This is a genomic window from Olsenella phocaeensis (assembly GCF_048189965.1).
GTDB classification, from domain to species: domain Bacteria; phylum Actinomycetota; class Coriobacteriia; order Coriobacteriales; family Atopobiaceae; genus Olsenella_I; species Olsenella_I phocaeensis.
This window is the reverse complement of record NZ_DBEZHV010000010.1, coordinates 1-48,122: the sequence shown is the minus strand read 5'-3', so window position 1 is coordinate 48,122 and position 48,122 is coordinate 1. Positions and strand designations below refer to the sequence as shown.

Annotated in this window: 37 protein-coding genes, 1 tRNA gene and 1 pseudogene; 33 read left to right on the top strand and 6 right to left on the bottom strand. The window is 68.0% G+C overall.

Annotated features, from left to right (window positions below; all coding sequences use genetic code 11):
• The 6 genes from ACMPH2_RS04935 to ACMPH2_RS04910 form a co-directional block, all read left to right on the top strand.
• On the top strand, positions 1-214 hold a 214-nt coding region (locus tag ACMPH2_RS04935; protein WP_417118769.1), incomplete at its 5' end, for an LPXTG cell wall anchor domain-containing protein.
• A gap of 207 nt (positions 215-421) precedes the next feature.
• Positions 422-2,995, top strand: a complete 2,574-nt coding sequence (gene leuS, locus ACMPH2_RS04930) for a leucine--tRNA ligase (protein WP_417118768.1) — start codon at positions 422-424, stop codon at positions 2,993-2,995.
• Between the two features lie 113 nt (positions 2,996-3,108).
• On the top strand, positions 3,109-4,257 hold the full coding sequence (locus ACMPH2_RS04925) for an acyltransferase family protein (RefSeq protein WP_417118767.1): 1,149 nt from the start codon (positions 3,109-3,111) through the stop codon (positions 4,255-4,257).
• A gap of 406 nt (positions 4,258-4,663) precedes the next feature.
• Positions 4,664-4,912, top strand: a complete 249-nt coding sequence (locus tag ACMPH2_RS04920; protein ID WP_303131263.1) for an acyl carrier protein — start codon at positions 4,664-4,666, stop codon at positions 4,910-4,912.
• Between the two features lie 62 nt (positions 4,913-4,974).
• Positions 4,975-6,921 (top strand): CocE/NonD family hydrolase, encoded by a 1,947-nt coding sequence (locus ACMPH2_RS04915; protein ID WP_417118766.1) that lies wholly within the window; start codon positions 4,975-4,977, stop codon positions 6,919-6,921.
• A gap of 85 nt (positions 6,922-7,006) precedes the next feature.
• Positions 7,007-7,873, top strand: a complete 867-nt coding sequence (locus ACMPH2_RS04910; RefSeq protein ID WP_417118765.1) for an MBL fold metallo-hydrolase — start codon at positions 7,007-7,009, stop codon at positions 7,871-7,873.
• A 440-nt stretch (positions 7,874-8,313) separates the two neighbouring features.
• On the opposite strand, the gene ACMPH2_RS04905 is transcribed toward ACMPH2_RS04910, so the two are convergent.
• Genes ACMPH2_RS04905 through ACMPH2_RS04895 form a run of 3 tightly spaced genes read right to left on the bottom strand, consistent with a single transcriptional unit; the run spans position 8,314 to position 11,758 of the window.
• Positions 8,314-9,570 carry an MFS transporter gene (locus ACMPH2_RS04905; protein WP_417118764.1) on the bottom strand — a complete coding sequence of 419 codons (1,257 nt, stop codon included), beginning with the start codon at positions 9,568-9,570 and terminating at the stop codon, positions 8,314-8,316.
• Positions 9,571-9,581: 11 nt separating this feature from the next.
• Positions 9,582-10,706, bottom strand: a complete 1,125-nt coding sequence (gene buk, locus ACMPH2_RS04900; RefSeq protein ID WP_417118763.1) for a butyrate kinase — start codon at positions 10,704-10,706, stop codon at positions 9,582-9,584.
• 53 nt (positions 10,707-10,759) lie between these two features.
• Positions 10,760-11,758 (bottom strand): phosphate acyltransferase, encoded by a 999-nt coding sequence (locus ACMPH2_RS04895; protein ID WP_417118762.1) that lies wholly within the window; start codon positions 11,756-11,758, stop codon positions 10,760-10,762.
• A 143-nt stretch (positions 11,759-11,901) separates the two neighbouring features.
• On the opposite strand from ACMPH2_RS04895, the gene ACMPH2_RS04890 reads away from it, so the two are divergent.
• The 3 genes from ACMPH2_RS04890 to ACMPH2_RS04880 all read left to right on the top strand — a co-directional run bounded on the left by ACMPH2_RS04890 (position 11,902) and on the right by ACMPH2_RS04880 (position 15,467).
• Entirely contained in the window at positions 11,902-13,494 is a 1,593-nt protein-coding gene (locus ACMPH2_RS04890) for a helix-turn-helix domain-containing protein (RefSeq protein WP_417118761.1), read from the top strand.
• A gap of 176 nt (positions 13,495-13,670) precedes the next feature.
• The gene (locus ACMPH2_RS04885) at positions 13,671-14,735 is read left to right on the top strand and encodes a flavodoxin family protein (protein ID WP_417118760.1); all 1,065 of its coding nucleotides are present in this window, start codon (positions 13,671-13,673) and stop codon (positions 14,733-14,735) included.
• A 210-nt stretch (positions 14,736-14,945) separates the two neighbouring features.
• A complete protein-coding gene (locus ACMPH2_RS04880; protein ID WP_417118759.1) occupies positions 14,946-15,467 on the top strand; it encodes a hypothetical protein in 522 nt (173 codons plus the stop codon).
• Positions 15,468-15,610: 143 nt separating this feature from the next.
• Here ACMPH2_RS04880 and ACMPH2_RS04875 read toward each other — a convergent pair whose 3' ends face one another.
• On the bottom strand, positions 15,611-16,537 hold the full coding sequence (locus tag ACMPH2_RS04875) for a LysR family transcriptional regulator (RefSeq protein ID WP_062530238.1): 927 nt from the start codon (positions 16,535-16,537) through the stop codon (positions 15,611-15,613).
• A gap of 133 nt (positions 16,538-16,670) precedes the next feature.
• Between ACMPH2_RS04875 and ACMPH2_RS04870 the strand changes: the two genes are divergently transcribed.
• The 3 genes from ACMPH2_RS04870 (at position 16,671) to ACMPH2_RS04860 (ending at position 20,588) form a co-directional block, all read left to right on the top strand.
• A complete protein-coding gene (locus ACMPH2_RS04870; protein ID WP_417118758.1) occupies positions 16,671-17,234 on the top strand; it encodes a DUF1097 family protein in 564 nt (187 codons plus the stop codon).
• A gap of 45 nt (positions 17,235-17,279) precedes the next feature.
• The gene (locus ACMPH2_RS04865) at positions 17,280-19,418 is read left to right on the top strand and encodes an oxidoreductase (protein ID WP_417118757.1); all 2,139 of its coding nucleotides are present in this window, start codon (positions 17,280-17,282) and stop codon (positions 19,416-19,418) included.
• Between the two features lie 195 nt (positions 19,419-19,613).
• The gene (locus ACMPH2_RS04860) at positions 19,614-20,588 is read left to right on the top strand and encodes a flavodoxin family protein (protein WP_417118756.1); all 975 of its coding nucleotides are present in this window, start codon (positions 19,614-19,616) and stop codon (positions 20,586-20,588) included.
• A 307-nt stretch (positions 20,589-20,895) separates the two neighbouring features.
• Here the strand turns inward: ACMPH2_RS04860 and ACMPH2_RS04855 are convergent, their stop codons facing one another.
• Positions 20,896-22,500, bottom strand: a complete 1,605-nt coding sequence (locus tag ACMPH2_RS04855) for a PucR family transcriptional regulator (protein WP_417118755.1) — start codon at positions 22,498-22,500, stop codon at positions 20,896-20,898.
• Positions 22,501-22,681: 181 nt separating this feature from the next.
• On the opposite strand from ACMPH2_RS04855, the gene ACMPH2_RS04850 reads away from it, so the two are divergent.
• From ACMPH2_RS04850 to buk (ACMPH2_RS04830), 5 genes are all read left to right on the top strand, one after another.
• Positions 22,682-23,974: a thiolase family protein gene (locus ACMPH2_RS04850; protein WP_062530246.1), complete on the top strand. Its 1,293-nt coding sequence runs from the start codon at positions 22,682-22,684 to the stop codon at positions 23,972-23,974.
• Positions 23,975-24,010: 36 nt separating this feature from the next.
• Entirely contained in the window at positions 24,011-24,478 is a 468-nt protein-coding gene (locus tag ACMPH2_RS04845) for a Zn-ribbon domain-containing OB-fold protein (protein WP_417118754.1), read from the top strand.
• A gap of 66 nt (positions 24,479-24,544) precedes the next feature.
• Positions 24,545-24,784: an acyl carrier protein gene (locus ACMPH2_RS04840; RefSeq protein WP_062530249.1), complete on the top strand. Its 240-nt coding sequence runs from the start codon at positions 24,545-24,547 to the stop codon at positions 24,782-24,784.
• A gap of 78 nt (positions 24,785-24,862) precedes the next feature.
• A complete protein-coding gene (locus tag ACMPH2_RS04835; protein ID WP_062530251.1) occupies positions 24,863-25,876 on the top strand; it encodes a phosphate acyltransferase in 1,014 nt (337 codons plus the stop codon).
• Between the two features lie 2 nt (positions 25,877-25,878).
• Positions 25,879-26,994: a butyrate kinase gene (gene buk, locus ACMPH2_RS04830; RefSeq protein ID WP_062530252.1), complete on the top strand. Its 1,116-nt coding sequence runs from the start codon at positions 25,879-25,881 to the stop codon at positions 26,992-26,994.
• Positions 26,995-27,156: 162 nt separating this feature from the next.
• Here buk (ACMPH2_RS04830) and ACMPH2_RS04825 read toward each other — a convergent pair whose 3' ends face one another.
• Positions 27,157-27,579: a hypothetical protein gene (locus ACMPH2_RS04825; RefSeq protein WP_062530254.1), complete on the bottom strand. Its 423-nt coding sequence runs from the start codon at positions 27,577-27,579 to the stop codon at positions 27,157-27,159.
• 311 nt (positions 27,580-27,890) lie between these two features.
• On the opposite strand from ACMPH2_RS04825, the gene ACMPH2_RS04820 reads away from it, so the two are divergent.
• The 16 genes and pseudogenes from ACMPH2_RS04820 to ACMPH2_RS04745 all read left to right on the top strand — a co-directional run.
• A complete protein-coding gene (locus ACMPH2_RS04820) occupies positions 27,891-29,414 on the top strand; it encodes an FAD-dependent oxidoreductase (RefSeq protein ID WP_417118753.1) in 1,524 nt (507 codons plus the stop codon).
• 110 nt (positions 29,415-29,524) lie between these two features.
• Positions 29,525-31,651: an FAD-dependent oxidoreductase gene (locus ACMPH2_RS04815; protein WP_417118752.1), complete on the top strand. Its 2,127-nt coding sequence runs from the start codon at positions 29,525-29,527 to the stop codon at positions 31,649-31,651.
• Between the two features lie 11 nt (positions 31,652-31,662).
• Positions 31,663-32,733 (top strand): NADH-ubiquinone oxidoreductase-F iron-sulfur binding region domain-containing protein, encoded by a 1,071-nt coding sequence (locus tag ACMPH2_RS04810; RefSeq protein ID WP_083558269.1) that lies wholly within the window; start codon positions 31,663-31,665, stop codon positions 32,731-32,733.
• 427 nt (positions 32,734-33,160) lie between these two features.
• A tRNA-Sec gene (locus tag ACMPH2_RS04805) sits at positions 33,161-33,255 on the top strand.
• A 63-nt stretch (positions 33,256-33,318) separates the two neighbouring features.
• Positions 33,319-34,722 carry an L-seryl-tRNA(Sec) selenium transferase gene (gene selA, locus ACMPH2_RS04800; protein ID WP_417118751.1) on the top strand — a complete coding sequence of 468 codons (1,404 nt, stop codon included), beginning with the start codon at positions 33,319-33,321 and terminating at the stop codon, positions 34,720-34,722.
• Positions 34,719-36,635 (top strand): selenocysteine-specific translation elongation factor, encoded by a 1,917-nt coding sequence (gene selB / locus ACMPH2_RS04795; RefSeq protein WP_417118750.1) that lies wholly within the window; start codon positions 34,719-34,721, stop codon positions 36,633-36,635. The genes selA and selB overlap by 4 nt, the downstream gene beginning before the upstream one ends.
• Positions 36,636-36,719: 84 nt before the next feature.
• Positions 36,720-37,697, top strand: a complete 978-nt coding sequence (locus tag ACMPH2_RS04790; RefSeq protein ID WP_062530266.1) for a selenium metabolism-associated LysR family transcriptional regulator — start codon at positions 36,720-36,722, stop codon at positions 37,695-37,697.
• A 251-nt stretch (positions 37,698-37,948) separates the two neighbouring features.
• Positions 37,949-38,428, top strand: a complete 480-nt coding sequence (locus ACMPH2_RS04785) for a ribosome maturation factor RimP (RefSeq protein WP_009279380.1) — start codon at positions 37,949-37,951, stop codon at positions 38,426-38,428.
• A gap of 25 nt (positions 38,429-38,453) precedes the next feature.
• A complete protein-coding gene (nusA, locus tag ACMPH2_RS04780) occupies positions 38,454-39,704 on the top strand; it encodes a transcription termination factor NusA (protein ID WP_062530268.1) in 1,251 nt (416 codons plus the stop codon).
• Between the two features lie 48 nt (positions 39,705-39,752).
• Complete coding sequence (gene infB, locus ACMPH2_RS04775; protein WP_009279378.1) at positions 39,753-42,374, top strand: translation initiation factor IF-2; 2,622 nt, start codon at positions 39,753-39,755, stop codon at positions 42,372-42,374.
• 3 nt (positions 42,375-42,377) lie between these two features.
• The gene (gene rbfA, locus ACMPH2_RS04770; protein WP_072499905.1) at positions 42,378-42,800 is read left to right on the top strand and encodes a 30S ribosome-binding factor RbfA; all 423 of its coding nucleotides are present in this window, start codon (positions 42,378-42,380) and stop codon (positions 42,798-42,800) included.
• A 7-nt stretch (positions 42,801-42,807) separates the two neighbouring features.
• Positions 42,808-43,842, top strand: coding sequence for a DHH family phosphoesterase (locus ACMPH2_RS04765; RefSeq protein WP_314638387.1), 1,035 nt, complete (start codon positions 42,808-42,810; stop codon positions 43,840-43,842).
• Positions 43,839-44,768, top strand: coding sequence for a tRNA pseudouridine(55) synthase TruB (gene truB, locus ACMPH2_RS04760; protein ID WP_062530272.1), 930 nt, complete (start codon positions 43,839-43,841; stop codon positions 44,766-44,768). Before ACMPH2_RS04765 ends, truB begins: the two co-directional genes overlap by 4 nt.
• A complete protein-coding gene (locus ACMPH2_RS04755; RefSeq protein ID WP_417118749.1) occupies positions 44,765-45,865 on the top strand; it encodes a riboflavin kinase in 1,101 nt (366 codons plus the stop codon). The genes truB and ACMPH2_RS04755 overlap by 4 nt, the downstream gene beginning before the upstream one ends.
• Positions 45,862-47,769: a DNA primase gene (dnaG, locus tag ACMPH2_RS04750; protein ID WP_417118748.1), complete on the top strand. Its 1,908-nt coding sequence runs from the start codon at positions 45,862-45,864 to the stop codon at positions 47,767-47,769. The genes ACMPH2_RS04755 and dnaG overlap by 4 nt, the downstream gene beginning before the upstream one ends.
• 42 nt (positions 47,770-47,811) lie before the next feature.
• A pseudogene (locus ACMPH2_RS04745) lies at positions 47,812-48,122 on the top strand (RNA polymerase sigma factor RpoD); the annotation flags it as partial.

The following is a 48,122-nucleotide window of genomic DNA, read 5'->3' as shown; positions in this document are numbered from 1 at the left end:
CCCCAACCCCAACCCGACGCCGGACCCGGCTCCGCAGCCCGGACCGGTGCCCGCGCTCCCAGGGCATGTGGGGCACGTGGTCCGCAAGGTCCTCTCCAGGCTCCCCAAGACCGGGGACGACCTCTCTCCCGTCGCGTACGTGGCGGTCACAGGCCTTGCCGCCGTCTCGCTGCTCGTCGCGTTCCGCCTCCGTCGCAGGGACGACAAGGCCTAGGCGCCCCGTCAGGCCTCCTTACAAGGTGCCGAGTCCGAGGGGTCAGGCTGAGCCTGGCCCCTCTTCCTTGTCGGCTCGCCTGGCAGGCGCCACGGACGTGTGGCAGCGCAGTGACCGCACGTCCGCATCAGCGCCCTGCGCGAGACCACGACGCGTTTCTCGCTATACTCCCCCATGTATGTCTTTTTGTGCCAAGGAAAGGAACTCATGGCTGAGAACAGCGATGTCAGGCGCGAGACGGGCGACGTTCCCGCCTATGACGCCCAGAGGATAGAGACCAAGTGGCAGGCGCGCTGGGAGGAGGAGTCGCTCTACAAGACCGACGAGGACCCCTCCAAGCCCAAGAGGTACGTGCTCGAGATGTTCCCGTACCCCTCGGGCGACCTGCACATGGGCCACGCGCGCAACTACACCATCGGTGACGCCATGGCGCGCCAGGCCCGCATGCGCGGCTTCGATGTGCTGCACCCCATGGGCTTCGACGCCTTCGGCCTGCCCGCCGAGAACGCCGCCATCAAGCACAACACCCAGGCGAGCGAGTGGACCCACCAGAACATCGCCCAGGCAGTCAAGACCATGAAGCGCATGGGCTTTTCGTATGACTACGACCGCATGTTCAACACCTGCGACCCCGAGTACTACCGCTGGGGCCAGTGGATGTTCATCAAGATGTGGGAGAAGGGCCTGGCGTACCGCGCCACCTCGCCCGTCAACTGGTGTCCCCACTGCAAGACCGTGCTCGCCAACGAGCAGGTCGTGGACGGTCGCTGCTGGAGGTGCGGCTCGATTCCCGAGAAGCGCGAGCTCTCACAGTGGTACCTCAAGATCACCGACTACGCCCAGGAGCTCCTGGACGACCTCGACAAGCTGGAGGGCTGGCCCGAGAACGTCAAGGCCCAGCAGCGCAACTGGATCGGCCGCTCCGAGGGAGCCGAGATCGACTTCGTCCTGGCGGCCGAGGACGGCGTGACCCCCACCGACCGCAAGGTCACCGTCTTCACCACCCGCGCCGACACCCTCTTCGGCGTGAGCTTCTTCCTGCTGCCCCCGGAGTCGCCGCTGGCGGCCGAGCTCGTCGCCGGCAGCGAGCACGAGGCCGAGTTCCTGGAGCTCAAGGCCGCGACCGAGAAGGTCTCGAGCGTTGACCGTCAGGGCTCCGGCAGGGAGAAGCACGGCGTCTTCACCGGGCGCTACGTCATCAACCCCATCAACGGCCGCCCCGCGCCCATCTGGGTCGCCGACTACGTCCTCATGGACTATGGCACCGGCGCCGTCATGGGCGTCCCCTGCGGCGACCAGCGCGACTTCGACTTCGCCAAGAAGTACGGCCTCGAGATAGCCCCGATCATCTGCAAGAAGGACGACCCACTCTACGAGGAGCTCAAGGACGAGCGCGAGCTGCGCGTGCGCAGCGTGGACTGGGAGCACGCCATGGACGCCGAGGGCTACCTGGTGCAGTCCGGCGAGTTCACCGGCCTCAAGGGCGGCAAGCACTCCGAGGCCGTCGACGCCATCATCAAGTGGCTGGGCGAGAGGGGCGTGGGCCGCGAGAAGGTCCAGTTCCGCCTGCGCGACTGGCTCATCAGCCGTCAGCGCTACTGGGGCAACCCCATCCCCATGATCCACTGTGACGACTGCGGCGACGTTCCCGTGCCCGAGGAGGACCTGCCCGTCCTCCTGCCCGACAACCTCGACCTCGGTGCCGGCGAGACCTTGGCCGAGTACGCCCCCTTCTACGAGACGACCTGCCCGCGCTGCGGCAGGCCCGCCCGTCGCATCACCGACACGATGGACACCTTCACCTGCTCGAGCTGGTACTACCTGCGCTACTGCGACCCGCACAACGACCAGGCCCCCTTCTCGAAGGGGTCCGTTGACCGCTGGATGCCCGTCGACAACTACGTGGGCGGCATCGAGCACGCCATCCTGCACCTGCTCTACTCGCGCTTCTGGACCAAGGTCCTGCGCGACCTGGGCATGATAGACGTGGACGAGCCCTTCACCAACCTGCTCTGTCAGGGCATGGTCAAGGACGCCAACGGCGAGACCATGAGCAAGTCCAAGGGCAACGTCGTGCCGCCCTCCAGCGTGATCGAGCCCTACGGCGCCGACACCATGCGCCTGGCCATCCTCTTCGTGGCTCCCCCCGAGAAGGACTTCGACTGGGACGAGGAGGCCGTCGCCGGCGCGAACCGCTTCATCAAGCGCGCCTGGCGCGTGGTGTGGGGCCTCTCCCAGACCGCGGACGCTAGGGCAGGGCTCGACCTTGCGACGACCGACGCCGCCTCGAGGGAGCTCAACCGCTGCCTCAACGAGATGGGCCTGCGCTGCACCGCCGACTTCGACCGCGGGCAGTTCAACACCGCGATATCGGCCTGCATGGAGCTGGTCAACGCGGCGAGCAAGTACCTGAACGAGACCGAGCCCGCCGGCCGCGACGCGGCGGTCTGCTACCGCACGGCGCATGCCATCGTGACCATGCTGGCCCCCATCTGCCCGCACTGGGCGGAGGAGCTCTTCCACGAGGCGCTGGGCAGGGAGGGCTCCGTCTACGACGAGCCCTGGCCCGAGTTCGACCCCGAGCAGGCAAAGAGCGACAGCGTCGAGATCGCAGTGCAGGTCAAGGGCAAGATTCGTGCCCGCATCATGGTTCCTGCGTCTGCCGGCAAGGACGAGCTGGAGGCCGCGGCGCGCGAGGCGGTCGCAGACCAGATCGCGGGCAAGGACGTGAGGAAGGTCGTCGTCGTCCCCGGCAAGCTCGTGAACATCGTCGCGATCTAGTCGCGCGGCATCGGAAAGGCATGCGAAGTCGTCTGGGCGGGGCTCCGGTCTCGCCCAGACCCGTAAGCGTGGCAGCCCGCCGGAAAGCCACCAGAAGCCACCAAGGAGCTGACATGGAGGGGGAGACGACCGCCAGGAGCGACGCCGCGGGCACCAAGCTGCCCTGGGTAGACGTCGCTAAGGGGCTGGGCATCCTCCTCGTCGCCCTGGGCCACCTCACCAACGGCGACGGCCAGAGCGTCTGGCTGCCGGCCCTGGACGAGCTCCACTACGCGCTCTACCTCTTCCACATGCCGCTCTTCTTCTTCCTGGGAGGGGTGGTCCTGCGCCCCAGGGGGCGTGACTTCGGCAGCTTCGCCCGGCGCCGCGCCCGGGGTCTTCTCGTCCCGTACTACGTCTTCTCGCTCTACTACCTCCTCAAGCCCGTTGCCCTCGCCCTGGCGCCCTCCCTCGGGGAGTCGCTCGCCGTCGAGGGCACCCAGGACCTCGCGACGTCGGCGTTCGACGTCCTGGTCATGGGAGAGGGACTCTGGTTCCTCTGGGCGTACTTCTGGGGTCAGCTCCTCGCCTTCCTGGTGCTCCGCGCCCTCGCCGGTCCGGACGACGAGGGGGCGGGCGAGAGGGGCCACGTCCTCGCCTGTGCCCTCGTCGGGGTCCTGCTCGTCCTCGCGTCCCAGCTCTGGTGGACCGTGGGTCCGGAGGTCAAGCTGCCCCTCTGCCTCCTCAGGGGCATGGAGGCGGGCGGCTACATCCTCCTGGGAGTGGCGCTCAGGGAGGCGCTGGCCCGCGTGCCGCGCTGGGCCCTCGTTCCGCTTGCGCTGGCCCTTGCGGTCGCGCTGGGCCTCGTCGCCCACCGCGTCATGCCCGATCTCTACGTGACCCAGGAGTACGTGGCGCTCTTCCCGGACGGGGAGAGCCCCGCTCTCTCCCTGGCCGTCCTGCAGGCGGCGCTCATGCTGCTCCTGGCGCTGGCGGGGACCCTTGCCGTGGCGTTCCTCTCGCTTGCCTTGGGAGAGTGCGGCCCCCTGCGGGAGCTGGGCCGCAGGAGTCTCGTGCTCTATGCGCTCTCGGCCCCGTCGATGAACCTCTGCAAGCTGCTGCTCTTCTCGCTTGCCGGCGTCGACCTCCACGACGCGCCGTTCGCAGCGCAGCTCGGTGTGGGTGCCCTCCTCGCCCTGGCCTCCGTCCTCGTCCTCGTGCCCGTCGAGCGCCTCATCCGACGGCGCCTGCCCTTCCTCCTGGGACGACGCCGCGAGCGGTAGCCGCCGCACTTCTCACCTGCGGGCGGCGCGGGCCTCGGCGCCCCCCAAGTCGCCCGCCCGCTGCGCACTCTGGAAATGGTTTGCGCGCCATTCTCCGCTGACCTGGCATTTTGCTGAGAGACGTGCAAATCAGATCTGAACTGCGCGCCCCGGGCAGGCCCACACCGCACCGCCCCCGCCTCCGCCTCCCGACGACCGGCTCCCACCCCACCCCTCCTCGCGGCGTCGCATGCCCTGGCTCTGCACTCAAGCACAAATTGCCACCTTGCCTGCGCCCGTCCATTTGAGTCGGTCCACATTGCCGACCCCACGACGCGCGCGGATACTGAGCCTCGAACCAGAAGGCAGGCCCGCGGACGCTCGCGGGCGGGGGCGTGGACGCGTCCCCTCGACGAAGGGAGCAGCAATGGACGAGGATCGCCAGGAGGTCTGGGACGCGCTCACCACCCGTGCCGGCCAGCTCTTTGGCAAGGACCCCTCCGAGTTCACCGAGGACACCAGGTTCGAGGACCTTGGCATCAAGTCCGTGCAGGTGTCGCAGATCACCACATACATCGAGGACGAGCTCGACATCGAGGTGCCCTACATGAAGTTCCGCCGCTGCGCGACCTTTGGCGAGGCCACGGATTTCGTGTGCGAGCTGCTTGACGAGTAGCGCCAGCCGTTTTCCGTGCCGCGCGGCACGGACATTTCGTTCACGTTGAGAAAGAAGTGCCGATGCTTGACTACAAGATTCCCGAGCACTGGAAGGCCGTGTCCGACAAGAAGGTCTCCGACCTCGTACAGGGCAGCGGTGAGGAGTACTCGGACGAGTGGCCCGTCTACTTTGACACGGACCGCGAGCGCTACCTCTACCTGAAGCCCGAGACCTTCAAGGGCGTCGAGATGATGACCGCCTACCTCGTGGCCCGCCAGCCCAACGACAACCAGGCCGAGGTCGACCTCTCCGCCTCCGACGACCCCATGGCGCGCATGGGCCAGGGCTTCTGCCCGCCCTTCAACCAGCGCGTCTACCAGGTCGCCCCAGGCGTCATCTGCATGCAGGACCAGGAAGTCGTCATGCGCGACGGCTGCAGGATCTATGCGGACATCTTCCGCCCCGGTGACCTGGACGAGGCTGGCAACGTGATCGAGGGAGCCAAGGTCCCGGCCATCGTGTCGTGGTCCTGGTTCGGTAAGCGCCCCGGCGACGGCATGAGTGAGTGGCAGATCATGGGCGTGCCTCCCATGACCGTCTCTAAGACCGCCAAGTTCGAGTCGCCCGACCCCCTCTACTGGTGCTACCAGGGCTATGCCGTGGCCAACGTCGACGTGCGCGGCGCCGGACACTCCGAGGGCTCGGTGCACATGTTCACCCACCAGGACCGCGAGGACGGCTACGACTTCGTTGAGTGGCTCGGCATCCAGCCCTGGTGCAACGGCAACGTCGGCATGTCCGGCAACTCCGGCGTGGCCATGCACCAGTGGGGCATCGCAGCCGAGTGCCCCCCGCACCTCAAGTGCATCGCCCCCTGGGAGTGCACCACCGACCTCTACCGTGAGTCCTTCTACGAGGGCGGCGTGCCCGCGCTCTCGTTCAACAAGTTCATCGCCGCTCAGGTGACGGGTCCCAACGGCGTTGACGACCAGGTGTCCATGGCGCAGATGTACCCCACCATGAACGAGTACTGGGAGGACAAGCGCGCCGACTTCAAGAAGATCAAGATTCCCGTCTACCAGACCGCCGGCTGGTCCCACTTCCACCTGCCTGGGTCCGTCAACGCCTGGCGTCGCTGCCGCTCCCACCTCAAGTGGCTCCGCGCCCACCGCGACTTCGAGTGGCCCGACACCTATGATCCCGACAACCTCGAGGACCTCAGGCGCTTCTACGACCGCTACCTGAAGGGCATCCACAACGGCTGGGAGATGACCCCGCGCGTGCGCCTGGACATCATGGACGCCTATGACGTGGACTACCAGGAGAAGCGCCCCGAGAAGGCCTGGCCCATCAAGCGCACCGAGTACAGGAACCTCTACCTCGACGCCAGCGCGCATGTTGACTCCGCCGACGTGAGCCAGGACGGCGGCAGCAAGGAGACCTTCGCCGCCGGCTTCGACAAGCCCGAGGCGGAGGCCGTGGCCAAGTACGACGCCAACAGGGGCGAGCTCGACTTCGACTACGTCCTGCCCGAGGACATCGAGGTCACCGGCTACATGGACCTCCACCTGTTCGTGTCCTGCGAGGGCCATGACGACATGGACCTCTTCGTCAACGTGCAGAAGGCTGCCACCGACGGCACGTGGGTGCCCTGGACGACGCTCGACGAGCCGCACCCCGGCGCCTGGGGCAAGTGCCGCGTCTCCCGTGCCATCGTGGACACCAAGCCCTCCAAGAAGCACAACCCCGTGTACACGATGAGGGACGAGCCGGCCAAGCTTGCCGAGGGCGAGGTCCGCGAGGTCGAGATCGCCATCGTCCCCACCGCCCGCGTCTATCACAAGGGCGAGCGCTTCCGCATCCAGGTCTCTGGCCGCTACATCCGCGAGGGCTGGTTTGAGCCCCTGGCCTGGGACCGGGAGAACCATGGCACGCACTGCGTCCACACCGGCGGCCGGTATGCCTCCTACATGGAGCTCCCGGTCGTCCCCCCGAGGTACCAGGCGGGCGAGTACATCCACCGCTAGGTCCGGATGGATGTTGTCACAGGTAGTCTGAGCGTGGGGTGTCCGGGCTTCGGCCGGGCACCCCTCCCGCACAAAAGGAGGAAGCATGCTGCAGAGGGCGGAGTGGAAGGTGGCGCAGGTCAGGTCCTGCGTGTGGAGGCTCACCGACGTGGGAGGCAACCGCGCGTTCTTGGTGGTGGGCGACGATGCCGCGCTCCTCGTGGACGCCGGCGAGGGGCTGGGCGACCTCAGGGCGACCGTCGAGGGCATCTCGACGCTTCCGCTCACCGTCGTCCTGACACACCATCACCACGACCACGTGGGTTGCGCCTACCAGTTTCCGGAGGCTTGGATCTCAGAGGCCGACGATGGCCGTTGGGACCAGGAGAAGGCCTTCCACCTGCGCGTTCGCGAACAGCTCGTCGAGAAGCTCGACCTCTCCGAGGACTCCTGCTTCCCCGTGCTCTCTGGCAAGCGTCCGGCAACGAGGCGCCTCGTGGAGGGACAGGCCTTCGACCTGGGCGGCGTCACGGTGAGGGCGGTCGCGCTCCCGGGACACACCAGGGGAAGCATGGGCTTTCTCGTGGGGCAGGAACGGCTGTTCCTCTCGGGCGACGCCGTCACGCCGGTCATGACCCTCTTCTACGAGGACTCCACCTCCATCGACGAGTGGGAGGAGACCTTGCGCAAGATGCAGGACATGGAGGGCTACGACAGGTGGGTGAGCGCTCACTACGACAGGGAGTACTCCAAGGCAGACCTCTCCTCCTGGCTGGACGTCGCCGAGTTCTCCAAGACCGACCGAGGCTTCCGCTGGGAGAACGACTCCCTCGGCGAGCTCCGAGGCCAGCTCCACGTGATGAGCCCCATGGACATGGACCCCAGCTCGCCCGACTTCCGTGGCCTCATCGAGAAGCCCAAGCCTCGCAAGCCTCGGGGCGAGCGCCGACACCGACACGGATCTGCCGGATAGGGAGGGCGCTCGAGGGCGTCGCTAGCGAGGATTCCAAACGCGTTGTCGGAGCGAACCGAGAATGCGTCGACAACGTCCATCGCGCGTGAGCCAATTCCGACGGCGTCCATCGCGCGCGAGAGAGCGCCGACAGCGCCCATCGCGCGCGACTTCCGCCCGGCAACGTCCTACGCGTGCGAAAATGCGCCGACAACGTCCAACGCGTTTTTCTCCTCTCTGCTAACTGCGCAAACGCGGAGGCGAGAGACGCGTTGGACGCTTTCGAGAGAATTTGACACGCATTGAGCGCTTTCGTCGAAGAGCGGCGCGCGTTGGGCGCTCTCGCATAAGCGCGGCGCGCGTTTGACGCCGTCGAAAGTGGAGACCTGACACATCGGACGCTTTCGAGAGAAATTGGCGCGCAGGCGGCGGAGCGGCAGGCCAGCCTTCGCTACCGATTCCTAGGCCACGCTCCGATGTGCCAGGGCGAAGTTGGCAAGTGCGAGACAGGCCGCCATGCACGCGATCCCAAGGGCGAACATGAGGGGGAAGCCGCCGGCGGAGTCTACCACGAGGCCCCAGAACACGGCGGCCACGGCGCTCATGAGCGACCCGACCATGGAGACGCGGGAGTAGATGTTGGTGTAGTCCCTGGACCCGAAGACGGTACGGACCAAGAGTGGCGTTTCGACCGTGGTCATGGCATACACCACGCCAAAGAGGAAGGAGCCCACGAGCAGGAGGGCGAGGGCGCCCGGGAAGAGCCACATCACGAGCACGCCCAGGACGCCGGACAGGATGCCAAACGCGGTGCCGAGCCTGGCTGACCTGTCGTTGATGACGCCCAGGAGGACCTTGCCAATTGCCTGGCCAGCCATCGCGGCCGAGGCAACCACGCCCGAGGCGGCCGCCACGTCCCCCCCGATCGAGGAGGCGTAACTGGGAAGGAACTGGTAGATGGTCTGGTTCAGCGTGATGACACCACAGAAGGCGAGCAGCGCCACGAAGGCTGGGGTCCTCATGGCGTCGGTGGCCATGGCACCCCTCGACTCGGTGACGGTGGGCTCGCCCCCTGCTGCGGCCTCGCCCTCTGCGCCATAGGGGAGGAGCCCCATGTCCTCAGGCCTGCTGCGCACCACGAGGAGCGTGAAAGGGAGCGTACCCACGAGGGTTATGGCGGCGAAGACGAGGTATGCCGTGCGCCAGCCCTCGGCATCGGAGTTGATGAGGGCCGTTCCAAGCGGGTTGAAGATCACCCCGCCGATGCCCGTGAACGCCATACAAAGGCCCACGAAGAAGCCGACCCTCCGCACGCACCAGGCGTTGACGAGGGCGGGCACGGCAAGGTAGATGAGGGGCGCCACGCCCACGCCGAGCACCGCGCCGCAGGGATAGAACTGCCACAGCTCCCGGCACATGGACATGCCGACGAGGCCGAGCCCGCAGAGCACGACGCTCGCCGACAGCACGACGCGGGCGTCGGATTTGGCCAGGACCCTGCCGGCAACGGGCAGGGTGAGCATCATGGCGACGTTCAGGATCGAGAAGTACAGGGTGAACGCCGACCTTGCCACGCTGAAGTAGGCCGAGACGGGCGTGAAGAAGATGCCTGCGCAGGAAAGCACGAGCGCACAGGGCAGGCAGGTGATGACGATGCACGAGAGAACGATCAGATGGGCGTAGTGGAAGGCGCCCCTCGTGGATATCTCCTTGGACATGCTCCTCCTCGCTAGGCTTCGACGTCGGCGGGGGCGGCCTCGAACGAGAAGCCCGCCCAGCTCGGCCGTCCGGTGTAGGTCATGACGGCCTCGCTGCCCTCGAGCGCGCGGACGGCTCCGGCGGCGGCACCCTCCATCTCGAAGTCGCCGGCATATACGGCCACGGGTGCGATCCAGCCCACGCGCTCCTTGACGTAGCTGGTGAAGGCCTCGTCGTGCGAGACGCCGCCGGTGAGCACGATGCCGTCGACCCTGCCCTCCAGGGCGACGGAGAACGCCCCGATGGCCTTCGCCGTCTGGTAGGCCATGGCCTCGAAGACCAGCTTCGCCCAGGCGTCGCCCGCCTCGATGCGACGGTCGATCTCGAGGGCGTCATCGGTGCCCAAAAGGCCCTTCAGGCCGCCCGCCTTGCCGATCACGGCGTCGATCTCGCGCCTGTCGTGGCTACCAGAGAAGGCGAGGGCCACCACGGGCTTGGCGGGAACGTCGCCGGAGCGGTTCGGCGCGAAGGGGCCCGAGCCCTCGATCACGTCGTTGGTGTCGATCATGCGGCCCTTCCGGTGCGCCGCCACTGAGAGTCCGCCTCCCACGTGGGCCACGATGACGTTGACCTCCTCGTAGCGCCTGCCCAGCGAGGCGGCAAAGCGGATGGCGCACTCCTTCTGGTTGAGGCAGTGCACGTGGCTCTTGCGGTAGATGCCGGGGTAGCCGGTGATCCTGGCGACGTCCTCGAGCTCGTCGGTGTCGGGCTGGTTCACGGCGAAGGCGGGCTTGCCGGTCCTGCGTGCGAAGTCGAAGAGGATGGGCGCGCCCAGGATGGCGGGGTGGTTCATGCCGCACGAGAGCACGTGGTCGCACACGTTCTGGTCGATGGCGAAGATGCCTCCCACGGTGGGGCCCATGCCCCCGCAGTAGCCCGAGAAGGCATCGATGGAGTCGAGCTGGATGCCCGCCTTCGCAAGCTCCGCCAGCACGGTGTCGATGCGGTACTGGAGCTGGTCCGCGGCGGCGTCGAAGCCTTGGAGCTCGACGGGGTCGTGGCGGACGTTTGACTTCATGAGCGTCTGCTCGCCCTCGAAGACGGCGACCTTGGTGGAGGTCGATCCGGGCGAGAGGGTCAGGATGCGGTAGGGCACGATGCTTCCTTTCTCGTGATGGGCGTGGCGCCGCTTCCCGACGCCACGCGGGCCTAATCGGACGAGAGGACCAACATGGCGATGTCGCCGACCATCTCCTCGACCGTGGCCCCACGGGAGCTGTCGGCGACGGGGCGCCTGAAGCCGGAGAGGTTGTGGCCGAAGCCCTTGCCATGGGCGAAGAGCTGGATCAGCTTGACGGCGGTGTTGGCGGTGTTGAGGTCGGGGAAGACGAGCACGTTTGCCCTGCCGGCCACCTCGGACTCGCGGCTGACCTTCTTCGCGGCGGTGGCAGGCACGATGGCGGCGTCGAGTTGGAACTCGCCGTCCGCCTTGAGCTCCGGCCTGCGCTCGTGGACGAGCCTCAGGGCCTCGCGGACCCTCTCGACGCTGGGGCTCTCGCCCGACCCGTCGGTGGAGTAGCTGACGAAGGCGCAGCGGGGCTCCCAGCCCATGAGGGAGGACGTGGAGTCGCAGGCGGCTATGGCGATGGAGGCCAGCTCCTCTGCGCTGGGCTCGGGGTTGAGGCCACAGTCGGCCAGGGCCATCACGTCCCCCTCGGGCCCCTCGAAGCCGGGGGTCTGGGTCAGCGCGACGATGGAGGGGACGTCGACGCCGTCCTGCAGGCCGATGATCATCTGAGCGGCCATGAGCACGTCGCCGGTGGTGTTGGTGTGGCCGCAGAAGGTGCAGTCCACGTCCCCGAGCTCCTCCATCATCATGGCGTAGTAGATCGGCCTCTTTATCTTGCGACGTGCCCCCTTGGCAGAGACCAGCCGCTCCCTCCCGGCGTCCATGTACCTCTTGGCCAGGGCTTCGGCTGCCTCGGCGTCCGAGCTGTCCACGATTCGCATGCCGTCCAGCGAGACGCCCGCCTCGGCGGCGCAGGACTCGATCACGTCGCGGGGGCTCACGAGGTACGGGGTGCCGATGCCCTCGTCGGCCACGCGGCGTGCCGCCCTGAGGGTGTTCGTGCTCTCGCACTCGGGCAGCGCGACGCGCCTTGGCGCCCGCTTCGCCTTCCCGACGAGCTCGTCGATCAGATTCTGCATGTGCTTGCCTCCTGCATGAGGTCGGATTGCCATCCTTGCAGATACTAGGTCCTGCCCCCCCGGAAGCACATGGAACGGAACCCCATTCGCGCAGGCAGCTGGTCTATCATATTTGTGCATGAGCACAAGCCACGGGAGGCACTGTGAGACTTCGAACCGTGCTAAACGAGCTGCCTCTCACGGGCTACCAGGTCCAGGACCCCTCTCTGCTCGGCTGGGACGTCGTCGTGTCACCCGCCGACTACGAGGGCAGGGGAATGGAGGGGGTCGTCGTCCTCGCCACGCCGGAGCAGGTGGAGCGGCTGGGCTCGCCCCGCGAGGGGGAGGGACTGGTCCTCGAGTACCTGCGCGGCGCCGCCTCCGAACTCCCCTTGCGCCCGCCAACGGGCGTGGTCGCGGCGAGCGGCGACGTCGCGCCCTCGGAGTTCCGTGACGCCTTCCTCAGGCTGGTGAGCAGGAGCGGCGTCCTCGCCGTGAGCCGCGAGCGCCTCTTCAAGGCCTTCCTGAGCTCGTATGACATCCAGCAGTTCGCGGATCACGCGAGCGGGGTCCTGCGCAACCCCGTGCTCATATCCAACACCGACCACAAGGTGCTTGCGTCCGCGGGCGACCTGCCCCAGGGCGTCCGCGAGCTCCGGGACGTCATAACCAGCGGCTACGTGACGGACGAGGTCGCCTCGCTCATGGAGGCGGACGGCCTCATCCGCCAGGCACGGGCCACCCGCGTCCCCGTCGTGTCCGAGAAGGGTACCACCGGGGTCCGCAACGTGAGCTCCATCATCTACTACCACCACCTCGAGCTGGGGCGCCTGGACGTCTTCGAGGTGCGCCCGCTCACGGGGCTCGACCTGGAGCTCGTGGACTATGCGGGCGCCCTCGCCGGCATCATGATCGACCGCCTGGGCGTGGCGGGGGAGCGGGTGGGCATGGGTTCCACGGTCCTCGCCGACCTCCTCGACGGCAAGCTCTCGAGCGTGGACGCCATGCGCGCCCTGGTCACGCTGCTCGGCGGCGCGGACGGCGCCCGCTACGACCTGGTGAGCGTCGTAGGCGAGGAAGGGGCCGACCGGGACTACTACCTCAAGGCGGGCCAGGTCATGCAGGCCTGCCTCGAGGACGTCATCTGGACCGTGCGAGACGGATCCGTGGTGCTCCTGCTCACCCTGGAAAAGGACGAGAGGCCCGGCTTCGACGCCTACGACCAGTTCGAGAACCTCGTGCTCAAGAACAGGGGGTTCTGCGACTTCCTCGAGCGCAACGGCATGGACGCCTACGTCTGCGAGCCCTTCGAGGACTTCTCGCTCGCCGGGGCGTCGCTCAGGCAGTGCACCGGCCTGCGGCAGGCGCTTGAGGGCCGCTCCGCCCAGGGCCCCCGCGTCCACTTCTTCTGGCACGAGCGCTTCGCCGTGATGGGCTGGAGCGCCAAGCGGGACGGCAAGCTCGCCGCGCTCCTCGACAAACGCGTGGTGGCCATGGCCGCGTACGACCGCAGGCGTCACACCTCGTACCTCCAGACGGCGGTGATGAGCGTCCGCTACCCTGGCGAGCCCGTGGTGGCAGCCGAGGCCCTGAGCGTGCACCGCAACACCTACTTCTACAGGGTGAACAAGATCAGGGAGCTCTTCTACCTCGACCTTAAGGACGGGGACGACCGGCTCGCGGTGGCCTTCACGGCGCGCCTGCTAGAGATGAGCGAGGCCGACGGTCTTACGCTGGAGGGTCGAAATTCGGCATAAGCTGCCGTTTGCTCGACGAACGGCAGAGCGGTCTCGCGTCACTCTCTGATTCACAAATTAAGCACGATTCTTGCGTCTCGCTTTTGAACCGAAGCACAATGCCGCGCGCACTGCCGTGGCATACGGTTTCTCCCAAGGTCAGTACATGTGCTCACAGACCCAAGGAGAGGGTGCGAATGGCTAAGGTACTCGGCATCTCGTTCGGCACGAAGAACGGCAACAACGACTCCATCTGCAAGGAGGCCCTGATGGGCGCCCAGGAGGCGGGCGCCCAGATCGAGTTCATCCGCGCGCAGGACCTTGACATCAGGCACTGCACGGGCTGCATCACCTGCATCAAGATGCTCATGGGTGGCCGCGGCAACATGTGCATCCACAAGGACGACTTCGACTGGCTGGCGCACGAGATGTTCACCGCTGACGCGATCGTCATGGTCGACCCGATCTTCGAGACGGGCGCGTCGGGCCTCTTCCACACCATCATGGACCGCTTCGGGCCCCGCATGGACACCGGCAACAACTTCCTGGGCAAGATGAGCGCCGAGAGGAACATCGCCGAGGGCAAGAAGGGCGTCGTCCCGCCCTCGTTCGTCTTCCACACCGACATCCCCGTCGCCTACATCGGCATCGGCGGCTCCGACTGGGGCACCCACATCCAGTCGGACCACGCCATCCAGTCCATGACCCCGGCCTGGAAGGTCTGCTACAACGAGTGGATCCCCTGGTCCAAGACGGCCCTCATGAAGGATGACGTCGTGAGCCGCGCCCACCAGATCGGCGTCCAGATGGCCGAGTTCGCGGCCGACCCCAAGAGCGCCAAGTACATGGGCGAGAAGGGCGTCTGCCCGCACTGCAACTGCAACGACTTCTACCTGTATCCCGACGAGAACCGCGCCGTCTGCGCCGTCTGCGGACTGCAGGGCAAGGTCGTCCTCGCCGACGGCAAGGTCACCGTCGAGTACGCCGAGCATGACCTCAAGGACGAGAACGGCAACACCGTCCTCGACAAGGACGGCGAGCCCGCGTTCCCCGGCATGTACGACGACCAGGGCCGCGAGCGCGCCCACGACACCATGCAGGGCAAGCAGATCCACGGCGAGGACATCGGCAAGAACGAGGGCATCCTCATGGAGCTGCAGAAGGGTGATGCCTACAAGCAGCGCGTCGCCCGCTACAAGGCCTTCGTCGAGGCAACCATGCCCGAGGAGCACGGTCTCAAGTTCCAGGAGTTCGCGGAGTAGCCCAACTCCAAGCCAAGCTTCTGCGGGGGTGCCTCGAGCCCCATCGAGAGGCACCCACGCCATCGTGACTTGTCGCTTGGCCCATAAGAATCGAAAAAGTGCTCGGGATTCTTGTATGTCTACACCAATCCTCCACGTGCCACCCCCTGATACGCTATGGGACGCCGTCTTACCAGCAACTTTGATCCCAAGACAAAAGGAAGGTCAGCCATGCCAGAGATGAAGCAGTCCAAGTTCTTCCTGCTCGCGGACACCCTGATCAACAACGTCCCCATGGCGCTCGCCGTGTCGGCGATGTGCCAGGGTATCGCCATCCTGCAGGGGCAGGTCCCCCAGTGGAACTGGGGCATCTACGGCATCAACGCCCTCGTCGCCTATCTCATCGCGTGCGTCATCGGACTCGCCATCCAGCCGCCCAAGCGTGCGTTCAAGCTTGCCGCCAAGCATGGCGCCCCGGGCTCCAAGGAGTTCGGCACGTGGATGGGCATCCATGTCAACACCTGGTACACCACCATCCTGGTCATTTGCATGACCCTCCTCAACACCGAGGTCCTGCCTCCCGTCAAGGCGTCCTTCATCGGGGTCATCATGGGCATCCTCGTCAACTACATCCCCGTGTGGGTCCTCTGCTTCGTCATCTCCCTGCTCCTCATGAAGCCGATCGAGAAGCTCGCGCACAAGCTCGTGGGTGACGAGGACGTCATCCCGAGCGGCGAGGGTTCCCAGGAGTAAGGGGCTGCCTCGGAGGCAGACTCGTGAGGTTTGATTGTTTGGGGGGCGGCCATCCTGGGTGGTCGCCCCCTTGCGTTGCGGGGCGTGTCGTAAGCGATCTGCAGATTCCCTTGTCGTTGCAGGCAGATTATCGCGCGGCCTCCCTAGGCCCTGCCCTCCGGCAGGGAGGGTCCCTGCTCGTCCACGTCCAGGAAGGTGTCCAGGAACACGTCGAGCAGCTCGTTCTTGTGCGAGGGGAGCCACGCTGCGACGACGGGCATTTTGCGCTCCATCCCCGCAAGCGGCAGCGCCACCACCTTTCCCTCTGCCGGCAGGGTGTCAGTGAGGTAGCCGGGCAGAAGCGCAAATCCCAAGCCCGCCGCCACGCAGAGCACCGAGGTCTCCACGTCCTCGGAGGAAAGGGAAACCTGAGGGTCCAGCCCGGCCTCCCTGAGCGTCTGGGATATCGTGTCCCTCTCCCCGTAGCCGCCCTTGCCCTTGTCGATGTCGACGAGCGGATAGCCCCTGAGCTCCGAAAGCTCGATCATGGCGCGGTGCGCGAGGGGATGGGAGAGGGGCACCACCGCCTTGAGGGGCCAGCTGCGCAGGCCCTGCCACTGGATGTCCTCCATGTGCTCGGAGCTATAGAAGAGGTTGATGGCGACATCTATGTCCTCCCTGCGCAGGGCATCATAAAGTTCTGCCACGTTCTTGCGCAGGAAGCTCAGCTGCACCTTGGGATGGCTCTCGTGGAAGGAATAGAGCATGTCGGCTAAGTTCGTGCGTTCGTATCCCTTGATGTAGCCGATGGCAAGGGAGCCGGAGATGCCCTCCTCGCTGCGGCGCGCCCGCTCCACGGCCTGCCTGGTCCTTGCGAGTATGGCCTGAGAATCTTCGAGAAACGACCGGCCCGCTGGTGTGAGCGTCACGTGGTGGTTGTCCCGTTCAAGGAGCCTGCAGCCCAGCTCGCGCTCGAGTGTCCTGAGCTGCTGGGAGAGTGCCGACTGGGAGACGAAGAGGCGCCTTGCGGCGCGGGTGAAGGAGAGCTCCTCCGCGACGGCGACGAAGTACTCCAGCTGTCTGCTCTGCATGCTCCCGCACTCCCTCCTTATGATAAGCATCTCTTATTATATATGCACATCTATAGCTTAATTTGTCCATCTACCTTCATCTACGATAAGAAAAAGTTAATTCATGACGGTGGTTCTTTGGATGGGAGACAAGATGTCAGAACGTACCAAAATCAAGCTCGTGTCAGAAATCGTTGGGGCAATCGTGCTCACCCTGCTCATGCAGCTCATGGGCGTCATGGGATATGGGCAGTACACCTGGATGTGCTTCCTGCCCCTGCTGATGTTCTTCGCCTTTGGGGTGGACTTCAAGAAGATTCCCGAGATGCTTCTGTGCTACGCGATCGGCGAGCTATGGTGTGTGGTGAACAGCCTGGTCACGGGGCTCTTTACCATGTGGTTTGGTGCCGACAACCTCATTCTTTCCAGCATCGTTCCCACCATCATCGTCATCTTCTGCATCCTTCTCGTGCACGAGAACCTCTTCGAGGGAAGGGTCTTCTCGAACGTGCCCTGCATCTTCATGGGGATGTCCACCTCGTTCTTCACGCTGTTCATGCAGCAGCCCATCGGATACGTCCACCTCTTCTGCTTCTGGGCCTTTGGCATCCTGCTCGCCGTCTGCCTCGTGATGTGCGGCATGCTGGTATGTGGGGCCATCTTTGGCAAGGAGCGCGCGTCCAAGGCATTCATGCCCCTAGGCGCGGATGGGAAGTAAGCGTCTTTTGACCAGGTCAATCCAAGGAGAGGAGAGGGGAGCGCCATGCCGGAGCAGGAGAGGGGACACGCCCAGAGGGCGGCGCGCACAAGCAAGGTGGTGCGCAGCCTCGAGGAGGCGCGCGCCCAGGTGCAGGGTCGTCCCGGCGCTGCGAGGTACCCACACGTGTTCGACCCCATCGAGGTGCGGGGCAACGTGTACCGCAATCGTCTGATAGCCGCGCCCACCATGTTCTTCCACGCGGTCTACTTCATTCCCGAGATAGCCGAGAACATCTACCGCATGTGCGAGGACCGCGCCAGGGGCGGCTTCGGCTGCGTCTCAACGGGAGAGCTTCCGCTCAACTTCGAGGAGAGCCGCGGCGCCTTCATGGACCGCGCCATCGACGTGACGCACTTCTACGGCAGCGACTTCGAGGCCGCCAAGGAGTATGCCGAGCGCATCCACGCCGGCGGGGCCCTGGCGTACTTCGAGGTCTCCCACGAGGGTTTGGAGGCGGACGACGCGGCCGAGCCCGTGGGGCCTGACGACATGGTGCGCGAGGACGGGCGCCACGTCTTCGGCATGAGCAGGCAGGTGATGGAGAAGGTCTGTGCGGATTTCGAGCGCGTGGGTCGCTTCTCCACCGCCTGCGGCTTCGATGGCGTGCTCCTGCACGGTGGGCATGGCTTCCTGCTGCAGCAGTTCGTGAGCCCGGCCACCAACCATCGCACGGACGAGTTCGGTGGCTCCATAGAGAACCGCTCGCGCTTTCCCAAGATGGTCCTGCGCGCGCTTCGTGCCGGCATGGGCGAGGACAAGGTGCTCGAGCTGCGCATGAGCGCCGAGGACGGCGACGAGGGCGGCATGACGCTCGAGGACAGCTGCGGATTTGCCGAGCAGATAGACGGTCTCGTCGACATCTTCCACGTCTCGAACGGCATCAAGAAGCTGGGCAACGGCAGCGACACCTTCTCGGACATCTTCGACGTGCACGGGGTGAACCTCGAGCGTGCGGCGGCCATCAAGGGGCATCTCAGGCGCACGCTCGTCTCGGTGGTGGGCGGCTTCAACTCGGTCGCGCAGGCCGAGGAGGCCATAGCGTCGGGCAAGGCGGACTTCGTGGAGTATGCGCGCCAGTGCTTTGCGGATCCGGAGTTCATCGACAAGACCCTGGACGGACACGAAGACATGGTGCACCGCTGCGTGCGCTGCTTCCACTGCTACCCGGGCTTCTGCGAGCACCCCACGGACATCCCCCTGTGGTACCAGCTGCCTCCCGAGGAGTTCATGAAGGTCTACAGCCCGGCCGTCATGGGGGATTGCTCCATCAACCCCAACAGCGGCTTCGGCTACTACCCGGACCGTCTTCCCAAGCCAGAGGCCTCGCGTCGCGTGCTGGTGGTGGGCGGTGGAGTGGGCGGCATGCAGGCAGCCATCACCGCCGCGCGCCGTGGTCATGTGGTGACGCTGTGCGAGGGCGGGTCGCGCCTGGGTGGCGTGCTGCTCTTCTCGGAGCACGACCATGACAAGCGCGAGTGGTTCGACTTCATCGAGGTGCTCGAGCGCGAGCTCGAGGCCGAGGGCGTGGACGTGCGCTTGGGTACGACGGTGGACGAGGCCTTCCTTGCCGAGCTCGCTCCCGAGTACGTCATCCTTGCCGTGGGTGCCCACAATCGCGGCTGCAAGCTGCCGGGCTCCGAGCGTGCCATGGATGCCGCCGACTCCTACTACCACATGGGCGAGCTTGGGCACTCCATCGTCATCGCCGGCGGCGGGCTCACCGCATGCGAGACGGCGCTCAACCTGGCCGCCGCGGGGCATGAGGTGACGATGGTGGTGCGCAGGCCGCGCATCACGCCTGGCACCTTCGGCTACTATCGCAACGCCCTTCTCGACGAGATGGACAAGCGCGGCATCAGACAGCTGCTCTCCACGGTGCCTCTGGAGTTCACGGACGAGGGCCTCGTCTGCGCGAAGGCGACGGATGACCGGGGCACGCCTGGCGAGGAGCGCTTCCTCGTGAGGGCCGACAGCCTCATGTACTCCTTTGGCATGGATCCCAACGAGGAGCTGGTGGGCCGGCTGACGGCTGCGTCCGAGGCGCTGGGTGCCACGGTATTCAACGTGGGCAACTCCCGCCAGGCGAGCGTCGTGCGCGACGCCGTCCACCAGGGCGACCAGGTGGCCATGGCCATCGTGTAGGGGTCGATATCGCCCGTCCCTCATTGTGCACACGAACAAAGGTCCTCTCCCGAACGGAGGGGAGCTTTGTCGTTCCAGATGGTGCCCGGACCCTCCCCGCCACCTATCCTTGCTCCTAGAAGCAGGTTTTTGGGGCCCTCGGTTGCTGCCGCGGGCACAGGCTGCGGCAGGGGGCCGCAGGGGAGAGGAGCCGTCATGGCATACAAGGTTATGGGCGTTTGCGCTGGTCGCAAGAACGGCAACGGCGAGATCGCGGTCAAGGCCGCCCTCAAGGTCCTGCAGGAGAAGGGCGCCGAGGTCGAGATGATCAACCTCTTCGACTACGACATCCTGCCCTGCAGCGGCTGTGAGGGCTGCACCATGCAGATGGGCAACATCGCCATGGGCAAGCAGAAGGAGTACCACGGCTGCGTACTCAAGGACAAGGACGACGTCGACCAGCTCGTGACCGAGCTTCACACCTGCAACGGTGTGATCTTCGCGGTCCCCACCTACGACCTCGCCCCCAGCTCGGTCTACCTGCGCTTTGCCCAGCGCTTCCTCGCCTACGAGCTCTCGTTCCTCAAGGAGATCGGCGTGGTCAAGGACGACCCGCACACCGTCGCCGGGCTCATCTCCGTCGGTGGCTCCATGCACGACTGGCAGCCCCTGGCCCTCGAGGTGCTCCAGGCGTCCATGTTCACCATGTCCATCACGCCGGTCGACCGCCTCATGATCCAGCGCGTCGGCCGTCCCGGCAACGTCCTGACCACCCCCGAGCAGGTCGAGCGGGCCAAGCAGATGGGTGAGCACATCTGGGAGGCAATGAACACCCCGGTCGAGGAGCGCAGCTGGCTGGGCGACCCCAACGACGGTGTGTGCCCCAACTGCCACAGCTCCCTCGTGTATCCCGGCGACGCGCACTGGGACGGCGTCGAGTTCCCGTACGAGTGCGCCGTGTGCGGATGCGGCGGCACCCTGGGCACCAACCCCGAGACGGGCAAGCCCATGCTCGAGATCGACCCCGAGAACGGGCACATCCGCGACCGCTTCATTGATGCCTCCCGCGCCGAGCACCTCAACGAGATCGTCCAGACCCGCATCGGCTTCATGCAGCGCCAGGGCGAGATCAAGCCCCTGTACGACGAGTACAAGTCGATGGAGTTCCCCACGGTCGAGGTCAGCCGCTAGGCGATGCGAGCGGGAGGTCTGGTCACCTCTCGCTTTTTCTCTTGCGCTCTTGCCCTGCGGTCGCTCTCGCGTTCTTCTCCCTCGTTCTTGCTCCTTTGGACACTTTTCGGGGCGGGTTGGCCCCTTTCTGTCCACGGGGACAAGATTCGGCGTGCGGACTGCGAGCACGCGCGGGGTCGTGCGGCGGAGCGAGCTTGCAGCTCCCATCAATCAGCATGTGGCGCGGGCGCGCGGGGGGATGCCTCGCGCGCCCGCGCTCCCTACGGGAGGAGGCCGTCGTCCGCCTCGCCCGTGCCCTTCCTTTGCCCTACCTCGGTCGGCGCAGGTCGTCGCGCGCGATGCGGATGCGCGGGGTGTAGAGGCCGAGGTACAGCAGGATGCGATAGGAGAAGGCGAGCTGGTAGAGGTCCTCTCCGGAGCTCAGGTCGAAGCCGACGATCTCGCGGATGCGGCCAAGCCTATAGAGCAGGGTGTTCTTGTGCAGGCTCAGCATGCTGGCTGCCCTCGTGGTGTTGCTGGCGTTCTGCAGGTACTCGAAGAGCGTGTCCACGAGCTCCGTGCCGTGCGCATTGTCGTAGTCGAGGAGCGCGCGCAGCGCGGGATGGCAGAAGTGCAGGAGGTCGTGCTCGCGGCCCAGCTCCGCGAGCATCTGGACGTAGGCGTAGTCCTGGTAGCGGAAGATCCCATGGTCGTCGATCGCGTGCGACACGATGGTCCCGTAGGTGATGGCGTCGGCCGCCTGCTGGTAGTAGCTGCGTATGTCCACGAGGCTGCCGAAGGGGTTGCTGATGCCCACGAAGAGGCCGTTGGCCTCCGCAACCTTGCGAAGGACGCCCTCCGCGTAGTCGCCCACCTCCTCGCCGTCGTGCCGGTTGAGCGCCACGACGAACGACCCGTGGTAGAGGGCGTGGAGGCAGTGGACGAGGATGGGCATGAGCTGGTCGCGCACGTGCGAGGCAGCCTTGGGCGTGAGCGCGTCGGCCTTGGGGCGCAGCACGACCATGTACAGGGTGTCCCAGGGGTGGTAGTCGATGACCTCCTGCCTCCTCTCCACGACCGCCGGGCTGGGCTGCCGGTCGTCGAGGAGCTCGACGAGGAAGTACGACCACACCTGTCCCCTGTTGCTCTCGTAGACCGGGCTCTTCTGCAGCTCCTGCGAGACGAAGTGCGTCAGCCGCCCAAAGACCTCGCGGTCGAGCTCGGAGAAGGGGTGGTTGTGCGCGACCATGAAGACGTGGGCGAAGACGACGCCGTGCACCGTCACCGCGTCGGTCATGGTGTCGGCCTCGAGGTGGTCGTTGTGCGCGACGAGGGGGCCGCCCTGGCTGCTGAGCCGCTCGTCCACCCGCTCGCGGACGATGTACGCCACGCCGTCCTTGTGCACGGAGCGGTCGTCCATGTCCTGGCGCATGACCCGCCCGAACGCGGTGGAGTCGTCCAGCTCCCCCAGATGCCAGGCGACGTAGCGGTAGGAGGTGTCCACCACGAAGATGGGGTTGCCCAGGGCGAGAGACGCCTCCTCAACCAGGTATTGGAGGCCCTTGTTCGAGAAGTGGGCGGTCAGGAGCCTCCGCACGGCGTTCGTGAGCTCCTGGTCCTCCAGGAAGAACGCCTGGATCGCGTTGAAGCAGGCGTAGGGGTCGGCAGTGGAGGAGAGCGCGACCACGTTCATGTTGTTCGCCCGCCCAAAGGACTCCGGCACGTCCTCCCCGAACACGACGAGGTTGGCGAAGCCGTCGTCCGGGACGGCGGGGAGCTGGGTCGGGTCGCCAAAGTAGAGGACGTCCGGTCTCAGGGCGACCTTGCCGAAGGTCAGGAAGCTGATGGTGTACACCTCGTGCCACGGATCGGCATAGTGTTCCCAGGCGACGGATCCCTGGGGGAGTCGTGTGACCAGCTCGTCAAGTCTCATGCAGCCTCCTGGCCGTGCCATCCCGTTCCACGGGCCGACTGGGACGTCAGTTATCGCTCTGCTTTATGTGAGGATACACAATGACTTGATTTCCTCCGCATGCAAAACTCGATGCTGCAATGGGCGGTGAGGTCGTGGCGCCGGACGGCGCGCGACATGCGAGGAAGGCGAGGTCCGGTTCATGAACAACGTGAAGCTAGGCGGGCAGGCACGGAGCGTCTCCATCGTGGGAGTGGGCTGCACCCCCTTCACCAACTTCGAGGACCACCCCCAGACCAAGGGCATGAGCGAGGGCGACGCCTTCGGCTACGCCGCCCTCGAGGCCATCCGGGACGCGGGTCTCGAGCCCCGTGACATCCAGTACTTCTACCATGGCGCGGCGAACCCCTTCATGATCGGCGACTCGCTCACACCCAACATGCAGGTGGCCGACTGGTTCGGCGTGCGTGGCATCGGCTCGGTGCACCACTCGGAGGCCTGCTGCACCGGCTACGTGGCACTGCAGGAGGCCGTGCAGGCCGTTGCCTCGGGCAGCTACGACGTCGTGCTCTCGGGCGCGGTCGACCTGGCCGCGTCGCTGCCCGTGGTGGACGCCCCGGGCTGCTTCCGTCGCGACTTCCCGCTCTCCGAGATGCTGCCCTCCATCCCCAAGGTCTACGACCGCGCCTACGGGCGTCCCTTCGACTCGGCCTTCGGCATCTCGTTCGACAACTGGATCAACCGCTACCGCTGGGAGTTCGACCTCACGGACGAGCAGGTCGACGATGCCCTCAACGGCCTCGCCAAGTCCCTGCGCCGCGGCGCCAAGGAGAACCCCCTGGGCTTCTACGACGAGGACTTCGACGACGTCGCCAGGAAGGCGGGGCTCTCGGGCGCGGACGAGTTCCTCAAGAGCTTCGGTAACCCCAAGGTCACCCAGTACCTGCGCGTGACGGGCTTCGAGACCAAGTGCGACGGCGCCGCCGCGGTCGTGGTCATGCCCACCGAGCTTGCCGTGGCGCGCGGCCTCGACCACAAGGTCGTCGAGGTCCTGGGCACGGGTGCCGCCGCCTTCGAGGGCTCCACGCCCGACAACGAGTACAACGGCACCAAGGAGGGCACGCGCCAGGTCTATGAGTACACCGGCGTGACCCCCGACGAGATCGACCTGCTCATGGTCAACGACTTCTTCCTCTGTGGCGACATCGTCTCGGCCGAGGAGGTCGGCTACGTCCCCCGTGGCGAGGCCTGGCGCTACGCCGTCGACGGCCGCTTCGCCTTCGACGGGGACAAGCCCATCAACCCCCACGGCGGCCGCTGCAACTTCGGCCATGCCCACGGTGCCTCCGGCATCGCGGACATCTACGAGGCCGTGAGGCAGATGCGCGGCGAGGCCGGCGCCACCCAGATGGCCAAGGTCCCCCAGACCACCTTCCTGCGCGGCTTCGGCGGCGGCCAGAACATCCGCTGCCAGATCCTGCGCACCGTCGACTAGCGGGCTTCCGCCAACACCAGAGAGGGGAGTACAGAGATGCTTCTAGAGGACATGGAGCCCATCGTCCAGAGGTTCTACGACGGAGTCGCCGAGGGCAAGCTGCTGGTCCGCAGGTGCGCCGAGTGCGGGGCCATCGAGTTCCCGCCGCACCTGGGCTGCAACGCCTGCGGCTACCACCAGACGGAATGGGTCGAGCTCAGCGGCCACGGCACCCTCGAGTCCTTCGTGGTGCCCGGCATCCAGAACGACAAGCCCTACCTCAAGGCGATCGCGCCCTACGGCTACGGCAAGGTTCGCCTCGACGAGGGCGCCGAGTACAGCTTCGTCGTCTTCTGTGGCAAGAAGAAGGTCGTGAAGGGCCTGCAGGAGCGCCTGTACAAGGACCAGGAGAAGATCGGCGTCCACTTCAAGCCTATCAGGCGCGAGGTGCCGCTCAAGCAGAGCTCCGACGAGCTCGTCGAGTGGTGGCAGCCCTGCTTCGAGCTCGACGAGGTCGAAGCCTAGGCGACTGCGCGCGCCAACGGAGGGCGGGGACTTCTCGCCCAAGATAAGAAGAGAGAGGTAACTGGCATGGCAAACGAGGAACTCTTCCAGCAGCTCGCGGGCTTCGCGAAGACCGCCTACGGCTTCGACGGCGACATCACCCCCCAGACCAGCTTCGACGAGCTGGGCAAGGAGTCCATGAAGATGATCGCCCTCACCTCCATGATCGAGAATGAGCTCGACGCCGAGGTGACCGTGTCAGAGATCATGAACATGGCGACCTTCGGCGAGCTCGTCGACCGCGTCGCCGAGGAGGTCGAGGAGTAGCGCTCCCGCCTCGCTTTACCTGACCGTGATCGGGGGAGGCATTCTGCGGAGTGCCTCCCCCCTTTGAAGGGAGACGACATGGACCTCATGGAAGACATGCGCGAGCGCGCAAGGAAGGACGTCCAGCGCGTCGCGTTCTTCGAGGGAGAGAACCCCACCATGATCAGGGCGGTGGCCGAGTGCCAGCGCTCGGGCGTGGCCGACTGCACCGTGGTGGGCGACGCCGCCAAGGTCCTCGCCAACGCGCGGGAGCAGGGCGTCACGCTCGAGGGCGTCACGCTCGTGGACCTCGCCGACGAGGAGGCCAACGAGGCCCTCGCCCAGCGCTTCGAGGCGCTGCCGAGCAACCGGTGGAAGCCCAAGGGCGTCCGCCGCCGCGTCGTGCGACCCATGGAGCGCGCGCTCATGATGCAGGCGCTGGACGACGTGGACGTGACCTTCGGCGGCATCGACTGCCCCACGGGGGACGTGATCCTCGGCGGGCAGACCATCGTCGGCCTCGCCGAGGGCGTGGACGTCATCTCCTCCATGGGCATCTTCGACATCCCGGGCTACGAGGGTCCCGACGGCCAGCTCCTGGGCTTCGGCGACTCTGCCGTCTGCCAGAACCCCACGCCCGAGCAGGAGGCCTCCATCGCCATCTCTGCCTGCGAGACCTGGACAGCGCTGACTGGCCGCGAGGCGCGCTGCGCGCTCCTGTCCTTCTCCACCTGCGGCTCCGGCTCCGGCGAGATGGTCCAGAAGGTCCAACGTGCACGCGACATCGCACGGGAGCGGCGCCCCGACCTCAAGATCGACGGCGAGTTCCAGCTCGACTCCGCCATCAACCCGGCCGTCGCCGCCCACAAGGTGAAGCGCGAGAGCGACGTCGCCGGCAGGGCCAACGTCATCATCTGGCCCGACCTCAACGTGGGCAACGTGGGCGTGAAGCTCGTCCAGAACTTCGGCCATGCGGACGCCTACGGCCCCATGCTCCAGGGCTTCAGGAAGATCGTCTGCGACTGCAGCCGCTCCGCCCCCGTGTCAGAGATCGTGGGCAACGTCGTGATGAGCTGCGTCCGCGCGCAGGCGCTCAAGGCCAAGGAGGCGTAGGCATGGCAGAGAGGGACTATCGCATCCTCGTCATCAATCCCGGCTCCACCTCGACGAAGGTGGGCGTCTTCGACGGAGAGACGGAGGTGCTCACCAAGACCGTGGCCCACGAGGCCTCGAAGCTCGCCGAGTTCGCGGGAATCTCGGAGCAGCTGCCCTATCGCCTCGAGACGATTGAGGCGGCCCTCGCCGAGGGCGGCGTCGACCTCGCGACCGTCGACGCCTTCGTGGGCCGTGGCGGTGGCCTCCTGCCCCTGCCGGGCGGCACCTACCGGATCGACGACGTCCTGCTCGACCATGCGACGCGCGGCGCGAACGGCGTGCAGCACCCGGCCCAGCTGGGGCCGCAGATCGCCCGTCGGCTGGCGGACGCGAGCGGCAAGCCGGCCTTCGCGGTGAACCCGCCCGACACCGACGAGCTCTGCGACGAGGCACGCATGACCGGGATCAGGGGCGTCTACCGGCACGTGCACCTGCACGCCCTCAACCTCAAGGAGACGGCCATCCGCCACGCGCGCTCGATGGGGCGGCGCTACGAGGACTGCAACTTCGTCGTGTGCCACATCGGCGGCGGCATATCGGTCTCGGCCCACCGTGGGGGCCGCATGATCGACGGCTTCGACATCGTGGGCGGGGAGGGGATGATGGCCCCCACCCGCTGCGGAGGCGTTCCCGTCGCCGAGGTCCTGAACTACCTCGAGGCGGGGCACGACGTCCGCGAGGCCCGCGCGCTCTGCATGAAGACCGGCGGCTTCGTCGACCTCCTGGGCACCTCTGACGCCATCGAGGTCACGCGGCGCGTGGCTGCCGGCGACGAGGCGGCCAGGCGGGCGTGGGAGGCTCTCCTCTACCAGCTCGACAAGAGCATCGCGAGCATGGCGGGAGCGCTGGGCGGCAAGGTCGACGGCATCCTCCTGGGCGGCGGCATGGTCCACAACGCGGACCTGGTGAGGTCGGTCGAGGAGGGCTGTGGCTGGATTGCCCCCGTGAGCGCCTACCCCGGCGAGTTCGAGCTCGAGGCCATGGCCGCCGGCGCCATCCGCGTGCTGGACGGCGAGGAGGAGGCCAAGACCTATACGGGCATCCCCACCTTCCAGGGCTTCGCCTGCTTCGAGTAGCCACGGCGCTCGCTTGGGCGAGCGGCGCCAGAGGGTTAGTCAAATGAGTCGAGGGGTCCGCCGGTATCGCCGACGGACCCCTCGGTCGTGGGCTGGCTGGACCCTGCGCTCCCTGGCTTCCCCGCGGCATCCGCTGAGGAGCCGGGGAGCGCGGAAGCCCGGTCAGGCGGCTACGCGCCCGCCTTGGCGGACCTGGGAGAAGAGGGCGACCAGGGCGACCGAGGTCACGTACCCTATGAGCACCAGCCACAGGTAGGTCTGCCACCAGGCGGCCAGCATGCCACCTACCCCCACCTGGGTGAACGCCTCGGTGAGCGAGATGATGGTCACGAAGATGAGGTTCTCGACGAACACCTGGCACCAGAGGCGCGCGGGCTTGCCCTCGAGCCCCCTGGTGAGCGCCAGCGCGATGGAGCCGGTGGGTATTACGAGCTGCGCGACCACGTTGGTGAGGAAGGCCACCGCGGTGTAGGGATACCATGTCCCCCATGCGAGTGGCGCCCCCGCGAGCAGGGTGGCGCTGGTGTTGATGACGAGCGCGAGGACGAGGTCCTGCAGGATGACGCTCCTGTTCCATTGGCACATGATTCTCTCCACTTCGACTCATGACGTGAATGCCCTGCGTATCCTATGCGCCTGGAAGACGCGGTCCAATGGTCATGGCCCCAAGAGAGCCGCCCGCCATCCGGCGGACCTTGTGCGGCGGGACAGTCCGTGCCAGGGCGGCGACGTCTGACGTTCGTCGGCAGGTCCCGCGCTTTTGCCCCTACGAACGAGAGGGAGGGCCGCACGGGACAAGACCTTGTGCGCGCGTACATATGCAACGGGCTCCCCGCATGGGAGATTAGTCACGGCTTCAGTTGTGATGCAAGGATCCGGCAATGAGGAGGAGTCACATGGCACAGCAGCTCGAGTGCGACGTCGTCGTAGTGGCGGCAGGTCTCTCAGGACTCGCGGCATCGGTGGCCGCGGCAGAGGGCGGGGCAAGGGTCATCACCCTCGAGAAGGCGTCCAATACCGGTGGCGCCGCCAACATGGGCATGGGTCCTTGCGCGGCCGGCTCGCCCGTCCAGAAGGCGTCCATGATCGAGGTCACGCCCGGCGAGCTCTTCCGTCGCCACATGTTCTACACCCACTACCAGGTCGACCCTCGCCTGGTCCGCGCCTACTACTTCAAGAGCGGCGACACCATCAAGTGGCTCCAGGACATGGGCGTCGTGTTCAACTCCGTGCGCCCCGCCTTCCGCGCCCGCGAGCGCACCCGCGCCTACGCCGACGGCGAGTACACCTGGCACGTCGTGCAGCCCGAGGACGGCTCCGAGCCCGGTCCCCGCGCCGCCACCACGATGACCAAGCGCATGACCGAGCGCGCCCAGGACCTCGGCGTCGAGTTCCTCTTCGAGACCCCCGGCAAGGAGCTCCTCGTCAACGACGAGGGTGCCGTCTGCGGCGTCAAGGCCGTCGACAAGAACGGCGAGGAGGTCGAGGTCTCCTGCCCCGCCGTCATCGTGGCCACCGGCGGCTTCGGCGCCAACGCCAAGATGATCGAGGAGAAGATCGGCCTCGAGTGGGGCAAGAACCTCTACTCCTTCGCGGTCCCCGGGATGGACGGCGACGGCTTCAACATGTGCCACGCCGTGGGCGCGGGCCACACGCCCGTCACCATGGAGATGATGTACCAGCTCCCCGACAACATGAACCACTTCTACGTGGAGGGCGCCTTCCGCCAGCCCTGCTACTGGTGCGACCGCACCGGCGAGCGCTTCATGCCTGAGGACGACATCTACAACACCACCTTCGTGGGCAACGCCATCAACCACCTTCCCGGCAAGGTCGGCTTCGCGATCTTCGACTCCAAGATGCTCAAGCACTGGAAGAAGGACGGTCCTGACATCGTCTCGCACGTGCACCCGCACGACCTCTACGAGGGCTTCGAGGAGCAGTGGCAGCGCGACCTCGACACCTACTTCGACGGTGCCGGCAACCACGTGATCGCCCAGGCGGACACGCTCGAGGAGCTGGCCGAGAAGATCGGCATCGACCCCGAGGGCCTCGCGAAGAACGTCGCGCAGTACAACGAGATGTGCGCCGAGGGCTTCGACACCCTCTTCGAGAAGGAGCGCGAGTTCATGCTGCCCCTCGAGAGCGGTCCCTTCTACGCCTGCCGCCAGTACATGGGCGCCTACGGCACCCTGGGCGGCGTCCTGGTCAACGACCGCATGGAGGTCATGACCGACGAGCACGAGGTCATCGATGGCCTCTACTGCGTGGGCACGGACGCCTGCACCATCTACGGCGACTCCTACAACTTCGCCATCCCCGGCAACACCATGGGCTTCTGTCTGAACTCCGGTCGCATCGCCGGCGAGAACGCCGCCGAGAAGTCCGCGGACTTCTCCGGTGACGACGAGTGGGACTAGCGCCAGCGCGCGACCGATCGTGACCTGAGCGTCGCCCCCGCCCGTGCGGGGGCGACGTTTGCCAAGGGCGCGGGGGCGTCCGAGGCACGACGGATTTGGAGAGGAACACCTTGAAGCTGACCATAAACGGGCAGGAGGTCGAGGCCCAGAAGGGCCAGTCGGTCCTCGATGCCGCACTGGGAGCCGGCATCTTCGTCCCGCATCTCTGCAAGCATCCCGACCTGCGGCCCGCAGGCACCTGCGGCCTCTGCATGGTGGAGGTTGAGGGCAAGGCCGAGCCCGTCCAAGCCTGCCGCACCACCGTCCGCGAGGGCATGGTCGTGAACGTCGACGGCGCCAAGGCCGACAAGGCCCGCCGCATGGCCATGGAGCTCATCCTCGCCACGCACCCCGCCGACTGCACCGGCTGCCCCAAGTTCGGCATCTGCGAGCTGCAGTCCATGTACCAGTACATGGGCGTCTCGCCGTCGCGCTGGAACTGCAAGTCTCGCCCGGTGGCGACCGACGACTCGAACCCGCTGATCACCCACATGTTCACCCGCTGCGTCCGCTGCGGGCGCTGCGTGAGAGCCTGCCGCGAGCTCCGCGGCGTGGGGGTCCTCGACTACCAGCGCACCGAGGACGGCATCCGCATAGGCACCGACGGCTCGGTCTCGCTCGAGGAGGCGGGCTGCCGCTTCTGCGGGGCCTGCGTCGAGGTCTGCCCCACGGGCTCGATCCTCGACACGCTGGGCATGATGAGGTCCGACCGCTCGCGCGAGGACAACATAGTGCCCTGCCGCTCGGGCTGCCCCGCCCACATCGACATCCCGCGCTACCTGCGCTACGCGAAGGCGGGGGAGTGGGAGAAGGCGACGGCCGTCGTCCGCGAGAAGGTCCCCTTCCCCGAGACCCTGGGCAGCATCTGCACCCACAACTGCCAGGGCGAGTGCAAGCGCAACAAGCTGCACGAGCCCCTCTCCATCTGCCGCCTGAAGCGCGCCGCCGCTGTGCGCGACACGGGCGAGTGGAGGGAGCACTGCCGCCACGAGGAGCTCACGGGCAGGCGCGTCGCCGTCGTCGGCGCGGGCCCCGCAGGCCTCACCGCGGCGCTCTACCTCGCCGAGAAGGGCCATCTGGTCGACGTCTTCGAGGCCAACCAGAAGGCCGGAGGCCAGCTCCGCTACGGCATCCCCGCCTACCGCCTGCCCGACGAGGTCGTGGACAAGGAGGTCCAGACCATCCTCGAGGTGGCGCAGGGCACGGACGACGCCCCCAGGATCGAGCTGCACCTGGGCGAGCGCGTGCAGGACGTCAAGGCGCTCAGGGAGAGCCACGACGCCGTCCTCGTGACCGTGGGCACGCACCAGGGCACCGTGCTGCCCATGAGGGGCCACGACCTCGGGAACGTCTACGTGAACACCGCCTTCCTCAAGGCGGCGCGCGAGGGCGAGCCCCTGCCCGTCGCGGGAGGCCGCGTGGTGGTGCTGGGCGGCGGCAACGTCGCCTACGACTGCGCGCGCACCGCCGTGCGCCTGGGCGCCGCGAGCGTCGACGTCTGCTGCCTCGAGGCGGAGGACGTCATGACCTCCACCCCCGAGGAGCGCGAGGAGGCCGCGGAGGAGGGCGTGGTCCTGCACGACGCCTACGCCTTCAACTCCATCGACGAGTCCGCCGAGAGGCCCGGCCTCGTGGGCGGCATGACCATCCAGAAGATCAAGCGCTTCTACTTCGACGAGAACCACAGGGCCGTGACCGAGCTGGTCGAGGGCTCCGAGCTCACCCTTCCCGCCGACTACGTGATCTTCGCCGTGGGCCAGAAGCCCGAGGACACCCCCGGCATGGGCCTCGAGCTCACGCACGGCCCCTACGTGGTCGCCGGAAAGGGCATGGAGACCTCCGAGGAGGGCGTCTTCGCCGCGGGCGACGACGTCACGGGCACCAAGTCCGTGATCGGCGCCATCGCCCAGGGCCGCGACGCCGCGAGCTCCATCGACCGCTTCCTGGGCGGCGACGGAGACATCTCCGAGGTCCTCCTCGAGCCCGAGGTGGCGCCCGCGCGCATCGGCAGGGCCGACGAGGGCTTCTACTCGACGCAGACCCAGCCCGAGTTCGCGCCCGCCGACCAGCGCCGTGGCAGCTTCGAGCCCTTCGAGTGCCCCTTCAGCGAGGACGAGGCCAAGTTCGAGGCGAGCCGCTGCCTCCAGTGCGACCTGCGCCTGCAGCTTGCCACCCCACGCCTCTGGAACGAATACTAGGAGGGACGCACATGACCACAGTCAACTTCATGCCTGCATACAAGCAGGCACCCACGGCCCTCGACCTTCTCTCGAAGCGCGTGGACGAGGCCATCGCCAAGGCAGGGGAGGAGGACGTCACCCTGATTCTGCCGAGCACGGCGTCCGAGCTCGCGGAGAGGCTCCCAGGCGTCAAGGTCGTCCTGGCGGACGCCTCCATCGGCTTCCTCTACTCCAACGTCACCGCCACGCGGAACCTCCTCGCGGGCGAGAAGCCCTTCCCCACGGCCGCCACGCTGAGGCCGGGCAAGCTCCTCTCCTCTGGCCTCGAGTGGCTCGAGGGGGAGGGAGAGACGCGCCACGTCTGGGTGGAGGGCTCGGACGCCCCGGTCGAGCTCCCCCGTGACGCGAGCGTGCGCGACATCCTCGCCGCCTCCTCCGTGTCGGACGCGGACGTCAAGGCCGTCTACCTGGGGTATCCCGCCAGCCGCTTCGTTCCGGCGTCCGCGCTGGACGACCCGCAGGACCTCGCGACCTTCGACCTCGTGCGCGTCTACACCTCCGCGAGCTGCATGGCGAACGCCCTGCGCGAGGTGGTCGGCGAGTTCGTGCACGAGGGCTGCGGCTGCTGCGTCCTGGGACACGAGGGCGGCTATCAGATCGACGTGATCATGAACAAGGTCTGCTCCAACAAGGCCAGCGCGTCCGACGTCGCCCTCCTGCGCGACCTCTGCCCGGTCATGGGGGAGCACGCCCTCTGCGAGCTCGGCCAGACCCTGGCCCGCACCGTGAGCCAGGCGCTCGACCTCTTCGGAGACGAGATCGAGCAGCACTACGCGAAGCACCAGTGCCCTGCGGGCGAGTGCCGCGCCTACATGACCTACCATGTGCTGGTCTCGCGCTGCACGGGCTGCGGCAAGTGCCTCCCCGCCTGCGAGGAGGACGCCATCATGGGCAAGGCGCGGTTCGTGCACGTCATCGACCAGCGGGCCTGCACCAAGTGCGGCGCCTGCCTCGAGGCCTGCCCCGAGGGCGCTATCGTCATGGCCGGGGCGAAGAAGCCCAAGACGCCTCCCAAGCCCATTCCCTGCAAGGTCCACTAGGGTCCTTTGCCACGGCAGGATCGCTTCGCGACGGCCGGCCCCTCGGGGTCGGCCGTTCTGCTCTCTCCCGGCCGCCCGGCGCCGCACGATCCGGCTTCCGGCTGCACATTCCGGACGCCTGCCGCGCACTCTGGAAATGGTTTGCGCGCCATTCTCTGCTGAGCTGGGATTTTGCCACAAGGTGCGCATTTCAAATCTGAAATGCGCACCTTCCTCCGTTGACCTGCGATTTTGCGGCGAGACGCGCATTTCAGATTTAGAATGCGCGCCCCGCCGTAATAGAATGCGTGCCCTGCCGTGCGAAATGCGCACTCCGCGGCGCGACCGGCACCCCGCTTCTGCGCTAAGGTTCTGGAGGCGGCCTTCCGCTGCGGCGGGAGCCCCTCCCGCCGGCCGTGCCGCCGACTCGGCCCGTCTCGGGCCAGAGGGGAGCAGATGGGCGACTGGTGCGCCCTCTGGTCTTCAAAACCAGTTCGGGCAGGCAACTGCTCGGGTGGGTTCGATTCCCACCTGCTCCCGCCAAGCCAGCCCCGGCGCCGGGTTCGTGCCCGGCGCCCCGCACGACCCCCGACGAGGGAGGACCCCATGGCCGACAAGAGCCTCTTGCGCAGCATCCCGCGGGTGGACGCGATCCTGGGAAGCCCCCGCATGGCGGCGCTCAGGGGCCAGGTCCCGGCAGGCCAGCTCACGGACTTCGTCCGCGCCTCTCTCGCACGCCTCAGGGAGGAGGTGCTCTCGGGCGAGCGGGACCACGTCGCGGGAGAGGACGAGCTTGCCCGCGACATCGCCGACGACTACCTCGCCCGCGGTCCCCACCGGCTGAGGCGCACGATCAACGCCACGGGCGTCGTCCTCCACACCAACCTGGGGCGCGCTCCCCTGGGTCCCGAGGTCGCGGCCCACGTCGCCGAGGTGGCGCAGGGCTACTCCAACCTCGAGTACGAGCTCGGGGATGGCGCGCGGGGAGGGCGCGGCTCCTACGTCGAGGGGCTGCTCCGTGAGCTCTGCGGCGCGGAGGACGCCCTCGTCGTGAACAACAACGCGGCGGCGGCCCTCCTCATGCTCGACACGATCTGCCGCGGGAGGGACGTCGCCATCTCGCGCGGGGAGCTGGTGGAGATAGGCGGCTCCTTCCGCGTGCCGGACATCCTCGCGCGCGGCGGGGCACGCCTCGTGGAGGTCGGGACCACCAACAAGACGCACCCGGCCGACTACGAGCGCGCCGTGGCCGAGGGGGCCGGCGCCATCCTCAAGGTGCATCGGAGCAACTTCTACATGGGCGGCTTCACCGAGGAGGTGGGCCTGCCCGGGCTCTCCGCGATTGCCCGCCAGGCGAAGATCCCCCTCCTCTTCGACCTGGGTGCGGGCCTCCTGATGCCCGGCGAGGCCCTGGGGCTGCCCGGGGTGCCCTCTCCCCGCGCGGCCATAAGGGACGGTGCGGACCTCGTCTGCTTCTCGGGAGACAAGCTGGTCGGCTCGGCCCAGGCGGGCATCGTCGTGGGCAGGGCCGAGCTCGTGGCCCGGCTCAGGGAGAACCCCCTGGCCCGCGCCCTGCGCATAGACAAGCTCTCGCTCGCTGCCCTCGAGGCCACGCTCAGGCTCAGCCACAGCCGGGCCGACGCGCTGGGTCACGTTCCCACGCTGCGCATGCTGTCCCTCGGGCGAGAGGAGCTCCTCGCCAGGGCCGAGGCGCTGGCGGCACGGGTCGCGGGCGAGCTGCCCGCCTTCGCCTGCAGGGTGGTGGAGCTCGAGGACGAGGCCGGGGGCGGCTCTCTGCCGAGCACGCTCCTCCCGGGGGCGGGGGTGGAGCTCGAGCTCGCGGGAACGCCCTCCGCACGCCTCGAGGCACTCCTCAGGGCGGCCCCCGTCCCCGTCGTCTGCCTCTTGAGGGACGACCGCGTCGTGCTCTCCGTGCGTACCCTTCAGGAGGGCGACGAGGACGAGGTGGTGCGCGCCCTCGGGCGCATCGCGGGCGGAGGCGCCCGATGAGCGAGCTGGTCATAGGCACGGCCGGCCACGTCGACCACGGCAAGACCTGGCTGACGCGCGCCCTCACGGGGATCGACACCGACCGGCTCAAGGAGGAGCGCGAACGGGGCATCACCGTGGACCTCGGCTTCGCGCGCCTCGAGCTGCCCGACGGGCAGGTGGCGAGCGTCGTCGACGTCCCCGGCCACGAGCGCCTGGTGCGCAACATGATCGCCGGGGCCACGGGCATGGACCTGGTGCTCATGGTGGTCGCCGCGGACGAGGGCTTCATGCCCCAGACCAAGGAGCACCTGCAGATACTCGACCTCCTGGGCGTCAGGCAGGGCCTGCTCGTGCTCAGCAAGTGCGACGCCGTGGGGCCCGAGTGGGCGGACGCCGTCGAGGCGGACCTTCGGGAGCGCGTGAGGGGGAGCTTCCTGGAGGGCGCCCCCTGCGTGCGCTGCTCGGCCGTCACGGGGGAGGGCCTGGACGAGCTGAGGGACGTCATCTCAAGGCTCGCGGAGGGTCCGGGGTCCCGCGGTTCGATTCGCCGCGACCCGGACCGTGCCTGCAGGCTCCCCATAGACCGGTCCTTCACGAAGGCGGGGTTCGGCACCGTGGTCACGGGGAGCCTGGTGGACGGGCGCATCCGCGTGGGAGAGGAGCTCGAGCTGTATCCCGGCCATGCGCGGGTGCGCGTGCGGGGCCTCCAGAGCAACGGCGCGGCGGTGGGCGAGGCCGTGGCCGGCATGCGGGTCGCGGCCAACCTGGCGGGCGTCGAGCGCTCCGAGGTCGGGCGCGGCGACGTCCTGGCGCTTCCGGGCACGGTCGAGCTGGCGGACCGCGTCACGGTGGAGCTCGAGGTCACGGGCGACGCGCGCTTCTCGCTCAGGAACTCCTCCTCGCTCCACCTCTTCTGCGGCACGCAGGAGCTGGTGGGGAGGCTGCGCCTCCTCGACGCCGACGAGCTCCTCCCCGGCGAGCGTGGCTTCGCGCAGCTGAGCCTCCAGGGGACGCTCGCGGCCAGGGCGAACGACCGCTTCGTCGTGCGTTTCTTCTCTCCCATGGTGACGGTGGGCGGCGGGCGCATCCTCGAGCTCGGCTCGCCTCGGCACAAGCGCCACCGTCCCGAGGTCCTCGTGCGCCTCGCCCGCCTCGCCGGCACACCCGAGGAGGCCCTGGCCCAGCGCGTCGACGACGCGGGGCTCGCGCTCCCGGGGGAGGGCCAGCTCGCCGTGGCGCAGAACCTCTCGCTCCGGGAGGCGGGGCGGATCGCCGGCCGGCTGGTGGATTCCGGCGCCTGCGTCCGCGTGGGGGGCGGGCTCGCCTCTGCCTCCCGCGCCCGTGTGCTCGCCGACGAGGTCAGGGAACTGCTGGGGGAGCACCAGGACGGCCATCCCCTGGAGCGCGGCATGGGGCTGGGGGAGCTGCGCGAGCGCGTCCTCGCCTCCTGTTCCTCCGTCGCGGACGCCTGGCTCCACTGGCTCGCGGGCGAGGGCGTCCTCGAGCTGGGGGAGGGCCGCGCGTGGCTCCCCGGCTTCGAGCCCCATCTGGACGACCGTCAGCTCGAGCTTCAGGGGCGCCTGCTCGAGGTCCTGGGCGAGAGGGGCCTCAGGGCGACGTCGCGCGACAAGCTCGCCGAGGCGGCCGGCGCCTCCGAGCCGGAGCTCGCGGCCCTTCTCGCCCACATGGAGGGGGAGGGTGCGCTGGTCGAGCTGCCCGGCGGCTGGCTGGTCCTGGCCAGCGCGTACGAGGAGGCCCGCGCCGCTCTCGGTGAGCTCTTCGCCTCTGGCGCCCCTGTGACGCTGGCGCAGTTCCGGGACCGCCTGGGCGTCTCGCGTAGGTACGCGCAGATGCTGCTCGAGGCCTTCGACCACGCGGGGGTGTCCCGCCTGGTGGGCGAGGCGCGCGTGCCGGCCGGGGGACGGGGCTAGCCCCTTCCCTTCCGCGGCGATGCAGACGTCTCGCGGCGCGTCGCTGCGGCCGGGGCGTCCCGGCGATGCTAGAATCTTGCCCCGATGGGCATCGACCCTTCCGATGGGGCAGGCGAGAGGCGCCGCCCCGCCGCCCCCGTCACGATTGGTGGACCTGGCATGGACCTGAGGCAGCTGCAGTCCTTCGTGAGCGTCGTGCGCTGCGAGAGCTTCACGAGGGCGGCGGAGGTCCTGGGCGTGTCCCAGCCCACGATCTCGACCCACCTGAGGGCGCTCGAGGAGGAGCTGGGAACCACGCTCGTGCTGAGGGGCGCCCGCCGCGTCGAGCTCACGTCCCAGGGGGCCAGGGTCTTCGAGCAGGCGAGCTCCATGCTCGCCCTGCGCGACCGCCTGCTCGAGGACGCGCGCAGCCGCGAGCGCAATGCCATCTACCTGGGAAGCTCCTCCGTCCCCTCGGCCTACGTCCTGCCCGACGCGCTGTTCGCCTTCACCAGTGCCTGGCCCGGCGCGCGCTTCAGGATCTTCCAGCACGACAGCCGCGAGGTCGTCTCGGGGCTCGCCGAGGGCAGCTTCGACCTTGGCCTCACGGGGCTTCCCGCAGACGAGCCCTCGCTCGAGTGCGTGCCCCTTTGTGCCGACGACATGGTGCTCGTCACCCCCGCTGAGGACCGCTTCCGCGCGCTTGCGGGGGCTGGGGCCGAGGCCGTGCGCGAGCTGCTGCTGCGCGAGCGGACCGTCCTGAGGGGCGAGGGCAGCGGGAGCCGCTCCACTATGGACAGGATCCTGGAGGAGCTGGGGCTTACGGGCGAGGGGCTCGACGTCGTCGCGCGCACCAACGACCAGGAGACCATCCGCCAGCTCGTCGAGGCGGGCCTCGGCGTGACGGTGATGTCGTCCCGCGCGGCCAGGGCGGGGGTGGAGGCGGGCAGGCTCCTGCAGTTCGAGCTGCCCTGCCAGGCCTCGCGACGCTCCCTCTACGTCGCCTGGCGCAGGAACTCCGCGCTCGACGAGCCAACCCGGGCGTTCAGGGACTTCCTGCGGCAGCGCCTCGCGGGGGAATGACGCGCCCGTGCCCCCCGGCGGGCTCCCGGTGGTCCTCGGGCGGTCATTGGGCGTCCGGCTGACTTCGCAAATCAACCTCGGGCGCTCACCAAAGTGCAGCAAACGTGTGGGTCCGCCTCGTCGCTCCCGTCCCGTCGCCGGCGTGCTATAGTGTGCAGAGCTTAATCGTGAACGTTCGAGGAAGTGGGGCAGCGTCTTTGCCCCGCTTCCTTTTGGTATGCAGGGACGCCGCAGGGCGGGAAGGAGACAGGGTGGCATCGACTGACCTTGAGAAGCGGCTGGTCGCCGCGTTGGAGGAGGCCGCGGCCCCCCATGGCATCGACGTCGTGGACGTGGAGGTCGTGGGGTCCGCCAAGGCTCCCACGGTCCGCGTGCGCATCGACCATGCGGACGAGGGGCTCCCCACGATCTCGCTCGACGAAGTGGCGGCCCAGAGCGGCTGGATCAACGAGGCCCTCGACGCCTTCGACCCCATCGAGGGCTCCTACACCCTCGAGGTCTCGTCCCCCGGCCTCTCGCGCCCCCTGCGCCGCGCGCGCGACTTCGAGCGCTTCGCGGGCGAGGACGTCTCGCTGACCACCGCCGCCACGGAGGGGAGGCGCCGCTTCGCCGGGCGCCTCCTGGGCATCGAGGGCTCCCTCGTGCGCGTCGAGTGCGAGGGAGAGGAGCTCGCCTTCGAGCTCGACCAGATTAAGTCCTGCAAGATCAAGCCAAACTTCGACCGGGCGTAGCGCCGGGGCAAGGAGAGGAAGCAGCATGGCATCCGAGATGATGGAAGCGCTGATGGCGCTTTGCCAGGAGAAGCACATCGACGAGCTCTACCTGATCGACCGCCTCGAGCAGTCGCTGGCCAAGAGCTACACCGAGGTCCTGCACCTCGACTGGGGCGCGCGCGTCACCATCGACCGCGCCACCGGCAAGGTCTACGTCTACAAGCTCATCCCCCGCGACGACTCGATGGACGAGGAGACGGGCGAGTACACCGAGTTCGACGAGGAGGACGTGACCCCCAAGGACGCCTCCCGCATCGCCGCCCAGCACGCCAAGAGCGAGATCATGGACATCGTGCGCAACTCCGCGCGCCAGCAGATCTTCGAGGAGTTCTCGCACCGTATCGGCGACATCATCACCGGCACGGTGCTGCAGACCACGCCCGACTTCGCCTTCATCAAGATTCGCGAGGGCGTCGAGGCGGAGCTGCCCTACTTCGACCAGCGCCGCTTCCCCGACGAGCGCAACGAGCGCCCGCAGGGGGAGCGCTACAGCCACAACCAGCGCATCCGCGCCATCATCGTGGACGTGCGCGACCCCAACAGCTCGCAGCCCCCGATTCGCTCCGAGCGCCAGCGCCCCTCCATCGTGGTCTCGCGCACGCACCCGGACCTCCTGCGCCGCCTCTTCGAGCTCGAGGTGCCCGAGGTCTATGACGGCATCGTCGAGGTGCGCTCCGTCGCGCGCGAGCCGGGCGTGAGGTCCAAGGTGGCCGTCTCGTCCATGGACGACCGCCTCGACCCCGTCGGCGCCTGCGTCGGCCCCAAGGGCAGTCGCGTGCGCACCGTGGTCTCGGAGCTGCGCGGCGAGCGCGTGGACGTCGTCCTCTGGAGCGACGACCCCGCCAAGTGCGTCGCCAATGCCCTCTCGCCCGCCCGCGTCTCGCGCGTGATCGTGGACGACGACAACAACTACGCCACCGTCATCGTGCCCGACGACCAGCTCTCGCTGGCGATCGGCAAGGAGGGCCAGAACGCCCGCCTGGCCGCCCGCCTCACCGGCATGCACATCGACATCAAGAACGAGTCGCTTGCCGCCGACGTCATGCGCGAGCTGCCCCACGACGACGTCGACATCCTGGCGGAGGAGGGGGGCCACCGCTGCGAGTACGTGGGACCCACGGGCATCCAGTGCCGCAACATGGCCCGTCCCGGCTCCCGCTTCTGCGGCATCCACGAGAAGCTCCAGGAGCTCTCGGACGCCTCGGTCTCTGACGACCCGGACTCCCTGATCTAAGAGGTCACCCACCCCGTCCGCCCAAACGTACGTAAGAAGGTTGGTTACATGGCAAAGACCCGCGTGCATGACCTGGCAAAGGAATACGGCATGTCGAGCAAGGAGATGCTCGGTCACCTCCAGGACATGAAGATCCCCGCAAAGTCCCCCTCGTCGACGCTCGAGGACGCCTACGTCTCGATCGTCCGCAAGAAGCTCAAGCCCATCCTCGAGGCCCGCGCCGCCGAGATTGAGGCGCAGCGCAAGGCCGAGGAGGAAGCCAAGGCGGAGCAGGAACGCATCGAGGCCGAGAAGGCCGAGAGGGAGCGCCTGGAGGCAGAGGCCCGTCGCGAGCGCGAGCGCGCCGAGGAGGAGCGCAAGCGCGCCGCCGCCGAGGCAGCCCGCAAGAAGGCCGAGGAGGAGCGTGCCGAGGAGGAGCGCAGGAAGGCCGAGGAGGCCGAGCGCAACCGCGTGAAGGACACCGCGCCCAAGATGGCGCCCTCCTTCACCAGCCTCCTTGACCAGATCGCCCAGCAGGAGCAGGTGCTCAAGCAGCAGGCCGAGGAGGCCGCCAAGAAGAAGGAGGAGTCGCGCGGGCAGAGGCGCGAGTCCGCTGCCCGCCCGGGTCGCCGTGGCCCCGCCCCGCAGCGAGACGGGGCGCCGGCCACTGCCGCCGACTCCGCCGACTCCCGCGGTCGTGGCAAGGGCCGCAAGGGCGGGCGCAGGGGCCAGGAGGAGGACCGCTACAGCCGCATGGCCCGCGAGGCCGAGGAGTTCACGCGCTCGAGCCACGTCATCGTCGAGGCCCGCGAGGCCATCGAGGAGGCCCGCCAGTCCACCGGCAGGCGCAAGAAGCGCAAGGAGCGCAGGAAGCAGCAGCAGCAGGCCGCGGCCGAGGAGCAGCGCATACAGGAGGCCATCGAGAACGACCAGGACCTCTCGCAGCTCGACACGGTCAAGGTGCCCCAGGGCTCCACGGTGGCCGAGCTCGCCGAGCTCCTGGGCATTGCCGCCAACGACATCATCAAGAGGCTCTTCCTCCTGGGCACCCCCCTCACCGTCACCGAGTCCATGTCGGACGAGCTCATCGAGCTGGTCGCCGACGACCTGGGGCGCGACGTCAAGGTCATGAGCAAGGAGGAGGAGAACTCCTTCACCTTCTACGACGATCCGTCTACCCTCAAGGGCAGGCCGCCCGTGGTCACCGTCATGGGCCACGTCGACCACGGCAAGACGTCGCTGCTCGACGCGATCCGCCACACCGGCGTCGCCGAGGGCGAGGCGGGTGGCATCACCCAGGCCATCGGCGCGTCGCAGGTCAGGATCAACGACCGCGTGATCACCTTCATCGACACCCCCGGCCACGAGACCTTCACGGCGATGCGCGCCCGCGGTGCCAAGGTGACGGACATCGTCATCCTGATCGTCGCCGCCGATGACGGCGTCATGCCCCAGACCATCGAGTCGATCAACCACGCCAAGGCCGCCAACGTGCCCATCATCGTGGCCGTCAACAAGATCGACAAGCCGGGCGCCGACCCCACCCGCGTGCGCCAGGAGCTCACCGAGTACGGCGTCATTCCCGAGGAGTGGGGCGGGCAGAACATGTTCGTCGACATCTCGGCCAAGAAGAAGCAGGGCATAGACACCCTCCTGGAGTCCGTTCTGCTCGAGGCCGACGTACTCGAGCTCAAGGCCAACCCCGACACCTTCGCCTCGGGCAACGTCCTCGAGGCCAAGCTGGACCGCGGTCGCGGCTCGGTCGCCACGCTGCTCATCAGCCGCGGCACCCTCCACGTGGGCGACGCCATCGTCGCGGGCATGTCCTTCGGCAAGATTCGCGCCATGGTCGACCCTCGCGGCAACAGCGTCACCGAGGCCCGTCCCTCCGACCCCGTCGAGGTGCTCGGCCTCCAGAGCGTGCCCATGGCGGGCGACGAGTTCCGCGTCTTCCAGGACGAGCGCGACGCACGGGCCCTGGCCGACGAGCGCTCGCTGAAGGCCCGCATCGAGGAGCAGAACAAGGTCAAGCACGTGACGCTCGAGAACCTCTTCTCTACTATGGAGGACTCCGAGGTCAAGGAGCTCAATCTCATCATCAAGGCCGACGTCCAGGGCTCCATCGAAGCGCTCGTCGACTCTCTGGGCAAGATGGACCAGAGCGAGGTTCGTATCAACGTGATCCACTCTGCCGTCGGTGCCATCACCGAGACCGACGTCACCCTGGCAGACGCCTCCAACGCCATCATCATCGGCTTCGGCGTTCGTCCCGAGGCGAAGGCCAGGGTTGCCGCCGAGCAGCAGGGCGTCGAGATCCGCACCTACAGCGTCATCTACAAGGCCATCGAAGAGATCGACGCCGCGCGCATCGGCATGCTCAAGCCCACCGAGCAGGAGGTCCAGACCGCCTCGATCGAGGTCCGCAACACCTTCAAGGTCCCCAAGGTCGGCATCGCCGCCGGCTGCATGGTCCAGGAGGGCGAGGTCTCGCGCGACGACAAGTGCCGCCTCGTCCGCGACGGCATCGTGGTCTACGAGGGCAAGCTCGCGTCCCTGCGCCGCTACAAGGACGACGTCAAGTCGGTCAAGGCCGGCTTCGAGTGCGGCGTGGGCCTCGAGAACTTCCAGGACATCCACGTCGGCGACATCATCGAGACCTACCGCATCGAAGAAGTCGCCCGTACGGAGTAGAAGATGAAGCAGAACCAGAATTCGCGTCGCGTCAACAAGATCGCGCGCGAGAAGCTCGCGAGCATCCTCCTCTTCGAGGTCTCCGACCCCGATCTCGCGCTGGTGACCCTCACCAGCGTGGAGGTCTCGGTCGACAAGTCGGTGCTCAAGGCCTACGTGAGCTGCGACAAGGAGAGCTACGACAAGGTGCTCGCCGCGCTCGGGCGGGCCAGGGGCCGCGTTCGCAGCCTCCTGGGCCATGCCCTGGGCTGGCGCGTCACCCCCGAGCTCATCTTCCAGATCGACACGACCGCCGACGAGGCCGAACGCATCGCACGCGCCCTCGAGAACGTGCCCAGCACGCTCGCGGTGGAGAAGGACGAGGAGGGCTATCCCGTGGGGTCTTCCGCGGGCGACGCGCCCTCCGGGGACGGCGAGGGGGAGTAGCCAGCCCGTGGACATCAGATCCAATCCGGAACAAGAGGAGAGGTTCGCCTCCATCGCCTCGGCGATGGAGGCGGCTGGCTCCATCGCCATCTGTGCGCACACCAACCCGGACGGCGACGCCCTGGGCTCGGGCCTGGCGCTTGCCGCGGCCCTGAGGGCGAAGTGGCCCGAGAAGGAGGTCGTCTCCCTCCTGGCGGACCCCGAGCCCATTCCCAGGCTCTATGACTTCCTGCCCTTCGCGGACACGCTCGTCCATGCGGCGGACTACGACGGGGCGCCCGACCTCTTCGTGAGCGTGGACCTCTCTGATGTCGCGCGCCTGCACGACGGCGAGGCGGTCATGAGGCGGGCCCGCCGGAGCGCGATAATGGACCACCATCCCTGCGAGGAGCCGTACACCGACCTCGCCCTGATTCGCCCCGACGCTGCCGCGGCGGGCGTCATCGTCGCCGAGTTCGCCCTCCACCTGGGGGTCCGGATCACACCGCAGATGGCCCAGTGCCTCTTCTGCGCCCTCTCCACCGACACCGGTCGCTTCCAATACCAGAACGCTGACGCCGAGGCATTCTCGGTGGCGTCGCTCCTGGTGGACGCAGGGGCCTCCCCCTCGGAGGTCTCCCTCAACGTGTACCAGAACTACAGCCTGCCCTTCCTACACCTCAAGTCCGCGGTGATGGGGCGCATTACCACCTTTGCCGAGGGCAAGGTGGCCTACAGCTACGCCACCGCGGCCGACCTCGAGCGCACGGGGGCCAGCCCGGATGAGTGCGACGGCCTCATCGACGTCGTCCGCAGCGTCGCGGGGTCCGAGGTGGCGCTCTTCCTCAAGGAGCTCCCCGACGGCAGGGTGAGGGGCAACCTTCGCAGCAAGTCCGACCTCGACATCTCGGGCATCGCCCGCGAGCTGGGCGGCGGGGGGCATCGCGCGGCCGCGGGCTTCACCATCGAGTCGGACCTCGACGAGGTCCTCTCTGCCGCCCTTCCCCGCCTGGTCGCCCTCTTCTCGCCTGTCGCGAGCGAAGGCGGGCGTGGGGTCCAGTGAGGCGCGGCCAGAGCGGGATCAACTGCCTCGTGGCCGTCGACAAGCCCCAGGGGCTCTCGAGCCATGACGTGGTGGGCAGGGTGCGTCGCGCGGTGGGCGAGAGGCGCGTGGGCCATGCCGGCACGTTGGACCCCGCGGCGACGGGCGTCCTCGTCGTGGGCATCGGGCAGGCGACGCGCCTCCTCGGCCTCCTCTCGGCCGACTCCAAGTCATACGAGGCATGGGTCGAGTTTGGCAGCCAGACCGACACCGACGACGCCGACGGTCGGGTCGTGCGCGTGGCGGAGGTCCCCGACCGGCTCCGCGACCCCGATGGGGCGGCGCGTGCCCTCGCGTCCCTGGTGGGGGAGCACGACCAGCTCCCCCCGGCCTTCTCCGCCATCTCGGTGGGGGGCAGGCGCGCCTACGAGGCGGCCCGGGCCGGGAGCCCCCTCGAGCTCGAGGCGCGCCACGTCCGCATCATGCGCGCCGAGCTCCTTGGCATCGGCTCCGAGGGTCCGCTCACCTGGCACTGCCTCTTCGAGGTGTCCAAGGGCACCTACATCAGGAGCATCGCGCGCGACCTCGGCGCCGTGCTCGGGAGCGCCGCGCACCTCTCGGGCCTGCGCCGCACGAGCGCGGGCAACGTGGGCCTCGGCGATTGCGCGGGCCTGGAGCTCCTCGAGGAGCTTGGCGCCGCCGGCCTCGCCGACCTGCGGCTCGACCCCTGCCGCGCACTGGGCCTGCCCGTGCGCGAGCTTGCCGCGGACGAGCTCGACGACGTCGCCTGCGGCCGCCGCCTCCGCGCCTCCGGCGGCGACGTGCTTGACGGCCAGTCCTGCTGCCTCGTGCGCGACGGCAGGCTCCTGGGCGTCTGGGAGCGGTCGGGCGGATGGCTCCGCTGCGGGAGCAACTTCCCCCAGGGCATAGACGGGGTGGCACGATGAGCGCCCCGAGCCTGCTCGGGTATCCGCTGCCCCTCGCTGGGGACGACGCCGCGACGCTCGTCAGGGACTCCCTCCTCCTGGACGGACGTCCTGCCCCGACCGTGCGCGCGGTCCCGGGCGGCAGGCTCTTCCTACGCGCCGGGATGGACGTCGGGACCCCCCTCCCCTGCGTGGCCTGCATCGGCGCCTTCGACGGCGTCCACCGAGGTCACCGGGAGCTCCTCTCGCATGCCTGCCGCGAGGCCGACGAGCTCGGGCTCGCCTGCGTGGCCGTCGCATTCGACCCCGACCCGGCCGAGCTCCTTGCGGGGCCTCGCCCCTCGTCTCGGCTCCTGGAACCCATGGACCGCGTGCGTGGCCTGCTCCTCGCGGGGGCGGACGCCGTGCTCCTGCTCGACTTCACCCCCAGGCTCGCCGCGACGCCGTACGACGCGTTCCTCTCCGCCGCGCTCGAAGGACCCCTGCGTTCCGTCTCCATGCACGTGGGGAGCAACTTCCGCTTTGGCAGGGGGGGCAAGGGCGGCCCTGCGGAGCTCGCCGCCGTCGCCGCCCCGCTCGGCATGCGCGCCCACTGCCACGAGCTCGCCCGCTCGGGTGGCGAGCACATCTCGGCCACGCGCGTGCGCGGGCTCGTCCGAGGGGGTCGCGTCGAGGACGCCGCAGGGCTCCTGGGCCGGCTGCACTTCGTGTCCGGCGTGGTGGTCCACGGGAGGGGAGAGGGGACCGCTTTCGGCTTCCCCACGGCAAACGTCAGCTTCCCCCTGGGGTCCTGCGCGCCCGACCAGGGCGTCTATGCGGGCTTCGTGAGCGCGCGGGGACGCTCGTGGCCCGCCGCGATCAACGTGGGGGCGCCTCCGAGCTTCTCCGAGGCGGACCGTCCCTTCCTGGAGGCGAACCTCCTGGGCTTCTCCGGTGACCTCTATGGCCGGAGGGTCCACGTCTCGTTCGGCCGCTGGCTCAGGGACTCCCGCCCCTTCGACTCCCTCGAGGAGCTCGAGCGGGTCGTCATGGGCAACATAGCTTGGGTACGCGCCAACTTTGGCGATCGCGCCGTGACGCTGGGAGGGGCCGCCGACCTCGAGGGGGTGGGGGCGTGATCACCGACGAGGACAAGGAGCGCGTGCGCCAGGCGACCGACATCCTGCAGCTGGTGGGAGAGACGGTGGAGCTCCGCCGCCGCGGCGCCGACTTCTGGGGCTGCTGCCCCTTCCATCACGAGAAGAGCCCGTCCTTCCACGTGAACCCCTCCACGGGCCTCTGGAAGTGCTTCGGCTGCGGCGAGGGCGGCGACCTCTTCGCCTACGTGATGAAGCGCGAGAGCCTGGACTTCCCGGACTCCATCCGCTACCTTGCCGACCGCGCCGGCATCGAGCTCAGCGAGGAGAGGACCGCCGGTCCCAGTGGCCCCAAGCGCAACCGGCTCATCGACTGCCTCGCCGCCGCCGAGGGCTTCTACTCGACCCTGCTCATGAGGGGCAGGGGAGAGGGGCCGGCCGCCGGTCGCGCCTACCTCGCGGGGCGCGGCTTCGGATCGACCGTCTGCCGGCGCTGGGGGCTGGGGTACGCCCCCGGGCACGGCCAGCTCGTCTCCCATCTGCGCTCCAAGGGCTTCTCCCCCCAGGAGATGCTCGCCTGCGACCTCGCGCTGGATGGGAGGGGCGGCCCGCGCGACCGCTTCTTCGACCGCGTGATGTTTCCCATCCACGACGAGCAGGGGCGCACCATCGGATTCGGCGGCCGGGTGCTCACGGACGCCAAGCCCAAGTACCTCAACACCAAGGAGACCCGCGTCTTCCACAAGGGCAAGCACCTCTTCGCCTTCCACCGCGCCAAGGAGGCCATGGTGGCGAGCGGCGAGGCGATCGTCTGCGAGGGCTACACCGACGTCATCGCCATGCACGAGGCGGGGATCACCAACGCCGTCGCCGCCCTGGGCACCGCCCTCACCCTCGACCACGTGCGCATGATCGAGCGCTTTGCCAAGTCCCGGGTCGTCTGCATGTTCGACGGCGACGAGGCCGGGCAGCGCGCGGCCGAGAGGGCGATCCAGTACATCGACAAGACGTCGGTGGAGCTGAGGTGCGTGGTGCTTCCTGGCGGGCAGGACCCTGCGGAGTACCTGGGCGCGCATGGGGCCGACGAGCTTCGCGCGCGCATCGCCGAGTCGCGTCCCCTCATGGACTTCGTGTTCGAGAAGCGCCTCGCCGGCGTGGACCTGAGCGTGCCGGGCCGGCGCGTGGCGGCGCTCGACCAGATGGCGGCGCTTCTCGCCCCGCTGGACGGCTCCATCCTCCTCGACGGCTATGCGACCCAGCTGGCCGACCTCCTGGGGACGAGCGTGGACGAGACGAAGCGCCACGTCCATCGCCAGGCGCAGCGCAAGCGCAACCAGGACGCGGGCGGCGCCGGCACGCGCGTCCCCACGACGGCGGGCGCTGCCCCGTTCCCGGCAGGCGGGTACCTGCCCGCCGCGGAGGCGTATGCCGGCTACGACGGGCCTTCCGAGGCCGGCGCGCCCATCGCGCTCGCGGCGCTCTCGAGCGACGAGCGCATGCAGGCCACGGCCGAACGGGAGCTCCTCTCGCTCATGGCGAAGGACATCGAGGCGATACGGCCCGACGCCGACCGCATCGCCTCCTTCTCGTGGGTCGATGCCCGCCACGAGTCCATGGCCTGGGCCATGCTCGCCACGCCCGAGGGCGCGACGCCCGCCGAGGTGGTGGCGGCCGCGAGCTCCATGGTCGCCGACGCCCCACGGTTCCTGGCGGGAGGCAGGCTCCAGCTGGTGTCTGGCATGAGCGCCTCCGACCAGGCGTCCTTCCTCCTGGACGTGGTCGAGCTCTGGAGCTGCAGGCGGGCCGTCAGGTCCATGAAGGCGCGCCTCAGGAGCGCCTCCTCGCTGCCCGACGAGTCCTCACAGGAGCTCTTCAGGCGGGCGACCGACGTGCAAAAGCGCATCGGCGAGCTAGGAAGGCGCATCTCGTCGTTAGTGAGTTCGTAAATTGGGTACCATTCCCTACGCCCTTGCGTGGAAAGGAAACCAGTGGCAAACAAGAAGAACAGCACCGCTCCCAACCTCACCGACGAGCTCCAGGGGGTCGTCGGGAGGCTCGTCAAGCAGGCCTCTGGCTCCAAGTCGGTGACCGAGGACGACGTCCAGGTGGCCATCGGGGAGCTCGACGTGGACGACGACGAGCTCTCGGACCTCTATGACGCGGTGCGCGCCAAGGGCGTCCAAATCACGAGCGACGGCGAGGCCGCCAGGCCCAAGGGCGACTCCGACGACGAGGAGGACGACGAACTCGAGGAGGACGACGAGCTCGAGCCGGAAGAGGAGGAGGACGACCAGTACAG

What these genes read in the sequence shown, in the direction of transcription:
- leuS (WP_417118768.1), top strand. Translation starts at nt 422, where the DNA reads ATGGCTGAGAACAGCGATGTCAGGCGCGAGACGGGCGACGTTCCCGCC.
- ACMPH2_RS04925 (WP_417118767.1), top strand. Translation starts at nt 3,109, where the DNA reads ATGGAGGGGGAGACGACCGCCAGGAGCGACGCCGCGGGCACCAAGCTG.
- ACMPH2_RS04920 (WP_303131263.1), top strand. Translation starts at nt 4,664, where the DNA reads ATGGACGAGGATCGCCAGGAGGTCTGGGACGCGCTCACCACCCGTGCC.
- ACMPH2_RS04915 (WP_417118766.1), top strand. Translation starts at nt 4,975, where the DNA reads ATGCTTGACTACAAGATTCCCGAGCACTGGAAGGCCGTGTCCGACAAG.
- ACMPH2_RS04910 (WP_417118765.1), top strand. Translation starts at nt 7,007, where the DNA reads ATGCTGCAGAGGGCGGAGTGGAAGGTGGCGCAGGTCAGGTCCTGCGTG.
- ACMPH2_RS04905 (WP_417118764.1), bottom strand. Translation starts at nt 9,570, where the DNA reads ATGTCCAAGGAGATATCCACGAGGGGCGCCTTCCACTACGCCCATCTG.
- ACMPH2_RS04895 (WP_417118762.1), bottom strand. Translation starts at nt 11,758, where the DNA reads ATGCAGAATCTGATCGACGAGCTCGTCGGGAAGGCGAAGCGGGCGCCA.
- ACMPH2_RS04885 (WP_417118760.1), top strand. Translation starts at nt 13,671, where the DNA reads ATGGCTAAGGTACTCGGCATCTCGTTCGGCACGAAGAACGGCAACAAC.
- ACMPH2_RS04880 (WP_417118759.1), top strand. Translation starts at nt 14,946, where the DNA reads ATGCCAGAGATGAAGCAGTCCAAGTTCTTCCTGCTCGCGGACACCCTG.
- ACMPH2_RS04875 (WP_062530238.1), bottom strand. Translation starts at nt 16,537, where the DNA reads ATGCAGAGCAGACAGCTGGAGTACTTCGTCGCCGTCGCGGAGGAGCTC.
- ACMPH2_RS04870 (WP_417118758.1), top strand. Translation starts at nt 16,671, where the DNA reads ATGTCAGAACGTACCAAAATCAAGCTCGTGTCAGAAATCGTTGGGGCA.
- ACMPH2_RS04865 (WP_417118757.1), top strand. Translation starts at nt 17,280, where the DNA reads ATGCCGGAGCAGGAGAGGGGACACGCCCAGAGGGCGGCGCGCACAAGC.
- ACMPH2_RS04860 (WP_417118756.1), top strand. Translation starts at nt 19,614, where the DNA reads ATGGCATACAAGGTTATGGGCGTTTGCGCTGGTCGCAAGAACGGCAAC.
- ACMPH2_RS04855 (WP_417118755.1), bottom strand. Translation starts at nt 22,500, where the DNA reads ATGAGACTTGACGAGCTGGTCACACGACTCCCCCAGGGATCCGTCGCC.
- ACMPH2_RS04850 (WP_062530246.1), top strand. Translation starts at nt 22,682, where the DNA reads ATGAACAACGTGAAGCTAGGCGGGCAGGCACGGAGCGTCTCCATCGTG.
- ACMPH2_RS04845 (WP_417118754.1), top strand. Translation starts at nt 24,011, where the DNA reads ATGCTTCTAGAGGACATGGAGCCCATCGTCCAGAGGTTCTACGACGGA.
- ACMPH2_RS04840 (WP_062530249.1), top strand. Translation starts at nt 24,545, where the DNA reads ATGGCAAACGAGGAACTCTTCCAGCAGCTCGCGGGCTTCGCGAAGACC.
- ACMPH2_RS04835 (WP_062530251.1), top strand. Translation starts at nt 24,863, where the DNA reads ATGGACCTCATGGAAGACATGCGCGAGCGCGCAAGGAAGGACGTCCAG.
- buk (WP_062530252.1), top strand. Translation starts at nt 25,879, where the DNA reads ATGGCAGAGAGGGACTATCGCATCCTCGTCATCAATCCCGGCTCCACC.
- ACMPH2_RS04825 (WP_062530254.1), bottom strand. Translation starts at nt 27,579, where the DNA reads ATGTGCCAATGGAACAGGAGCGTCATCCTGCAGGACCTCGTCCTCGCG.
- ACMPH2_RS04820 (WP_417118753.1), top strand. Translation starts at nt 27,891, where the DNA reads ATGGCACAGCAGCTCGAGTGCGACGTCGTCGTAGTGGCGGCAGGTCTC.
- ACMPH2_RS04810 (WP_083558269.1), top strand. Translation starts at nt 31,663, where the DNA reads ATGACCACAGTCAACTTCATGCCTGCATACAAGCAGGCACCCACGGCC.
- selA (WP_417118751.1), top strand. Translation starts at nt 33,319, where the DNA reads ATGGCCGACAAGAGCCTCTTGCGCAGCATCCCGCGGGTGGACGCGATC.
- selB (WP_417118750.1), top strand. Translation starts at nt 34,719, where the DNA reads ATGAGCGAGCTGGTCATAGGCACGGCCGGCCACGTCGACCACGGCAAG.
- ACMPH2_RS04790 (WP_062530266.1), top strand. Translation starts at nt 36,720, where the DNA reads ATGGGCATCGACCCTTCCGATGGGGCAGGCGAGAGGCGCCGCCCCGCC.
- nusA (WP_062530268.1), top strand. Translation starts at nt 38,454, where the DNA reads ATGGCATCCGAGATGATGGAAGCGCTGATGGCGCTTTGCCAGGAGAAG.
- infB (WP_009279378.1), top strand. Translation starts at nt 39,753, where the DNA reads ATGGCAAAGACCCGCGTGCATGACCTGGCAAAGGAATACGGCATGTCG.
- rbfA (WP_072499905.1), top strand. Translation starts at nt 42,378, where the DNA reads ATGAAGCAGAACCAGAATTCGCGTCGCGTCAACAAGATCGCGCGCGAG.
- ACMPH2_RS04755 (WP_417118749.1), top strand. Translation starts at nt 44,765, where the DNA reads ATGAGCGCCCCGAGCCTGCTCGGGTATCCGCTGCCCCTCGCTGGGGAC.